Below are 56315 nucleotides of genomic sequence, written 5' to 3'. Positions count from 1 at the left end.
CAGGATGACTGATGTCGCGCCCGCGTCCAGCAGCATCTCAGCGCTGATTTCGCCTGTATACGCGCCTGCGCTTGCCGCGTGGCAATCCTGCCCGCCAACAGTAACTGCTGACCCGCGTACGGTGTCTGCCGCGCGGCTGAGCAATGTTGCCGGAGGGCAGATCAGGATATCGACAGAAGCGTCTGGGTGGGACTTGCACAGTGCTTCAAGCTCGCTCAGCGCAGCACCGGTTCCGTTCATTTTCCAGTTTCCTGCCGCAAGCTTGCGCCGCATACCCGTATCTCCCTGATCATTCGATGATTTAAGATGCGGATAGCATTGTCGGCACGATCTTACAATTCCACTGATCGGGTGGGTTCGTGCGCTTTGATCGACGCACGGCGTTCGGTCGGGCCCGAGTCACAGGATTACCCGGCGCAAACTAGGATTTCTGCACGATGCTCTCATCGAATTTGATGGATTCACCGCAACCGCAAGCGTCGACGACATTCGGGTTCCTGAACTTGAAACCTGATTCCAGCAACGACACCTCGTAATCGATTTCAGTTCCGAACAGGAACATCTGCGCCATTGGTGCGATCATGACGCGTGCACCATCCTGTTCAACGACTTCGTCGTGTGGATCGGCCTGATCGACATATTCCATGGTATATTCCATGCCCGCACAGCCGCCTTTCTTTACGCCAATGCGCAAGCCGACGTGGCCACCCGAGTTCATCAGGCGGGTAATTTGCTCTGCGGCTTTGGGCGTCATGGTCACAGCCTGTTTGCCGGGAATGCCGAACATGTAAGTCTCCGTTGTCGCGCGTTGCATTTAATCTAGGGCTCAGGGGGCCAAGGCTCAAGACGGTGTGTTATAAAGAGTTTTATCAGGATGAAACAACCCGGCATACAGTAAGGGTTCGCTGAAAACACCCGACCGTTAAACCGTGGAGCTGAATAGGTTTAAGCTGGTTGATCGCCAAAACGGTTCGCATTGTGAAATCATCGGAAAGGATAATATTGTGAAGAGATTAAATGCAATTTTTAATCCAGTCTTGTTGGGAGCGGTACTTACCATTGCAGTTCTTTTGTTTGTTCCGGATGATGCGGTGGCCGCCAATGATGGAGAGAGGCATCCGGTAAACTGCGCGACCGCCGAGGGCGATCTGCGCGCCATCGCGACTGAGAAAAAGCACGCGCAGGACCAACAGTTAGAAAGTGTTGCCGCCATTACTCCTGCCGGGGCACTTTTGGGGCTGGTCACAGGAACGGAACACAAAAGGCTGCAAATGCTATCGGGGGACTACATCAATCAACTGGATGCCAGATCTGCGGAAATCAAAAAGACCTGCAATTTGAACTGATCACCCGTCGTTAGGTGATCTGGATATGAAAAGGACCGTTCTCGGGCAAGAACGGTCCGTGTTTCTGGGCCGGAACTCGGGGGGCGGTCAAATCATGTCTGGACCGAGGTACGATACCGATTGGTGCCGTCCGCAGGTCTTTTCCCGTATCATTGTGACAGGGACAGCACGAACAGGTAACAAAAACACCAATGTTTTGTGACAAATAGCCGGGAAACTGTGGCCGGTGCCTACATAAATCCCAGTTCCAGACGTGCTTCGTCTGACATCATCTCCATACCCCAGGGTGGCTCCCAGGTCAGTTCCACGTCGACCTCTTTGACGCCTGCAACAGGCTCGATCGCTTCCATGATCCATCCGGGCATGTCGCCGGCAACCGGGCATCCGGGGGCTGTCAGCGTCATGATCACCTTCACCGCGTTGTCCGTGGAAATGTCGATCGTGTAGATCAGGCCGAGGTCATAGATATTCACGGGGATTTCCGGGTCATAGACCGTGCGGCACGCCTCGACCACAGGCTCGTACAGGGGGTGCTCAATGGTTGACGGCGCAATCAGCGGTGTGCCTTCAAACTGTTCGCTCGGGTGGGTCATCTTTGCCTCGGGTCAGTTGCCTGAGTGATTATATAGGGAATAGCCGCAACAGCGTCCAGTAGGGCGGCGGCGCCGATAGGGGCGCCGCGGCAATTTAGTCGTTGATGTCGTGGTTGAAGGTTTTGACCTGACCTTGCGGCAATGCAAACAGTTTCCGCAAAACAAGCCACACAATCAGTGACATCACTGCGAAGATCAACACCAACACGTTCAAAGACAGAGCCATTCCGGATACGGCAAGGATAAGGCCCGTGACTGCGGCTCCGATTGCAAAGCCCAGAAAAATGAACCCTGGCAGGACAATCTCAAGGATACCCAGCGCCAATGCGGCGGCGAGCCAGATCCACCAGGTCAACCAGAAGGGGTCTGCCATCATTTTCCTCCTTTTAACATCTTGAATGCGTCACCAAAGGCTTCCAGTGCGTTGGCGGGTACAACAATAGTCTGTTTACCAGTGCCATTTCCAAGCGCGTTCAGGGCTTCAACCTGTTTCAAGGCAACCTGATACTGGGCCGCTTCAATGCCGTTATCCTGAATGGCCTTGGCGACCACACCCGTGGCATAAGCCTCGGCTTCGGCCTGAATGCGCCGCGCCTTGGCGGATTGTTCCGCCGCATAAAGCTCGGCGTCGGCATGCAGCTCGACTGCGCGCTTCTTGCCCTCGGCTTCTGTCACCTGCGCACGACGGGCGCGTTCGGCGTTCAGCTGTTGCAGCATGGCGTCACGGGTGGCCTGATCCAGATTTACGTCCAGAATCTCGGCGCGGGTGACTTCGATGCCCCAGTCATCGACAGCGGTTTCAACGCTTTCCTGAATACGCGTGATCAGTTGGGACCGGTTCGACTGGACCTCATCCAAATCCATTTTACCAATCTCGGCGCGAACGATCCCGGCGACAGTGGTAGCAATCGCACCATCAACGTCGCGGATTCGGTAGACCGTCTTTTCAGGTTCGAGAATACGGTAGAAGACCGATGTATCGATCTGCACCAAAACGTTGTCCTTGGTGATTGCGTCCTGCGTCGCGTTTGGCAGTTGGCGTTCCAGGATCGAGATCTTGTGGCGCGCAATGTCCAGCAGCGGAACGATAAAGTTGATGCCGGGGCCAAGCACGGAATGCAGGCGCCCAAACCGTTCAACCACATATTTTTCGGACTGAGGCACAATCTTGATGCCCTTGAAAATGATAACAATTACCAGCACCGCGGCCAGCAGGTAAATGATGTTTGACGAAAGCAATCCGATGATTTGGTCTTCGGTCATACTGTCCTCTTGTTTTTGTGTACTATAGTATACATGTGGCGATTGAGTCGCTCGATTTCAACTCTGGTATGAGGGGAAAGCAGTCCCATGCAAATGCCTCGATAATGAAACGCTGTATCGAAAAATCGTGCTGTGACCGCTTTGCATCCCTAATTGTTTGCGGTATCGGGCGGGGATGAAACTGATAATCGATACAGATCCTGGCATCGATGATGCCATGGCAATCGCCTATGCCGCTGCAGCACCCGAGATCGAGCTGATCGGCCTGACCACGGTGTTTGGAAACACGCATGTACATCAATCCAGCCGCAATGCCCGGTTCCTGCTTGATAAACTGGGTCTGGATCTGCCTGTCGCGGAAGGGGCTGCCGTTGCATTGGGTGCCGATGCGCATTCGCCATCCGAACATGTGCATGGTCCCGAAGGATTCGGTGACCTGACTGACATTCCCGAGATTGGAAGTAACCACGCCCTGCCGGCTGCTGAATTTCTGGTCGACATGGCACGAACCCATAAGAAAGAACTGGTGGTTTGCGCCGTGGGCCCTCTGACCAACATCGCCAACGCCATTCGTCTGGATCCGGAATTCGCCGACAATCTGGGGCGTTTGGTTATCATGGGCGGCGCTGTGTACTGCCTGGGCAATATAACCAACCATGCCGAGGCAAACATCTACCATGATGCTATTGCGGCTGAAGAGGTCTTTGCCACACCGCCGGATACGGTACTTGTCGGCTTGGATGTCACGCTGAAAACGCTCTACGAGACTGCGGATTTCGAAAGCCTGGCAATGCGATCACCTGACATGGGGTCCTTTCTGCGCGATATCTCTCGCTTTTACCTGAAGTTCTACAAGGACGTCGGTGGTCTGGAAGGTTGCGGCCTGCACGATTCGACGGCTGTGATCGCTTGTTCTCATGGTGCCATGTTTGACATGGTCGAAACGGGTCTGCGGGTTGTCACCGAAGGCGACCAGAAGGGGGCAACGCGACCTGATCCGGAACGTCCCGTAGTTCGGGTCTGCCGCGACGTGGACGGGGCAGGGGTTGTTCAACTGTTTACAGACCGTGTTGCCTCGCTACCCTGACGGGTTGCAAAGACCAAACGGATCGGGCAAAGCCTGCCCGGTTCGGCGACCCGAGGGATGACATGACCCAACAGTTTTCTTTTGATCTGAAGGCAACAGACGGCAAAGCTAGGACCGGAGTGATCAGCACACCGCGCGGCGACGTGCGAACGCCTGCCTTTATGCCGGTTGGCACTGCGGCAACGGTCAAGGCGATGATGCCGGAAAGCGTTCGCGCGACGGGGGCAGACATCCTGCTGGGGAACACTTATCACCTGATGCTGCGCCCGACCGCTGAGCGTATTGATCGACTGGGTGGACTCCACAAGTTCATGAACTGGGATCGGCCCATTCTGACAGATTCCGGCGGATTTCAGGTCATGTCGCTGGCCGGTTTGCGCAAGCTGACTGAAAAGGGCGTGACCTTCAAATCCCACATCGACGGGTCAAAGCACGAATTGACGCCGGAACGATCCATGGAGATCCAGCGCCTGTTGGGCTCGGACATTGTCATGTGTTTCGATGAATGCCCTGCGCTGCCAGCGGATCGTGACCGCATTGCCGAGTCGATGCGCCTGTCGATGCGTTGGGCGGAACGGTCGCGCGATGCGTTTGGCGATCGTCCGGGGCATGCGCTTTTTGGCATTATGCAAGGTGGGTTGGAAAAAGACCTGCGCGAAGAAAGCGCCGAGGCGTTGAAATCTATCGGTTTCGAAGGCTACGCAGTTGGTGGCCTGGCGGTCGGCGAAGGGCAAGAGGCCATGTTCTCTTGCCTCGATTATGCCCCCGATTTCCTGCCATCGGACAAGCCGCGCTATCTGATGGGCGTCGGCAAGCCCGACGATATAGTCGGTGCTGTTGCCCGCGGGATCGACATGATGGACTGCGTGTTGCCCTCGCGGTCTGGGCGTACAGGGCAGGTTTTCACCCGCTACGGCGTGGTGAACATCAAGAATGCCCGTCACGCAGACGATCCGCGGCCGCTGGACGAACGCTGCACTTGCCCGGCTTGTTCGAATTATTCCCGCGCTTACCTGCACCACGTGTTCCGTGCGAATGAGATGATTTCCGGCATGTTGCTGACATGGCATAACCTGCATTACTTTCAGGAGATCATGGCCGGCATGCGCGACGCGATTGCGGATGGTGCGTTCGAAGCCTGGCAGGCCGATTTCCACGCGCGACGCGCGCAGGGGGATATCGAACCGCTGTAATATTTTGCCCTCTCCAGGAAGAAATCTGCCAGTTCTGCGCAGCCGGGCTGTTTTCTGGCGACTGATCGCGCAAGACCGGGGCGTATTCTACTATTTGGTGGATATGTTCCCGGCACGCCTTGCAGTCCGCCAAACCTCGGTTCATTCTGATTGGTGATACATGGCGGTAAGGTTGAAAATGGGCGATGAGGCCCCACCTTTATCGTCCAAGACAGGAGACGGACAAATGTTGCCTCGATGAGGGACAAGTTCCGTCTTGCCAACGATAAGGATAGAGCATGCAAGAGCCTCTGAATTCCTCCTACCCCGTCCTGCCGCTGCGCGATATTGTGGTGTTCCCACATATGATCGTGCCGCTTTTCGTAGGCCGTGACAAATCGGTCCGCGCGCTGGAAGAGGTGATGCAGGATGACAAGCAAATTCTGTTGTCCAGCCAGATCGATCCCGGCGTTGACGATCCGGACGAAGAAGGCATCTACCGCACCGGCGTTTTGGCCAATGTGCTGCAACTTCTGAAGCTGCCCGATGGCACGGTGAAAGTGCTGGTCGAGGGGCAGGCGCGCGTTCAGATCACCGAGTTTCTGGAAAACGAAGAGTTTTTCGAAGCCCGCGCGGAATACCTGACCGAAATTCCCGGCGACGTCACCACAACCGAAGCGCTGTTGCGCACTGTCGCGGATGAGTTCGAGCGTTACGCCAAAGTGCGCAAGAACATCCCCGAAGAGGCACTGACCGCAGTAGGCGATACCACCGAGCCTGCGAAGCTGGCCGACCTTGTGTCCGGGCATCTGGGCATAGAAGTCGAACAAAAGCAGGAGCTTCTGGAAACCCTCAGCGTCAGCGAGCGGCTTGAGAAGGTCTATGGCCTGATGCAGGGCGAGATGTCTGTTCTGCAGGTCGAGAAGAAGATCAAGACCCGTGTCAAATCCCAGATGGAGAAGACGCAGCGTGAGTATTATCTGAATGAGCAGATGAAGGCCATTCAGAAGGAACTTGGCGATGGCGAGGACGGCAGCAACGAAGTTGCTGAACTGGAAGCCAAAATCGCCGAAACCAAGCTGTCGAAAGAAGCGCGGGAAAAGGCCGAGGGTGAGCTTAAGAAGCTCAAGAACATGTCGCCCATGTCGGCCGAAGCCACAGTTGTGCGCAACTATCTGGATTGGATTCTTGCTCTGCCTTGGGGCACCAAATCCCGTGTCAAAAAGGATCTGGGCCGCGCGCAGGAGATTCTGGACGCGGACCATTATGGGCTTGAAAAGGTCAAGGAACGGATCGTTGAATACCTCGCGGTTCAGCAGCGCTCGAAGAAGCTGAAAGGGCCGATTCTTTGCCTTGTCGGCCCTCCGGGCGTGGGCAAGACCTCGCTGGGTAAGTCGGTTGCCAAAGCTACTGGGCGTGAGTTCATTCGCATCTCACTGGGTGGTGTTCGAGACGAATCCGAGATCCGGGGCCATCGTCGGACCTATATTGGCTCCATGCCCGGCAAAATCATTCAGGCGTTGAAAAAGGCGAAGACCACGAACCCGCTGATTTTGTTGGATGAAATCGACAAGATGGGACAGGATTTCCGGGGCGACCCAGCATCCGCGATGCTTGAGGTGCTGGACCCGGAACAGAACAACACGTTCATGGACCATTATCTTGAGGTTGAATATGACCTGTCCAACGTGATGTTCCTGACCACGTCGAACAGCTACAACATGCCCGGGCCTTTGCTTGACCGGATGGAGATCATCCCGTTGGCCGGTTACACCGAGGACGAAAAGCGTGAGATCGCCAAGCAGCACCTGATCAGCAAACAGGTCAAGAACCATGGTTTGAAAGCCAAGGAATTCGAGCTGACCGATGAGGCGCTGCAAAAGATCATCCGCACCTATACCCGCGAGGCGGGCGTACGGAACCTTGAACGTGAAATCGCCAAGGTCGCGCGCAAATCGTTGACCAAGATCATCAAGAAGGATGCGGAAACCGTTAAGGTTACACCCGAAAACCTGCAAGATTTCCTGGGCGTGCCGAAATTCCGTTACGGCCTGGCCGAGCAGGACGATCAGGTTGGTGTTGTCACCGGTCTTGCCTGGACGTCAGTAGGTGGCGACCTGCTGCATATCGAAGCGTTGAAACTGCCCGGCAAAGGGCGGATGAAGACGACCGGTAAGCTGGGCGATGTGATGAAGGAATCCATCGACGCCGCTTCGTCCTATGTGCGTTCGATTTCACCTCAGATCGGGGTAAAGCCGCCGCAGTTTGACAAGATCGACATTCACGTTCACGTGCCGGATGGCGCGACACCCAAGGATGGCCCATCGGCAGGTCTGGCCATGGTCACGTCGATTGTCTCGGTTCTGACCGGTATTCCGGTTCGGAAAGACATCGCGATGACCGGCGAAGTCTCACTGCGCGGGAATGCGATGCCGATTGGTGGATTGAAAGAAAAGCTACTGGCCGCGCTGCGTGGTGGGATAAAGACCGTTCTGATCCCGGAAGAGAATGAAAAGGATCTCGCGGATATCCCGGACAACGTCAAAGAAGGGCTGAAGATCATCCCGGTCAAACATGTCTCGGAAGTTCTGGAACACGCATTGGTGCGCAAACCTGAACCGATCGAGTGGGATGAAGCCGCGGAAGAGGCCGCAGCAGCGGCGGCCGCGTCGACCGGTAATACCGGACCTTCCGCAACCGCGCATTAAGTCTTTGGAAAATCAAATAAAGGCGAAGCAATAGCTTCGCCTTTATTTGTCGAGGGATGTAGTGAAAACTGCAACATGCAGCGCCAAAACGCTGGATGAAACCAGTGTATCATTTTGGGCATCGGCGAGCTTTGAAAATGGTGGGTGATAACGGATTTGAACCGCTGACATCTTCGATGTGAACGAAGCGCTCTACCACTGAGCTAATCACCCATGGGACGGGGTGATATCTTTCCCGAAGGTTGGCTGCAAGGGAAATAGAACCCGCGGCATCCGCAAAAAATCGCGCCGTATACAAAAACCTGGAATTTGACAAAAAACTTGAAAACGCCGCTTGACGCTGCCCGAGCGTAGCCATAATACACCCAAACGTTCAGCAATGAACTTGCAGCGGGCGGTTGTAGCTCAGTTGGTTAGAGTACCGGCCTGTCACGCCGGGGGTCGCGGGTTCGAGCCCCGTCAACCGCGCCATCGCTGCCATCCTTGGTCCAGGTTAAAGGCCACGAAAATAGATGCGCGGTTGTAGCTCAGTTGGTTAGAGTACCGGCCTGTCACGCCGGGGGTCGCGGGTTCGAGCCCCGTCAACCGCGCCATTTTCCTCCTCTAACAGATCAAGGGTTGCGCCTTTTTAGGCACCTTTTGTCAATCCTGTGTTCATTGCAGGTTTTGATCGGCGAAAATTCGACTGTTCACTAAATGTTCTAACTTTTCTGTTGGAGTCTTGGTCTGGCTCGCCTATCTCTTAACCACTTGTTTGTTGGGGGCCGCATATGGCTGAGCTGAAGAATATCGAGGTGCGCGGCGCGCGCGAACATAACCTCAAAGGTATAGACGTTGATATCCCTCGGGATCAGTTGGTGGTCATAACTGGACTGTCGGGTTCGGGGAAGTCCTCATTGGCGTTTGACACCATCTATGCAGAAGGCCAGCGCCGGTATGTCGAAAGCCTTTCGGCCTATGCCCGGCAGTTCCTGGATATGATGGAAAAACCGGATGTCGATCACATCAGCGGCCTGTCTCCGGCAATTTCGATTGAACAAAAGACGACGTCCAAGAACCCGCGTTCAACTGTGGGCACGGTAACCGAGATCTATGACTATCTGCGTCTGCTGTTTGCCCGCGCCGGAACGCCCTACAGCCCAGCCACCGGGCAACCGATTGAAGCGCAGCAGGTGCAGGACATGGTCGACCGGATCATGACAATGGAAGTCGGTACGCGCGGTTATCTTCTGGCCCCCATCGTGCGAGATCGGAAGGGTGAGTACAAAAAAGAATTCCTGGAGCTGCGCAAACAGGGTTTCCAGCGCGTCAAGGTGGACGGAGAGTTCTACGAACTGGATCAACCGCCTGTATTGGATAAGAAATTCCGTCACGATATCGATGTGGTTGTTGATCGACTGGTCGTGCGGGAAGGTATGGAAACGCGCCTGGCCGACAGCCTGCGCACCGCTCTGGATCTGGCGGACGGGATTGCCATATTGGAAACTGCCCCGCGTGTGGATGATCCGGAACGCATCACATTCAGCGAGAATTTTGCCTGCCCGGTCAGCGGTTTCACCATTCCCGAAATCGAACCACGCCTGTTTTCATTCAACGCGCCGTTCGGTGCCTGCCCGGATTGCGACGGTCTTGGGGTCGAGTTGTTTTTCGATGAGCGCCTGGTGGTGCCGGACCAGACGCTGAAACTCTACGATGGCGCTTTGGCCCCATGGCGCAAGGGTAAATCCCCGTATTTCCTACAAACCATCGAGGCCATTGCGCGCCATTACGAGTTTGACAAGAACACGCCCTGGAAAAACCTGCCTAAAAATGTGCAAGAGGTCTTTCTGCGTGGGTCCGGGGATGATGAAATTCAGTTCCGGTACGACGAAGGTGGGCGCGTCTATCAGGTGACCCGCAGTTTTGAAGGCGTGATCCCGAATATGGAACGCCGGTACCGCGAAACCGACAGCGCATGGATTCGTGAGGAATTTGAACGATATCAAAACAATCGTCCCTGCGGCGCCTGCGAAGGTTACAGGCTTCGGGCCGAAGCGCTGGCGGTAAAGATCGCCGGGCTGCATGTGGGGCAGGTGGTGCAGATGTCGATCCGTGAGGCTTTGGCGTGGATCGAAGACGCGCCCAACCACCTGAGCGCCCAGAAAAACGAAATTGCCCGCGCCATTCTCAAGGAAATTCGCGAGCGACTTGGTTTCCTGAATAACGTTGGTTTGGAATATCTTACGCTGTCCCGTTCAAGCGGAACACTGTCAGGTGGCGAGAGCCAGCGTATTCGTCTGGCCAGTCAGATCGGCTCGGGGCTGACCGGGGTTCTCTATGTGCTGGATGAGCCTTCGATCGGGCTGCATCAGCGAGACAATGACCGGCTTCTGGGCACGCTCAAGAACCTGAGGGATCAGGGCAATACGGTGATCGTTGTAGAACATGACGAGGAAGCCATCCGCGAAGCTGACTATGTTTTCGACATCGGTCCGGGAGCAGGTGTACATGGCGGGCAGGTGGTCAGTCATGGAACGCCTGCGCAAATCGCGGCGGATGCGGCCTCCATTACCGGGCAGTACCTTGCAGGAACGCGTGAAATCGCAGTTCCGGTACAGCGCCGTAAAGGCAAGAAGCAGAAAGTCACGGTGGTCAAGGCCACAGGCAACAACCTGAAGAATGTCACAGCCGAATTCCCCTTGGGCAAATTCGTTTGTGTCACCGGAGTGTCTGGCGGGGGTAAATCCACCCTCACCATTGAGACATTGTTCAAAACCGCGTCAATGCGGCTGAACGGAGCACGTCAGACACCAGCACCCTGTGAAACCATCAAGGGGCTGGAACACCTCGATAAGGTCATCGACATCGACCAGCGACCCATTGGGCGAACGCCGCGTTCAAACCCGGCGACTTATACTGGCGCCTTCACCCCGATCCGAGATTGGTTTGCCGGTCTGCCCGAGGCTAAGGCACGCGGATACAAACCGGGTCGCTTCAGCTTTAACGTCAAAGGCGGGCGGTGCGAGGCATGTCAGGGTGACGGTGTCATCAAGATCGAGATGCACTTTCTGCCGGATGTCTACGTGACTTGCGAAACCTGCAAAGGCGCGCGGTATAACCGCGAGACGCTTGAGATCAAGTTCAAGGGCAAATCCATCGCGGATGTGCTTGATATGACAGTGGAAGATGCGCAGGAGTTCTTCAAGGCCGTGCCGTCAATCCGGGACAAGATGGACGCCCTTGCTCGTGTGGGTCTTGGCTATATCAAGGTGGGTCAACAAGCCACGACGTTGTCAGGTGGCGAGGCGCAGCGGGTAAAGCTGTCTAAGGAACTGTCGAAGCGTTCAACCGGGCGAACGCTCTATATTCTCGACGAACCGACAACAGGTCTGCATTTCGAAGATGTGCGCAAGCTGCTGGAAGTGCTGCACGAACTTGTCGATCAGGGCAATACTGTGGTGGTGATTGAACATAATCTGGATGTGGTCAAAACTGCGGATCATATCATCGACATTGGACCTGAAGGTGGTGATGGCGGTGGCGAAATCGTCGCCACCGGAACACCGGAAGACATAGCCGATGTTGAGCGCAGCCACACCGGGCGATACCTGAAGCCGATGCTGAAAGGGGCGCGCGTCGCGGCAGAATAAGTGCCTAGACGCGGCCTCAGTTCAGGATATCTGCGATCGCGCCGATCAGGTTCAGGACTTTGCGTGTCTCGGGGTCGACCCGGTACACGTAATCACCCGCACGGACATATGAGTAGTTTCGGTTCAACCCATAGCGATAGGGGTCATTGATCCAACGGTAGTCGTTGGTAATGAAGTCACCATCGCGATAGATTTTCTTTGCCTGACCAGGCGGCACGCAGGGAACGGATTTCTTGGCCAGACCCGGAGGGCAATGCCCGGCCTTGTTCTTTGCAACCGCGGCAACCGGGGAAAGGGCCAAAGCCGCCAGAGTTGCCGTCGTCACCAAAAATCTCGTCATGTCGCCTTCCTTTGCGATTTGGCCAGCCGGGCCTTTTGTTCATGACTGCCTAGATGGTCGCTTGCCCAACATCTGTCAAATCGTTGGGCAAGATGCCGCCAGTTGTCTTATTCACGCCCGCGCTTTTCGAACCGTGGCAGCATGGCACTGAAATCGCGTCCCTTGCCATCTTCATTCTCGACAAATTGCTCATAAAGCGCGGTGGCAACCTGACCCATCGGTGTATCTGCATCTGCACTCTCTGCCGCCTGCTGGCTCAGGCGCAGGTCCTTCAACATAAGCTCGGCCGCGAAACCGGGGGCGTACCCATTGTCCGCCGGGCTTTGCGGACCGACACCGGGGGCAGGGCAATAGGCGTTCATCGTCCAACTGTATCCGGACGACGTACTTACCACGTCAAACATCTTCTGCCGGTCCAGACCAAGCTTGTCGGCTAGGGCGAAGGCTTCACAGGTTGCGATCATGGTGACACCAAGGATCATGTTATTGCAGATTTTGGCGGCCTGGCCGGCACCGGCCTCACCACAGTGAACAGCTTTCTGCCCCATGATGTCGAACAGGGGGGATGCCTTGGCAAACGCGGCCTCTGATCCGCCAGCCATGAAGGTCAGCGTGCCAGCCGCAGCGCCACCGATGCCACCTGAAACCGGCGCGTCTACGGACAACAGTCCGGCGTTGATGGCTTGATCCGCAACTGCCCGCGCGCTTTCCACATCAACCGTCGAGCAATCGATTAACACGGCACCTTGTGCCATTGCGGGAATGATCTGATCGGCAACGGCCCTCAGAATCGCACCGTTTGGCAGCATCGTGATGACAGCATCGGCCGCTGCCACAGCTTCCGAAGCGGTTTCGGCCGAAGTAACCCCGTCAACCGTCACGCCCGCTGTGTCAAAGCCAAGTACCTTATGACCGGCTTTTGCCAGATTGGCCGCCATTGGCGCGCCCATGTTTCCCAGTCCGATGAAACCGATTTGCATCTCTTAATCCTCTTCGAAAGTCAGGGCGTCCGCACCCAGGGGCTGAAGCATTTTCGACACGGCAACCAGAGGGACGTTCATGTCAGGAAACTGCCAGTTCGGATTGCGATCCTTGTCGATGATCTGCGCGCGGATACCTTCCAGAAAATCTCCATGCTCCATCGCGCGGTAGGTGAAACGATACTCCATCTCCAGAGCTCGGCGTATGGTCAGAGAAGGGGTGCGCAGGCGGTGAAGAATCTCGATCGTGCAGGCCACAGAAAGCGGTGCGTTCTTCCTCAGCATGCCCAGAGTTTTCGCCGAAAACTCACTGTCGTCTCTGTGCAGACTGTTCAGAACGTCGCCAAGGGTTTCACCGGAAAAATGCTGGTCGATCTGGGCCTGCAAGTTCGCCAATTCGCCATCAGAAGGTGTATCGGCATGGTCAGCCAATAGTTCAGCGTTTCCAGAGGCTTCGAGCAGCTCGATCAGATCGGACCATTGTGATTGCGGGATGAAAAGATCGGCAAACCCTGCATAGATCGCATCCGCAGGCCCCATCCGATAGCCCGTTGTCCCCAGAAACTCACCCGTGCGTCCGGGTGCAAGGGCCAGCATCAAAGAGCCGCCGACATCCGGCACCAGTCCGATGGAGCATTCTGGCATGGCAATCTTTGCGCTTTCACCCACAACGCGATGGCTGCCATGGCATCCGATGCCAACACCGCCGCCCATCGCGAACCCCTGAAGAAAGCTGATGACCGGCTTTGGATATTCGAAGGTCAGGGCATTCAGACGGTATTCGTCACACCAGAATTTCTGACCGTAAGAAAAATCGCCCTTGGTGCCGGTTTCATAAAGTTCAGCAATATCACCGCCCGAGCAGAAGGCTTTTTCCCCTTCGGCGTCCAGGATGATCAGGTCGATCTCATCGTCCTCGCGCCAGTTGCGCAGCGCTGTGTCGATGGCCATGCACATGTCATAGGTCATCGCGTTCAGCGCATGAGGACGGGTCAGGGTGATACGCCCGGCACGGCCTGTGGTGCGGATATCGATATCTGACATGGATGCCTCAGCGATTGGCAAGCAACTGGCGCGATACGATCACACGCATGATCTCATTCGTGCCTTCCAATATCTGGTGCACACGAAGATCACGCACAAGCTTTTCGATGCCGTAATCAGCAAGGTAGCCATAACCACCATGCAATTGCAGGCACTGATCCACCACTTTCGATCCGGTCTCAGTGACGAATTTCTTGGCCATGGCGCAGAACTTCGTGGCATCGGGTGCGCCCTGATCCAGCTTCCAGGCTGCCTGCCGAAGGAATGTGCGCGCGGCCTGCAATTCGATCTCCATATCCGCCAGACGGAACTGAAGGGCCTGAAACTGGTCGATGGATTGGCCAAAAGCCTTACGTTCAGACATGTATTGCAGCGTCATGTCCAGCCCGGCCTGAGCGGCCCCAAGGGAACAGGCCGAAATGTTAAGCCGTCCGCCATCCAGCCCCATCATCGCATATTTGAACCCGTCTCCTTCCGTGCCCACAAGGTTTCCGGCCGGTATCTTGCAATCGTCGAACTGAACTTGCGCGGTGGGTTGGCTTTTCCAGCCCATCTTCTGCTCGAGCGCGCCGAAGCTGAGTCCGGGCGTGCCGTCTTCAACGTAAACGGTCGATATCCCTTTGGGTCCATCCTGACCGGTACGCACCATGCAGACGTAAGCGTCGGAATATCCGCCGCCTGAAATGAAGGCTTTTGTTCCGTTCAGCGTATAGCCTTCATTGGTTCGTTCGGCACGTGTTTTCAGCGCCGCCGCATCCGATCCAGAGCCGGGCTCGGTCAAGCAATAACTCAGCACAGTTTTCAAGCTCAGAACATCGGGCATAATGCGCGCCTTGAGGTCATCGTCGGCAAAATTGTCGAGCATCTTGGCGCACATGTTATGGATCGACAGGAAGGCTGCGACCGACGGGCAGGCCATCGATAAGGCCTCAAAAACCAGGGTTGCATCCAGACGGGTCAGGTTTGACCCACCGCTAGCCTCTGACACGTAAAGGGCACCGAAGCCAAGCTCTCCGATTTGGGGCCACAAGGTTTTGGGGATCGTTCCATCAGCCTCCCATTGCCGGGCAAAAGGGGCGATATGTTCCTGCCCAAAGGCATGTGCCATATCGAAAATGGCTGTTTGTTCCTCGCTGAGTGCGAAATCCATGGCGCTCCCTCCCATCGGCAATGAATTGAACAGTTGTTTATTTCTGAATTCTTACAGAAATTTTGCAGGTTCAACAATGGCTCTGGGCACGGGGCTGTTGTCGTTAGTGCCTAAAGATCCGCATGGAACTCTTCGATCAGGTGGCGTACGACGGCCTTGCCGGGATCTTCTCCTCGTGCGGCAGCCTCGGCGTGAACGCGGCGCTGGCGTGTGGCCGAGGTGCCGTTTTCGGCAATCTGCCGCAGGCGGGCCAGTTCCGACATTGTGCCCAGTGCCTCGGCATCTTCGGCCAGCAATCCCATCAGATCACCGATCAAATCGGACATGGGTTTGATCGAGCGATCGCCGAAGTCGATCAATCCTTCGCCCACACCATATCGCTGCGCGCGCCAGCGGTTTTCACCTATAAGAAAGCGATCATATTGCCGCCAGCGCAAGTTGCGATCTTTCAAGCGGCACAACATTCTGGTCAACGCCTGAATAAGGGCGGCAAGTGAAAGCGTGTGCTCCAACCTTGGCTGGACATCCATAATCCGCGTTTCAAGCGTTGGAAAGCGATGCGAGGGGCGCAGGTCCCACCAGATCTTAGTGGTATCTTCAATGACCCCCAGTTCAATCAAAATACCTGTCGTGCGTTCATATTCGCCCCAGCTTGCAAAGACCGGCGGCAGACCAGTGCGCGGCAAATTGTCAAAGACAGTCAGGCGGTACGAAGACAGGCCCGTATCCTCGCCATTCCAGAAAGGCGAGGACGTGGACAACGCCAGAAGATGCGGCAGGAAGTAAGACAATTGCGGCATCAGATCAGAACGCAATGCTTGGCTTTCAACCCCGACATGAACATGCATTCCGCAGATCAGCATCCGGCGGGCCACGCCCCCCAGCGCATGTTGCAGCTCATCATAGCGTTCTTTGCGGGTGTGATGCTGATCCTTCCAGTTTGCGAAAGGGTGGCACGACACGGCAATTGGCGACAGATTATAATCCGCTGCCCGTTCTGATACACAGGACCGCAGGCGTTTCAGGTCCTCGCGCGCCGAAGCAACGGTTGCATGCGGGCGGGTGCCGACTTCAATCTGGCATTGCAGGAATTCGGGGCTGACCTGACCTTCGAAATCATTCTGACAGGCTTCCATCAGCGCTTCGGGGGCTTCGGACAATTGGAGGCTGTCGCGGTCCACAAGAAGGTATTCTTCTTCGATCCCGATCGTGAATTCCTGCTGCATGGCGGCCCTCGCGGTAGTTATTTCGATCAGTGAATACGGAAATTTTCTTTTTGCCAAGGGTTTGCCCGGCTTGTCCTTGCAGAGGAACGACTAGCAAAGGTAAGGAACATCGCAGCAAAGACTACGGAGCCAGCGACTTGAAACCCAGAAAATTCCCGCAGATCAACGCCGCCCTGGATGAGCTGGGTGTGAAACTGGTCGACAAGGTCACCGAACAGGATGAGCGCACACGGTTGGAAGCTTTTGAGGCTGCCGGAGGTCTGACGCGCCCCGTCTATGCTTTGTCCCCGGGGATGGATGGGTTTGATATTTCGCAACTGGCCAGTGAATACGCCATGCACAAGAATGCGCTAGAGGCGCTGAAGGATCCAGAGCGCAATCAGACTGGCTATCGTACCGGAAACGGCTATTACGACAGCCCGGACGCGGATGCCTTGTATCTGATGATCCGCCGCTTTCAGCCCCGGCGGGTGATCGAGGTTGGATGCGGTAACTCGACCCGAGTAACCCGGCAGGCGGTCATCGATGGCGGGTTTAACACCACAATTACGGCAATCGATCCGTATCCCCGCGCTGACATTGCCCATGTTGTTGATAGGTTCGAACAAAAACGGCTGGAGGAGGCCGACCCGGCGCTGTTTTCAGAGCTGGAAGCCGGCGACATCCTGTTTATTGATTCCAGCCACGTCGTGCGGATGAGCAACGACGTCGCTCATCTTTTTTGCCGCATCATTCCAACACTGAAGCCCGGAGTGGTGATCCATGTGCACGATGTTTTTCTGCCCTACGAATACCCCAAGCGGTTCTTCTATGATTGCCCAGGTTGGGGTGAGCAGTACATGCTGCACGCTTTGCTGCAATCTGGCGCGTATTCAATGCTTTGGCCGGGATATTACTTGCAACAGGATCGACCCGATGCCGTCGCCGATTTGCCCTTTTTGGCTGAAGGGCGCGCGCAAAGCATCTGGGTGCAGCTAAAAGAAAAATGATCTCAGACTGATCCGGCGTGACGAAAGCCCCGTATCCCTTTCCATAACAAGCTGGAGAGGAGAAGACAGCCATGTTTCGTCGTACTTTTATGGGTGCCGCCGCCGCATTTGCATTTGCCATGCCGCTCAAGGCGCAGGCTGCAGATATCGTTGATACCGCTATAGCAGCCGGATCGTTCAACACGTTGGTGGCCGCAGTTCAAGCCGCAGGTTTGGTAGATACCTTGAAAGGAAAAGGTCCATTCACCGTCTTTGCCCCGACAGACGAAGCCTTTGCCGATCTACCCGAAGGCACGGTGGAAACGTTGTTGTTGCCGGAGAACAAGGATCAACTCGTATCGATCCTGACATACCATGTAGTACCAGCCAAAGTGATGTCCGGCGACATTGCTGGCAAGCGCGCCAAGGTTCTGACTGTTCAGGGTGATCGGCTTAGCGTGAATGCCAAAAACGGCGTCAAAGTGAATGACGCCAAGGTCATACAGGCAGATATTGAAGCCAGCAATGGCGTGATCCACGTGGTCGACGCTGTTATCCTGCCGGAATGACGCTCTGTTCCTTAAGAGATCAAAGCCCCGGCGTATGACCGGGGCTTTTGCTTTTCTGAGCTGGTAGATTAGATCAAACGAACCTGTGTGCCGACCTTAACCAGCGGATACAGTTCTTCGACATGCTGGTTGTAAAGGCCGATACAGCCAGACGAGCTCTGCCGGCCGATCTTGCGGGTGTCATGCGTGCCATGAACCAGGTAAGCGGGCCAGTCCAAGTACATTGCACGTGTGCCCAGCGGGTTTCCAGGATCACCGCCATCGATCCGAATAGGCAGGCTGGGGTCACGCTCGCGCATCGAGGCAGTCGGTGTCCAGCTTGGAAACTCGGTCTTGCGCACAACTTTTGTGTAGCCGCGTTTTGTAAGCTCTTCGCTCATGGGAACAGAGCTGGGGTACAGCTTATAGGTGCCATCCGGTGCCCAATAGTGAACCGCGCGGCTGGTAATGTCGGCCAACAGGCAGCCTACGCCCAGCTCATCAAAATGGTCCTGCCAGTTTTGCTGCGAGAAGGACGACACATTGCGCCGTACCGGCAACTGTGTGCTGATCGCGTCTTCGGTTTGCGGGAAAGCATCAGTGCTTTGTGCCCGAACAAGGGCGGGGGTCGCCATCAGGGATGCAACGCCCAGCAGGGCGGAACGACGGGTTATTCGGGATTGGGACAAGGTTGCCTCCGGTAAGTTCACTGCTCGCTGTGTATTTGGCGGCAAGATATTTCCATTGGACGCAATTTTCCAGAGCGACGCACCTGAATTTCTTGTGAGCGCGGGGAATTTGAAAGCTGGTCGGCGGAAAGATGCAAAAACCCGGCCCTGAATGGGGCCGGGTTCCATGGTCGTGCAGGCTGAAATCAGTCCATGGCTTTGAAGTTGAACTCGCCACCTTCCTTGATGCCCGACGGCCAACGTGCGGTCACTGTTTTGGTGCGGGTGTAGAACTTGAAGCTGTCCGGGCCATGCTGGTTCAGATCACCAAACATGGATTTTTTCCAACCACCAAAAGTGTGGTAGGCCAGCGGAACGGGGATCGGAACGTTGATGCCCACCATGCCGATATTGATCCGGCTGGCAAAGTCGCGCGCTGTGTCACCGTCGCGGGTAAAGATCGCTGTTCCGTTTCCGTATTCGTGGTCCATCGCCAGGCCGATCGCCTCTTCGTAGGAACCTGCACGGACAGTCGACAGAACCGGGCCAAAGATCTCTTGTTTGTAGATGTCCATGTCCGGAGTGACGTGGTCAAACAGGTGCGGGCCGACAAAGAAACCGTCCTCATAACCTTGCAGGCTGAAATCACGGTTATCGACGACCAGCTTTGCGCCTTGCTCGACACCCGAATTGATCAGGCCAAGGATACGTTCTTTCGCGGCGGCGGTTACAACAGGGCCCATGTCGACATCGTCACCAGCGGTGTAGGGGCCTACTTTCAGCTTTTCGACGCGTGGGATCAGCTTTTCGATCAGCTTGTCCGCGGTTTCTTCACCAACGGGAACCGCAACAGAGATTGCCATGCAGCGTTCGCCAGCTGCGCCAAACCCGGCACCGACCAGCGCGTCGGCGGCCTGATCCAGATCGGCGTCCGGCATGACGATCATGTGGTTCTTGGCACCACCAAAACACTGCGCGCGTTTGCCGTTTGCTGTGGCGCGGCTATAGATATACTGAGCGATCGGGGTAGACCCCACAAAGCTGACGCCCTGAATGATCTCGCTGTCGAGGATCGTATCAACGGCCTCTTTGTCGCCATTCACGACCTGGAACACACCCTTGGGCAGACCGGCTTCGACGAACAGCTCAGCCAGCATCAGCGGAACCGAGGGGTCACGCTCGGACGGTTTCAGAACAACGGCGTTACCGCAGGCCAGTGCAGGACCGACATGCCACAGGGGCATCATCGCAGGGAAGTTGAAGGGCATGATCGAACCCACGACGCCCAGCGGCTGGCGCATGGAATACATGTCGATGCCGGGGCCTGCGCTGTCGGTGAACTCACCCTTCAGCATCTGCGGTGCACCGATGCAGTATTCGATCACCTCCAGACCTCGCTGCAAGTCGCCTTTGGCATCAGGGATGGTCTTGCCGTGCTCGCGGCTAAGTGCTTCGGCCAGCTTGTCCATGTCGCGGTTCATCAGGCCGACCATTGCCATCATGACACGTGCACGTTTCTGAGGGTTGGTTGCGCCCCATTCGGGCTGGGCAGCGGCTGCGGCCTCAATCGCCGCCGTGGTTTCCGCAGCACTGGCCATCGGGCACTTGTATTGAACCTCGCCCGTTGCCGGGTTGTAGACGTTGTCGAAACGACCGGATGTACCGGCGACCATTTCGCCGTTCAGGAAATGGGTCAGATCTTGCATCAATAACTCCTCCGATAGATTTGTGCGCACAATAGGCTTGCAGAAATCCCGCGAACAGAGGCAATGTCTCAAAAGAGTTTTGCAAAAATGCAAAGGTTAACGGTGTGACCCCAAACTGGGACGATATGCGGATCTTTCTGGCCGTGGCGCGCGAGGAAAGTCTTTCCTCCGCTGGTCGTATCCTGAAAATCGATCCCGCTACGGTGGGGCGACGTGTTGCGCGATTGGAAACGACGCTGGATTCTGCGTTGTTCACAAAGTCGCAGCAGGGATATGTCCTGACACCGGCAGGGCAGCGCCTGTTGGAGCATGGGTTGCATGCAGAAGAGGCGATGCGCGCAGCGGCCGGAGCTGTGGCCGGATCCACGAAATCACTCAGCGGGCAAATCCGAATAGGCGCGCCAGATGGCAGTGCAAATTACCTGTTGCCCCAAGTCTGTGCCAAGATCAGCGATTCAAACCCGGAACTGGATATTCAGATTCTGGCTCTGCCGAGGGTGATCAACCTTTCAAGGCGCGAGGCCGATATGGCCGTGACCGTCAGCGCGCCAACCGCAGGGCAGCTTTTGGTCAAGAAAATCAGTGATTACAAATTGCACATGGTCGCGACCGACGAATACTTGAAACGTCACGATCCAATCCACTCGGTCGCTGACCTCAAGGGGCACCGGTTGATCGGTTACATCCCTGACATGATCTTTGACCGCGAACTGGATTACCTGAACGATATTGGGGTTGACCGTGTCGCGCTTGCATCGAACTCGGTCTCGGTGCAATTGCGGCAGGTCAGTTTGGGAACAGGCGTTTGTGTGGCACATGACTTTACGTTGCCTTTCCATCCGGGGCTTCGGAAAATCCTGACGGATCAAGTGAGTCTGACGCGCAGTTTCTATCTGGTCCGGCATGAAGGAGATCAGCGCAACGAACGGTTGAACCGCTTTGCCGATGCCCTGACACGCGGCATTCGCGAGGAAGTGCTTCGATTGGAAGCAGATGCCGGTGCTTGACAGGTCGCCACAATCGCGCAACGCTTTGGAATAAGTGTTATTATTCCGGAGGAATTCTTCATGTTGGTACAGGCTATCCTGACGTCCAAAGCGACAGACGGCGTTGTAACGGTGGCGCCAACGGCGACAGTTTCAGAAGCCTCGAAGATTCTTGCGGAAAAGCGGATCGGGACGGTTGTTGTTTCTGACGATGGCGGAAAAACCGCAATTGGAATTCTGTCTGAGCGCGACATCGTCCGTGAGCTTGCCGCCAGCGGTAGTGGCTGTCTCGACCAGCCTGTAAAATCTTACATGACGCAGGACCTGATCACGACGACGCGTCAGGCCTCTGTTCAGGATATCATGGCCCGCATGACAGAAGGGCGCTTTCGCCATATGCCGGTTGTCGAAGACGGTAAACTGATCGGCATCGTCACACTTGGTGACGTGGTAAAGGCCCAACTGGCCGAACTGGCGATGGAAAAAGACGCTCTGGAAGGCATGATAATGGGGCACTAACAGCAAGGGGTGCCAAAGCAATCACTTGCACCTGCAGCAAAGTTGTGTTTGCTTGCGCAGAAATTTTGTTGCGCAGGAGGGCGCGATGCGGGTTGGTTTGTATCCGGGAACCTTTGACCCTATCACCATAGGGCACATCGATATCATTCGCCGGGCGGCGGCATTGGTGGATAAACTGGTCATTGGCGTCGCCATCAACCGGGACAAAGGCCCGTTGTTCTCGCTGGAAGAGCGCGTCGCCATGATCGAGGCCGAATGTGCCGAACTGACCGAACAAACCGGCACGGAAATCATCGCTCATCCCTTCGAAAATCTATTGATCGATTGTGCGAGGGATGTAGGTGCACAGATCATTGTGCGCGGTTTGCGCGCTGTCGCGGATTTCGAGTATGAGTTCCAGATGGTTGGTATGAACCGCGCACTGGACGACTCGATCGAGACTGTTTTTTTGATGGCCGAAGCACGCCATCAGGCGATTGCTTCAAAACTGGTGAAAGAAATTGCCCGCTTGAACGGGGACGTGTCAAAGTTTGTCACGCCCCGTGTCAATGCCGCACTGCGCGAGCGGTTAGGCTAGGGCACCCATCGAGGCGGCCGTATCCAGCATCCGGTTCGAAAAGCCCCATTCGTTGTCATACCAGGCCAGCACGCGAACCAGCGTGCCGTCGGTGACTTTGGTTTCTGCCAGTGACACCGTCGAGCTGTGCGAGTCGTGGTTGAAATCGACCGAGACCAGAGGACGGCTTTCCGCCGCCAGAACACCAGGGATCTTTGCTGCGGCGTCAATGAAAAGTTGATTGACCTCATCTTCGGTCGTTGGGCGCGAAACCTCGGCAACCAGATCAACGACCGAAACGTTCGGGGTGGGTACCCGGATGGCCTGACCGGTCAATTTGCCCTTGAGTTGCGGCAGTACCAGCCCCACAGCGGCGGCTGCACCGGTTGTGGTGGGGATCATCGACAGGGCTGCGGCGCGCGACAGGTAGGGGTCTTTTCCAACTGTGTCATGCACCGGCTGGCTGGCGGTATAGGCGTGAACGGTGGTCATGTTGCCATGTTTGATGCCAAGACCAGCGTCCAAAGCTGCGGCAACCGGAGAAAGGCAATTCGTGGTGCAGGATGCGTTCGATACGATCAGATCGTCGGCGGTCAGTTCGTTATCGTTGACACCAAAGACGATGGTTTTCACACCGCCGTCACCCCGTGCAGGGGCTGAGATCAGGACTTTCCGCGATCCGTTCTTGAAGTGACGTTCCGCTGCTTCGCGGGTGCGGAAAACCCCGGTGCATTCCAGAACAACGTCGATATCAGACCAAGGCAGGTCTTCGGGATTACGCTCACTACTCAGGCGGATCGGGCCGCGCCCCACATCCATGCCGGCGTCTGTAAGCGTGACAGGGTTGGGATAACGGCCATGAACACTGTCAAACTCGAATAGATGCGCGTTCATGTCGGGTTTGCCCAAGTCGTTGATCGCGACGATCTCAACGTCTGTACGTCCGCTTTCCATCACCGCGCGCAGAACCCCGCGCCCGATCCGTCCAAATCCGTTGATCGCTAGTTTCAGGGTCATGGTTCGCTCCGTACAAATATCTCAGTTATATGAGTTAGCGCTAACAATTACAGATCAAGAGAAATGTCAAGAAAAACCTCTGTCATCGCCAAAAAGCGAGCCAGTCCAGAAAGTCGTAAAGCTTCTTGCCGAGGAACAACATGTGCTCGGTACCATACAAGGCCACGTCCAGCATCATGCCCCCAAGCAATAGGACGCCAAGCCACATAGCAATTTGATTGTTCATGTCGGTTCCGAATGAAAATGCCCGCTCAGATAACCTGAGCGGGCACCAACGTACAAGCGAAGTCCGAAGGGTCAGTTAAGGCGGCCCATGGCGACGGCTACGTCTGCCATGCGAACCGAAAAGCCCCACTCGTTGTCATACCAGGCCAGCACGCGCACCATGCGATCATTGACGACGCGGGTCTGGTCGGGTGCGAAGATCGAGCTTTCTTCGGTGTGGTTGAAATCGGTTGATACCAGCGGCGCGGGCTCATATCCCAGAACACGCTGCATCGGGCCTTTGGCTGCTTCTTCGACGATTGCGTTGATTTCGGTCACCGAGGTGTCACGCGACGCACGGAACGTCAGGTCAACCGCAGAAACATTCGGGGTAGGGACCCGGATGGCAGACCCGTCCAGACGGCCTTTCAGGTTTGGCAGAACTTCACCCAAAGCTTTGGCAGCACCGGTTGAGGTCGGGATCATCGACATTGCGGCAGCGCGGGCGCGATAGAGGTCGCTGTGGCGACGGTCCAGCGTGGGCTGGTCTCCGGTATAGGCGTGAATGGTGGTCATGATGCCATGTTCAATGCCGACACCCTCGTCCAGCACCTTGGCCAGCGGGGCCAGGCAGTTTGTTGTGCAGGAGCCGTTCGACACCATATTGTCGTTCGCGGTCAGGGTGTTGTGGTTCACACCAAAAACGATGGTCTTGTTGACGTTTTTGCCGGGGGCGGACAGCAGCACCTTGCCCGCACCGCGATCCAGATGTGTTTTGGCCTTGGTGCCATCATTGAATTTACCGGTGCACTCCAGAACGACGTCACAGCCTTCCCAGTCCAGTTCATTCATATCGTAGGTCGAAAACATCTGCATTGGGCCACGACCCAGATCCATCGTGTTGCCTTCGATTGAAACTTCGCGCGGGAAACGCCCATGAACGCTGTCATATTTCAGCAGATGCGCAGAGGTTTCCAATGGGCCGGTTGCGTTGACTTTGATCACTTCGATGTCGTTACGCCCCGACGCGGCGATGTGCGACAGGGTGCAGCGGCCAATACGGCCAAAACCATTGATACCGACCTTGATGGTCATGTGACGTCTCCTGATGCGCTTGCGTTGAGGGCCATATAGCGGCGAAATGGGAATCTCAAAAGGGCAAAAACGGCATATTTTTAAGGTGTTAGCGCAAACCTGCGACGGTTGCGCTAACGCTTGCGCTAGCCGTTGGATCAGGTAGGGTCCGGATGCGGCAGCGAACGGGAAAGGAAACGCAGTGAGTGGTCTTTTGGCCTTGTTGGACGATGTGGCCGGGATCGCCAAGGTCGCGGCGACATCGGTGGATGATGTCGTGGCTGCGGCAGGCAAGGCAGGGGCCAAGACTGCAGGCGTAATCATTGACGACGCTGCGGTAACACCAAAATACGTTCAGGGCTTTGCCCCGGCGCGCGAATTGCCGATCATCTGGCGTATCGCGCGCGGTTCGGTTTTCAACAAAATCATACTCCTGTTGCCGGTGGCCTTGTTGCTGGCCAATTTCGCCCCGTGGCTGATCACCCCACTGTTGATGCTGGGTGGATCATATTTGTGTTTTGAAGGCGCCGAGAAGATTTTTCACGTCCTGTTTCCTCATGGTAGCCATGTAATTGAAGAGGATATGAAAAACCGGGACCCGGGCCATCTGGAAGAGCAGAAGGTCAAGGGCGCAATCAAGACCGATTTTATTCTGTCTGCCGAGATTATGACCATTGCACTGGCGGCGATCGAAGCCCCGAACCTATGGATGCAGGCCGCGACGCTGGCCGTTGTGGGGATCGGCGTGACGGTGGCCGTCTATGGGTCGGTGGCTCTGATCGTGAAAATGGATGATGTTGGGCTTTATCTGGCGCAGAACGCGCCGACACCTATCGGTCGCGGTCTGGGCCGAGGGTTGGTCAAGGCAATGCCCGGGGTGATGAAAACACTGTCCATTGTCGGAACAGCGGCGATGCTGTGGGTGGGGGGCTCGATCGTCATCCACGGGATGGAGGTGTTGGGCTTTGGATGGTTGGGCCATCATATCCATGACTGGGCCTATGCTATTGGGCATACGGTTTCTGAGGAATGGACGAATGTTGCCGAGTGGATCGCCAAAGCAACCATGGACGGTGTTTTTGGCTTGGCATGGGGGTTTGTTCTGATCCCGTTGGCAACCAAGCTGGTTGCCCCGTTGCTTTCAAAGAATACTAAAACACATTGAACCCAAATGAAAAGGGCGGCCAAGGCCGCCCTTTGCTCGATCAGGTGGGACTGATTTACAGCCCCAACAATTCCTTGACCTTTGCTACGGTCTCTTCGGCGGTGATGCCGAAATGCTTGTACAGTTCTCCCGCAGGGGCCGAGGCACCAAAGCTGGACATGCCGATGAACCCGGCTTTGGCTTCGCGGCCACGTTCACCCAGCAACCAACGATCCCAGCCACCAGCGCGAACCGCGGCTTCGATACCAACGCGGACCGGACCCGCCGGAAGGACGCGCTTGCGGTAGGCTTCATCCTGCTGTGCGAACAGCTCCATGCACGGCATCGAGACGACGCGGGTGCCGATGCCCTCGGCCTCGAGCATCGCTTTGGCTTCCATGGCCAGCGACACTTCGGAACCTGTGGCGATCAGGATTGCCTGACGCTTACCTTCTGCTTCGGCCAAAACGTAAGCACCTTGTGCGGTCAGGTTCTTGGTCTTGTGCTCGGTACGTACCGTTGGAACACCCTGACGGGTCAGCGACAGGACAGAGGGGCTGTCCTTGAAGGTCAGCGCCAGTTCCCATGCCTCGGCCGTTTCAATGGTGTCAGCCGGGCGGAAGACAAAAGTGTTGGGGGTTGCACGCGAGATCGCCAGATGCTCGACAGGCTGGTGGGTCGGGCCGTCTTCGCCCAGACCGATCGAGTCATGGGTCATCACGAAAACCGAAGGGATCTTCATCAGCGCCGCCAGACGCATGGACGGGCGGGCATAATCGGTGAAGGCCATGAATGTACCGCCATAGGGGCGGATACCACCATGCAGCGCCATGCCGTTCATCGCCGCCGCCATGCCGTGTTCACGGATACCATAATGGATATAGCGACCCTTGCGGTTTTCCGGAAGGAACACACCCATATCGGCCGATTTTGTGTTATTTGACCCGGTCAGGTCCGCCGAACCGCCAACGGTTTCGGTCATGATCGGGTTTACAACGTTCAGGACCTTCTCCGACGACGAACGGGTGGCCAGTTTCGGCTGGTCTTCGGACATCTGCTTTTTGAAGGCGCGAATGGCTCCGGCCAGACGCTTGGGGGCCTCGAACGCATAGGCGCGGGTGAACTCAGCCTGCTTACGCTCGGACAGTTGTGCGAAACGCGCTTCCCATTCCGCACGCTCGGCAGCGCCACGCGCACCGATGGCTTCCCATGCGGATTTGACATTGGCAGGCACGTCAAACGCGTCATGCGTCCAGCCATAGGCCTTCTTGGCAGCCTTCAGCTGATCCGGATCGGTCAGCGCACCGTGCCCCTTTGACGTGTCCTGAGCCGCGTGGCCCAAAGCGATGTGGGTTTCGCACGCGATCATGGTCGGCTTGTTCGACTTCTTCGCCTGAACGATGGCCGCGTCGATGGCCTTGGGGTCATGACCGTCGATTTCGATCACATGCCAGCCCGAGGCCGCAAAGCGGCGAACCTGATCGGTGCGGTCGGCGATGTCGACGGTGCCGTCGATGGTGATGTTGTTGTTGTCCCAGAAGACGATCAGCTTGCTCAGCTCGTGACGACCGGCCAGGGTGATTGCCTCCTGGCTTACGCCTTCCATAAGGCAGCCGTCGCCCGCGATGACATAGGTATAGTGGTCGACAACCTTCTTGCCATAATGCGCGCGCTGGATTTCCTCGGCCATCGCAAAGCCCACGGCGTTCGAGATACCCTGACCCAGCGGTCCGGTCGTGGTTTCAACACCAGCGACCAGAAAGTTTTCTGGGTGGCCTGCGGTTTTTGCGCCCAGCTGGCGGAAATTCTTGATCTCCTCCAGCGTCACATCTGCATATCCCGTAAGGTACAGCAACGAATAGACCAGCATCGAACCATGGCCTGCGGACAGGATGAAGCGGTCACGATCCGGCCAGTTCGGGGCCGAGGCGTCAAACTTCAGATGCTTTTCGAACAGGACAGTCGCGACATCCGCCATGCCCATGGGCATACCGGAATGTCCGGAGTTTGCAGCGGCGACGGCATCAAGGGTCAATGTGCGGATGGCCGCAGCTTTGTCCCAGTGTTCGGGGTTGGCATTGCGCAGCGCAGTCAGGTCCACGGGCGTTGTTCCTTTGGATAAAAAGCAGATTGCGGGCTCAATACCACTCAGCACCCAAAGTGCAAGCAGAACCGGGGTTTATCCGCTTGGATTGCGTGAACTGCGTGGTCCAAGTGGTTGAAAGCAAACAGTGGGTATTTTCTGTCGCATTCCGTTAGACTGGCGGCAGGCGGGATTCGATTTTGATTCGGATCGCTTCGCAACAGAATGAACCTTGATAAAGAGGTGACAGGGGCATGAGCCAACTTGAGGAATTACAGCACCGCATTATTGCGGCGATGGACCGTATCGGAGCGGGCGTCGACGCATTGGGCGGCGCGTCCGTGGATGCCCGGCCGGATGACGGCCTCCAGGCAGCGCTTGAAGATGAAAAAGTTGCGAACGCGCAGCTTCAGGAACGTCTGAGAACCCTAAAGGAACAGCACGAACAGGAAGTGGATGGGCTGAGAGCCGATCTTGAGGAGTTGCGAAGCGCTCCGACCAATACAGCCGAAACAGACGCTCTGCGATCCGAGCTGGAAGAAGCCCGTGCGAAAATCGCGACGGTCGAAGCCGCGCGCGCTGAATTGGCCGAAGCCAAGGCCGCATTGGACAACAGCACCGAGCTGGAGGCGCTGAAGGCGGAAAACAGCCGTCTAAAGGAAGAACTGTCAGACACTGTCCGCGTCGACGACCTGAGCGCCGAGCTTGAGATGCTGCGCGCTGAACGGACCAGCCACGGCGCTGCAATGTCGCGGCTGGACGACGATCTGCAACGGATGCGCAAGGCAAACGAGCAGTTGCGCACTGCGATAGACGAATTGCGCGCCGCCGCCGCCGAAGGTGTCGCAGATGCCGAGCTGCTGAACCGGGCCACCGTCGCGGAACTGGAAGCAACGCGCGCGGCGCAGGCGTCAGACGCCGCCGAAGCGCAGGCCGTTCTTGCAAGGTTGGAACCTCTGCTCTCGCAGGCGAAACTTGTTGAAGGTGAGGTAGAGTAATGCCCGAAGTGACCATTCATATCGGCGGGCGCGGTTTTGACGTATCCTGCCGGGACGGGGAAGAGCCCTTTCTGCACGCTGCCGCCAAAGTGTTGGACGACGAGGCGCAGGTGCTGTCCGATCAGATCGGTCGTATGCCGGAATCCCGCATGTTGCTGATGGCCGGTTTGATGCTGGCCGACAAGACTGCGGCGACAGAGGACAAGGTCAAGTCGCTCGAAGGGAAACTGGCCGAAGCCGAAGCCGAGCTTCAGGCGCTGCGAAGCGCCCCGGCGCCCGAACCTGAGCGCATTGAAGTGGCTGTGGTTCCACCATCCGTTACAGATACGCTGGCCGAACTGGCGGCACGGGCCGAAGCGCTGGCCGCAGTAGTTGAGGAGAAAAAGGCACGATGAAGTTCCTGAGCAAATTCATCTGTGCGGTGGCGCTGATTGCGCCCGCGACAACAGCATTGGCTGAGATCGATATTCTGTCTGTCACCTTCACCTGCGAGAACGGAATACCGCTGCCTGTCACCTATTTCAACGCGCCGGACAGTACGGGTGCAGCGGCAACCTTGGTGGACAATTCTCTGGTTGTGATGCGTCAGGTCCAAAGCGGGTCTGGTATCCGCTACGAATCCATTGGTGATGGTGGAACCTACATCCTGCGTTCGAAAGGGTGGGACGCGTCCGTAAGCTATTTGGCGGCAGGCGCCGCCGTTGAGCAGGAGATCTACCGGGGTTGTTCCAGCCGTTAGGCTGGATTACGCGTTTGCTTCGCGAATTTTGTCGGCTGCTTCCTTGTTGTAGCCGACGTTGTTTTCATCGAACAACGCATCCAGTTCACCCGACAGCGTCATCTCGGTGATGATATCGCAGCCGCCAACGAACTCGCCTTTGACATAAAGCTGGGGCACGGTCGGCCAGTCGGAATAATCCTTGATCCCCTGACGCACCTCTTCATCGGCCAGAACGTTCACATCCGTGTATTCAACGCCCATGTAGTTCAACACCCCGGCCACGCGCGAGGAGAACCCGCATTGCGGCATTTCCTTGGTGCCTTTCATATACAGCACCACATCGTTGGCTTTGACGGTTTCGTCGATCTGGGTCTTAACGTCGGTCATTTTGTATTTCCTTTTCATCCGCATCTGCGGGGATTGTTCCATCACTGGGCAAGCTGGGTGCCCATCCTTCCGTTTCAAGCCGCCGGTGTTCGGCCTGCGCCATTTTCACCGGATCAAGCCCGTATCTCTCAAGGCCGCCCACTTTGCTGAGTTCACCCGGATCTGGACGCATGTCGGCGAGGTTGCGTTTTCTGCTCCGCTTCACATAGGCTTCGATCAGCGCGGCGGCAACTATCAAAGCTGCGATTGCTGATATCCAAACCTGCCATGAATTCATTTTTTGGGAACCATCGCTTTGGCGTAGGCCTGTGGGTCTCTGGTGACCCGAGACACGGTTACATGACCACCGCCGCCTCCCAACACGGTTCCGTGGTCTATCAATTGGTCTCCGTGACCAGGTTTCACGCCCCGAATTTTGTCGGAGCGCCTATTTTTCATTGCCGATCTGACAATAAAGGCGCTGCCGACAAAGGCAATCAGTCCACAAATGCCGTATATCCAGACGGTTGCACTCACTCAGGTACTTTCGTCGTCAGCGCCAGCGCGTGCAGCTCACCATCTGGGCCATCCATCTTGCCTTTCAGCGCGGCATAAACCGCGCGTTGTTGCTGCACCCGGTTTTTGCCGCGAAAGCTCTCGTCCACCACCATGGCGGACATATGAACACCGTCGTTGCCGCCGACCTGAATATCCGCATCAGGAAAAGCTTCTCGCAGCAGGTGTTCGATTTGATGGGCACTCATCGGCATGTAGGTAACTCCTGAAGGTCTTTCCAAAGATGTAGAGCGCCTGAACCGGGCGCGCAAGGGCACATGAATGTGCCAAAACGACGAAACCTGCGCTTATTCAGGGCGCAGGTTTCGAGCGAGATTTTTATAGCCTGATCAGGCGACGGCGTCGGCAAAACTGTTGCGGAAAATGGCCTTCAAGTCTTCTAACGAGGCCTCCGAGCCGCCGATCCTGATCGTATCGCCGGTGAAACGGCCAACCGAGACCAGCGGCACACCTGCCTGACCCGCCGCGATCATCAACGCCTCGGCCTGATCAAAGTTGCACGCGACCAGATACCGCGCCTGATCTTCCCCGAACAGGAATTCCGTCGGTGCATCATCCAGGCACACGCCAACCCCGGCGGCCTCGGAAAGTTCGAAGGCCGCCAGCGCAAGGCCGCCATCACTCAGGTCTGTGCAGGCCTTGATCATTCCACGATTGGCGCGAATGAAATCACCGTTGCGTTTTTCAGCGTCCAGATTCACATGCGGCGCGTCGCCATCTTCTCGGTTGAAGACTTCGGCCAGAAGGGCTGACTGACCCAGATGGCCTTTGGTTTCACCGATCACCAAAGCCACGTGACCCTCGCGCACCTCGTTGCCGATGATTTCATCGCTGTGGTTCAGCAGCCCGACAGCGCCGATTGTTGGGGTGGGCAGGATCGCCTGACCGTCGGTTTCATTATACAGCGACACGTTGCCGGACACGATCGGCATATCCAGCGCGCCGACTGCGGCGCCGATGCCCTGAATGGCGCCGACAAACTGACCCATGATTTCGGGCTTTTCCGGGTTGCCGAAGTTCAGGTTGTCTGTTGTGGCCAGCGGTTTGGCCCCAACAGCCGTCAGGTTACGGTAGGCTTCGGCCACCGCCTGTTTGCCGCCTTCAACCGGGTTGGCGCGGACGTAGCGCGGGGTCACGTCAGAGGTGAACGCCAGCACCTTGTCGGTGCCGTGAACACGCACCATACCCGCACCCAGGCCCGGTGTCCGGTTTGTATCCGCCATCACCATCGTGTCGTACTGCTCATAAACCCACTGCTTGCCCGCGTAGTTGGGCGACGACAGCAGGGCACGCAGGCCGTCAATCGGGTCGATCTGAGGCACTTCGGCAAGGTCTTCGGCTTCGGGCGTCGGCACCCAAGGGCGATCATATTCGGGCGCGGTCGAAGACAGTTTGGACAGGACGAGATCGGCCTTGACCTCACCGTTATGCATGATCAGGAAGCGATCCTCGGCAATCGTTTCACCGACGATGGCAAAGTCCAGGTCCCATTTCTCGAACACGGCGCGGGCTTCGGCCTCAAGCTCGGGCTTGAGAACCATCAGCATGCGTTCCTGAGATTCGGACAGCATCATCTCATAGGCTGTCATATTCTCTTCGCGCTGGGGGACGTTTTCCAGATCCAGGCGCACGCCCAGACCACCCTTGTCGCCCATCTCAACGGCGGAACAGGTCAGGCCCGCAGCACCCATGTCTTGAATCGAGATCACGGCGCCGGTCTGCATCAGCTCCAGTGTTGCTTCCATCAGGCGCTTTTCGGTGAAGGGATCACCCACCTGAACAGTGGGGCGTTTTTCCTCGATGGTGTCGTCAAATTCGGCCGAGGCCATCGTTGCGCCACCAACACCGTCGCGACCAGTTTTTGCACCAAGATAGACCACCGGCATGCCCACGCCCGACGCGGCAGAGTAGAAGATCTTGTCACTGTCGGCCAAACCGGCGGCAAAGGCGTTCACAAGGCAGTTGCCGTTGTAAGCCGGGTGAAAGCGGACCTCGCCCCCAACGCAGGGAACACCGAAACAGTTGCCATAGCCGCCAATACCTTCGACCACGCCGTTGACCAGCTGGCGGGTTTTGTGGTGGCCGGGTTCACCGAAGGACAGCGCATTCATCGAAGCGATCGGGCGCGCGCCCATTGTGAACACGTCCCGAAGGATGCCGCCGACACCCGTTGCCGCACCTTGGTAGGGTTCGATGTAGGACGGGTGATTGTGGCTTTCCATCTTGAAAACCACGGCCTGACCGTCCCCGATATCCACGACACCGGCATTCTCGCCCGGGCCGCAAATGACTTGAGGCCCCGAGGTTGGAAGAGTGCGCAACCATTTCTTCGACGACTTGTAAGAACAATGTTCGTTCCACATCGCCGAGAAAATACCAAGCTCGGTAAAGGTCGGTTCACGCCCGATGATCTCGAGGATCATGTCATATTCCTCGGGCTTGAGCCCATGTGCTGCAATCAGATCGGGTGTGATAGCGGGCTCTTGCATCTTCTGTCCTGTGTCCAAGTGGGCCGAGATTGCGCGCCTTGTAGGGCAAGCGCGCGCGTGTGGAAAGGGTCAAGACGGCGCAGGTCGCGTCTTTCAAAGAAAAACGGAACCGGCATCACGGCCGGTTCCGTTAAACCGCACAGCAGTCCTGCTGCAAATCGCCGACGTAAACCCTGAAGATTACGCCGATCCCTGGTCTTTGTTGACCTCGGCAGCAGCTGCGGCGCCGACAGCAGTCTTCTGTTCGGGCGTCAGATGCTCGACCTCTTCCAGCCCGGGAATTGCAACGCGCACCTCGCGGCGGGCAAAGTCAATGCCGTTGGCCTTGAACTCGGCCTTGACCTTGTTGAAGATCTCCTTGCGCAAGGTGAACTGCTTGCCGGGCTTTGCCATGAATTTACCGCGAATGATCATGCCGACATCGTCGAAGTCGAACACGCCCTGCGATTTGAACGGTTGCAGAAAGCCTTCTTTGTGGGTTTCGTCCTCCATCATCTCGGCCCCGATCTTTTTGAAGATTTTCTTGACCTTGTTGGGATCGGTATCAAAGGGCACGGTGAATTTCAGCTTCATGATCACCCAGTCACGGCTGTAATTCGTCAGCTTCTGGATTTCACCATAAGGGATTGTGTGCACAGGCCCCCTGTGATGGCGCAGTTGCATCGAACGGATCGAGATTTTTTCGACCGTTCCTGTGGTTCCGCCCACATCGACATATTCGCCGACGCGGAAGGCATCATCGATCAGGAAGAAAACACCACCGACGATATCCGCCACCAGTTTCTGAGCTCCAAAGCCGATGGCCAGACCCAGAACACCGGCACCGGCCAGAAGCGGTGTGATGTTGATACCCAGCGCACCCAGTGCCAGCAGACCGAAGATAACCGAGATGGTGATCTGGGCCGTAATCCGCATCAGCGGCAGAACCGTCGCCAGACGAGAGCCCCCGGCACCGCCGCCTTCACCGCTTGCTTCCTCGTCGACCGCTTCAGCCGCGGTCTGCTCTTTGGCCAGCCTGCGGTTGATCCATAGTGAGACGACCTCGTTCAGGATGTAGCCGACTGCGATGATCAGAAGGAATTCAATGACAGCACCGCCAACTTCGGCACTGACACCGGCCGAGGCGACATTGCGTAGGTCAAGATGCCAGGTGCGGGCGATCATGAAGACAATGATCAGCCCGGCAATGACCCGCCCAATCCGGATGTAGCTGCGCTTGGCCGCGCGATGAGCGCGTTCGGCCAGCGGGCCTTCGCCAGACATCGGCGGCTGCAAATGGCGTACCAGCCCGCGGATCAACGTGTCGAGAGCAGGGGCAATCAGCAACCAGAACATGGTTGTGAAATGCGCACCACGACCCAACAATCTCAGCGTCGATGGATCGCGTTGCGCGACCAGGAATTCGACCAGCAGCCAGATTGTCACCGAAACGCCAATGGCGAAGTAGGGATAATAATGCGCAACTTCTTCATCGAATTTCGTGTGATCCGGATCTGTTCCCAGCATCATCTGAGACAGCCCTTCGCGCGCGGTCCATGCGATGATAGCGATGTAGACATGGGTTGCCGCGTTCAGCCAGAAGCCGATGCGTGTATCGTCGCCTGTCACGCCATTAAGAGCGTTGAAGCGCACAACAAACAGCGTGAACCCGATCAGGATCAACAACCCGATCAGATTGCGATGCAGATACTTTGCCCAATGATCGTCAATACTCACCAACCGATATTTGGGCTTCTCCGGTGCCAGAACAAAACGTGAGGCCGCAGCCCCCAGGCGCGGGATCCAGATCAGATAGAACACAAACGGACCGGCATAGGTGATCTGTTCGGGTGTCAGAATCCCGCGACCAATCGCGCGAATGACGACATAGAACACGATCAGCCCGGCAATTTCGCGACAGAACCTGCGGAACAGATAACTGACAGCTCCCTTGAGATCAGCCTCCTCCCCAACTTCGGTCGCTTCATGCCAGCGACGGGTCAGGAAAATGAACAGCTTCTCGGCTATTAAACCAGCAATCAACACAGAAAGAATAAGCCCAAACAGGGTAAAGACACCGTTCGTTCCAAACGTGTCGCTGAAATTGCCAAACGCAGTTATCTGTGCTGTGACGATATTTGGAAGCGTGGTCAGAACGTGTGTCCAGGACGACACCATCTCGGCCCATATTTCGCTTATTTCGGTTAGCGGGTCTTCCACGTTCGCCTTCTCGGCAGCCTGTTTTTCGGCAACCGCATCTAGGCGTTCCAAAAGAATTGCGCGCACCTGATCATCTGACATGCGGGCAACAAGACCGTCGACCTGTTCAGGCGTTAAATCGTCTGGAATGGTCACTGTGGATGTTGAGCCGGTGTCTTGCGCATATAGCGGAACCGCCAAAAATAAAGCGGAGACAATCGCCAACACAAGGCGGAATAGGTGGAACATGGATTTTCCCTCGAACACTAAATTGTTTCGTTTTTTTTGGGATCATATGCCTATGCGTGTATTTTTCCCAGAGCTTTCGCTGACTTGATACAACACCTTGAGCAAAAAAAAGGCCGAGCAATAAGCTCGGCCATAGTCCAACAGGGAGGTATGAAGATGATGAGCGTTTCAGCATCACCGTCTTCGAGTGCTCATTTAGGGGTCAGTTTGTGAACGTTCAAGGAAATTAACCCTGAAATGACCTCATGCCCGCTATGCTTTGTGTGCATAGCTATAGTTTCCCCATCTTTTTCAGCTGTTTGCGCTGTGCGATAATCTCGTCCTGCACAAAGTCACGGAACGCCCCGACACGTTTTGAATGTCGAAGTTCTTCGGGATAGGCCAGATACACCGGCACGTCAGCGGTTTCGATATCCGACAGAACCGGCACAAGATGCGGGAAATCCTGTGTGACGTAATCTGGCAGAACCCCAATCCCGAGATTGTGCAACACACCCTGAAGAACGCCAAAGTAGTTGTTCACCGTCAACAGCGAAGCAGGATTGTAGGTCATAAGATGGCGTACCATGGCCGCACTGGCACCTACTTGGGGTGCCGCGGGTGTCTGACAGATCAGCCGGTGATTTTGGATATCCTCCAGTGATTTCAGCATTCCACCATGGGCTTCGATATAGTTTTGCGTAGCGTAAAGCGCCATCTGAACCGTCATCAGGCGTTTGCGCACCAGATCTGCCTGACTGGGTTCCTTCATGCGAATGGCGACATCCGCTTCTCGCATGGGGAGGTCCAGAACACGTTCTTCCAGCATCAGGTCGATGTTGAGATCAGGGAATTGTTCATAAAGCTTGGGCAGGCGCGGGGCGAGCCAAAGCGTGCCAAATCCAAAGGTCGTCGTGACCCGAAGAACGCCAAAAACCTCTTCCTCGCTGTCGCGAATGCGCGCGGCTGCTGCGTCCAGCCGTTTTGACATGGCGGATGTGGCGTCGAACAACAGTTCACCCTGCTCGGTGAGAATCAACCCCCGGGCGTGACGGTGAAAAAGGGTGGCATCCAATGACTCTTCCAGCGCGCGGATCTGTCTGCTCACGGCGGATTGAGACAAATTGAGCTTGTCCCCGGCATGTGTGAGGCTGCCCGCATCGGCCACCGCGTGAAATATTCTAAGCTTGTCCCAATCCATCGCCGCAACTTTCGTTATCTTTTCGAACGCCTATATGAAACAGGTAACAAGTTCTACAATCAAAGGCCGAAATCGTTACGGTTCAGTGCATAAAACCTATACAGGTCAGAAATTATGACCTAAAATGCGCTGAGTACATGCACACTGATCTGGCGAGGGGAGACGTCTGATGAGTCAGCCACAGATTACGTTAAACGACCGGTTCGATCTTGAGAAAAGCCCCGTTCTTCTGAACGGAACACAGGCGCTTGTCCGGTTGATGCTGATGCAAAAGGCCAGAGACCGGCAGGCGGGACTGAACACTGCGGGGCTGGTGACTGGATATCGTGGCTCGCCACTGGGCGCTGTTGATCAGCAGATGATGCGGGCGCAAAAGCAGTTGTCCCAAAGCGATGTTACGTTTCAGTTTGGATTGAACGAAGATCTGGCGGCAACAGCGCTGTGGGGCAGCCAACAGGCCGGCTTGCGCGGCGACGGTAAGTTCGATGGGGTTTTCGGTCTTTGGTACGGCAAGGGGCCGGGCGTAGATCGGTCCGGTGACGTCATGCGCCACGCGAATATGGCCGGTACCGCCAAGCATGGCGGTGTGCTTATGGCGATGGGTGATGACCATACTGGCGAAAGCTCGACCGTGTTGCATCAGTCCGAATGGTCACTGGTGGATATGTATATGCCTGTCGTCAGCCCGGCGGGCGTGCAGGAAATCCTCGACTACGGAATTTACGGCTATGCCCTCAGCCGTTTTGCCGGGGTTTGGGTTGGGCTAAAGACCATGAAGGACACAATCGAGGTTACTTCGGTTGTGGATGGTCGCGCCGACCGAATGCAGGTTGTCGTACCTGATTTCGATATGCCGGAAGGCGGTTTGAATATCCGCCTTGGGGACACGCCGCACCTGCAAGAAACGCGCGTCATCGATTACAAGAGGTTTGCAGCCGAGACGTTTTCACATGCCAACAAGCTGGACAAGCGGATATGGGGCAAACCGGGTGCAAAGATCGGGTTTGTTGCGGCCGGTAAGAACTGGCTGGACCTGACCCATGCGCTCTCGCTTTTGAACATCGACGAGTCCGAAGCCGAGCGGCTGGGGATCACGACCTACAAGGTGGGACAAACCTTCCCGCTGGACATGGTCGGGTTCCACGACTGGGCCGAAGGACTGGACCTGATCGTGATCGTCGAGGAAAAGCGCAAGCTGATCGAAGTTCAGGTCAAAGAAGCTATCTTTGACGACCGTCGCGGCCGCCGGGTTTATGGGTGGTACAAGGGCGGCGCCGGTACGTTGCATCGCGATGAACTGTTCCCGACCCGCGGCGCGCTGGACCCGATCATGATTGCCGAAAAGCTGGGTGAGATCCTGATCGAAGAAGGGCGCGAAACCGATGGTATTCGTGCGGGTCTGGCCTCATTATCCGAAGCACGCCGGGCTGACAACGCACAGGAAATTGCAACGCGGCTTCCGTATTTCTGCTCGGGCTGTCCGCATAACAGTTCGACCAAAGTCCCCGATGGCAGCCGTGCCTATGCAGGGATCGGTTGTCATTACATGGTTCAGTGGATGGACCGGAACACCACCGGCTTTACCCAGATGGGCGGTGAAGGCGCGAACTGGATCGGTGAGGCACCGTTTTCGACCACCAAACACGTGTTCCAGAACCTTGGCGATGGCACCTATAACCACTCGGGCGTTCAGGCGATCCGCGCGGCGTTGTCAGCAGGCACGAACATCACCTTCAAGATCCTGTTCAACGATGCCGTCGCCATGACGGGCGGGCAGGAGAATGAAGGCGATCTGACCGCAGAACGGATCGTTGCCGAGGTCAAGGCCATGGGTGTCCGTGAGGTTGCTCTGGTCTATGACGAAAAGGAAGACGTGAACTTCAAGGCTTTGCCGTCGAGTGTTCAGACGTTCGAGCGTGCGGAACTGATGCAGGTACAGGAGAAATTTCGCGAGATCGAGGGCGTCTCGGTCATCGTTTATGTTCAGACCTGTGCGGCCGAAAAACGCCGTCGCCGCAAACGCGGCACGTTCCCGGACCCGGACAAGCGCGTATTTATCAATACCGATGTCTGCGAAGGCTGCGGCGATTGCGGGGTGCAGTCGAACTGTGTGTCGATTGTGCCCAAGGAAACAGAACTTGGGCGTAAGCGCGCCATCGATCAGTCAAGCTGCAACAAGGACTATTCCTGCCTGAACGGCTTTTGCCCATCCTTTGTCACGCTTGAGGGGGCGAAGATCCGTAAAGAGGCAACGACCGAAATCGACTTGCCGGACCTGCCGATGCCGGTGTTGCCCAAGATCAGCGGCACCCATAACGTGGTGATCACGGGTGTCGGGGGAACCGGTGTTGTCACGCTGGGCGCGATTCTTGCGCAGGCTGCCCAGATTGACGGCAAAGGCGCGGGCATGATGGAAATGGCGGGCTTGGCGCAGAAGGGCGGCGCGGTTCACATCCATTGCCGTCTGGCCAACGCACCCGAAGACATCAGCGCCATCCGTGTCGCAACCGGCGAAGCCCATGCGCTGATCGGCGGTGATCTGGTGGTGTCCGCTGGAGCCAAAACTTTGGGCCTGACGCGCACAGGCCGTACAGGCGCCGTTGTGAACAGCCATGAGACGGTAACAGGCGACTTTACGCGCAATACCGAGTTCCGAATTCCTGCCGATCAGCTGGAACTGGCCCTCCAGGCACGGTTAAAAGAAGGTGTCTCGCTGTTTGACGCGACCGAGTTGGCACGCGCCGTGATGGGCGACTCGATCTATTCCAACATGATGATCTTTGGCGCGGCGTGGCAGCGGGGGTTGTTGCCCGTCCGCCATCAGGCGATCTTTGATGCCATCGAATTGAACGGAACTACGATTGAACGGAACAAGCGTGCGTTCGATATCGGGCGTTGGGCGGTTCTGCATCCCGCTGAAGTGCAGTCCATTCTGTCCCCGACCGTGACCGAGATGCCCAGATCGCTGGATCAGAAGATCGAATTCCGCGCAAGCCATCTGACCGATTACCAAAGTGCGCGGCTGGCCAAACGGTATCGCAAGCTGGTCGACAGTGTTGAGGATGCGGATATCCGCGAGGCGGTGGCAAAAGGCTATCACAAGCTTTTGTCCTACAAGGATGAATACGAAGTCGCGCGCCTTCTTCTGACAAGCCGTGACAAAGCGGCTGCCGAGTTCGATGGCGATTTCAAGATGACGTTCCATCTGGCCCCGCCCTTTTTGGGGGGATCGGGCAGCAACGGCAGACCCCGCAAACGTGCGTTTGGCGAAGCCATCCTTGGCCCACTGAAGCTTTTGACCCGGTTGAAGGCACTGCGCGGTACGCCACTGGATATCTTCGGCTATTCGTCGGAACGCAGGATGGAACGTGCGTTGATCCGTCAATATGAAAAGGACATGCGCGAGGTTCTGCCGCTTGTATCGCAGACAACACGCGATGCGATTGCCGCCCTGGCTCGTTTGCCGCTGGATATCCGTGGGTTTGGCCCCGTATTGCGCGAGAACGAGGCCAAAGCAGCCAAACGGCGCGAGGAGTTGCTGACCGTCATTCGCGGCGGAGGGACAGGGTTGCAGGCTGCGGCGGAATAAAACGTCACAAGCGTGTCACGATAGCTAGGCAAAATCGTTACTTGCACTTATTTTGCAGGCAGCAAACCGGAGACCCATATGCCTTCCCGTCGTCATGCCGTTCGCGACATTTCCTATGCGCATTCCGCCGAAACCAAAGGTGGGCGGATGGTCATCAAGCTGATGGAGAACACGACGGGCCGTATGCGCCTGATCAAACGCGCGGACGGGTACGAGAAAGACGTTGCCAATGGGCGCGACTTTTGGGCTGTGATGGTCGAACGCTATGGGCTTACACTGGACGTGGCGGGGGGATCGCTTTCGAATATCCCGAAAGACGGTCCTCTGATCCTGATTGCCAATCATCCCTACGGAATTCTGGATGGCCTGATGATGGGACATATCCTGTCCGAGACGCGGGGTGATTTCCGCATTCTGGCCCATCGGGTGTTTCGCAAGGCCGAAGACCTGAATCGCATCATTCTGCCAATTTCGTTTGATGAAACGAAAGAGGCGATGCAGCTGAACCTTGAGACCCGCAAAACCGCACTCACATATCTGGGCGAAGGCGGGGCGATCGGCATTTTTCCCGGCGGCACGGTCAGCACCGGGGTTAAGCCGTTTTCCCACCCCATGGATCCGGGTTGGCGCGGGTTTACTGCGCGGATGGTTGCAAAATCGAATGCCACAGTTGTTCCGGTTTTCTTTGATGGCCACACCTCTCGTCTGTTTCAGATCGCCAGCCATCTGCACAGTACTTTGCGGATGGGCCTGCTGATCAAAGAGTTCAAGAAACGCGTTGATACACCGGTGAAGGTCGTAGTCGGAGAGCCGATCAGGCGCGACATTCTGGACCCGCTCAGCAAGGATACGCGCAAGATGATGGATTTCCTGCGCAAAGCCACGTATGAGCTGTCTCCAACGCCGTTGAAGTCCTATGATTACGGCTATGAGTTTGAGGAACGGCATCGCGCCTGAATGATCTAATGGCAGTAGGTATCTTTGATTCCGGTTTGGGCGGTCTGACCGTCCTGAGTGCCGCACAGCAACGTCTGCCGGACGTTGATTTCCTGTATTTTGCAGACAGTGCACACGCGCCATACGGTGTGCGTGATGCCGAGGATATCTATCAGCTGACCCGCAAGGCGGTTCAGGATCTGTGGTCGCGTGGCTGCAATCTGGTGATTCTGGCCTGCAACACCGCCAGCGCCGCAGCGTTGCGGCGGATGCAGGAAGAAGGCGTGCCCAGCGGCAAACGCGTTCTTGGCGTTTTTGTCCCGTTGATCGAAGCACTGACCGAACGGCAATGGGGCGACAATTCCCCGCCGCGCGAAGTGGCCGTCAAACATGTGGCGTTGTTTGCAACGCCTGCCACCGTGTCCAGCAGGGCTTTTCAGCGGGAATTGGCATTTCGGGCCATCGGAGTGGATGTCGAGGCACAGGCCTGTGGCGGCGTTGTGGATGCCATAGAAGACGGTGACATGATCCTGGCCGAAGCCTTGGTGCGCAGCCATGTGGATGCGCTGAAACGCAAAATGCCAGAACCTCAGGCTGCTATTCTGGGCTGCACGCATTACCCGTTGATGGCCGAAGCATTCCAGGCGGCGTTGGGTGAAGATGTGCAGGTTTACAGCCAGGGTGCGCTTGTTGCTGACAGTCTGGCGGATTACCTGCAACGTCACCCCAACATGTTGGGCGAGGGCCCGAGTGGTTTTCTGACAACTGGCAAACCCAATGTAGTCAGCGACCGGGCGACGCAGTTCCTCCGACGACAAATCTCGTTCCAGGCTGCCTGACTTAGGTCAAGGACGCAGCCACTTTGCTTCCCTTATTTCAAGGCCGTCACATCGGCGGTCGAAACATGTGACACTCAAGTGAAAGAGGTCTGACATGACCCATAAAATCGCAATTTTGGGCGCTTCGGGCTATACCGGCGCTGAACTGGTGCGGCTGATCGCCGAGCACCCGAACATGGATATCGTCGCGCTGGCCGCCGAACGTAAGGCTGGCATGACCATGGCGCAGGTTTTCCCGCATCTGCGCCACATGGATCTGCCTGATCTGTGCAAAATCTCCGAGATCGACTTTTCGCAGGTTGACCTGTGTTTTTGCGCTTTGCCGCACAAAACCAGTCAGGAAGTGATCCGGGACTTGCCGAAAGATCTGAAAATCATTGACCTGTCTGCCGACTTCCGGCTGGCCGACCCTGACGAGTACGAAAAATGGTACGGCAATCCGCATACCGCGCTAAAACAGCAGGAAGAGGCGATCTATGGTCTGACCGAGTTCTACCGCGAAGACATCAAGGGGGCACGGCTTGTTGCGGGCACCGGGTGCAATGCGGCGACCGGGCAATATGTTCTGCGGCCGCTGATATCTGCCGGGGTCATTGACCTGGACGATATCGTTCTGGACCTGAAATGCGCCGTGTCAGGGGCAGGGCGGTCATTGAAGGAAAACCTGCTGCACGCTGAACTGAGCGAAGGCAGCAACGCCTATTCCGTCGGAGGGACGCACAGACATCTTGGTGAATTTGATCAGGAGTTTTCGAAACTTGCCGGTCGGGCTGTGCATGTGCAGTTCACGCCCCACCTTATCCCTGCAAACAGGGGTATTTTGGCCACAACCTATGTGAAGGGCGACCCGCACAGCATCTACGAAACGCTTGCCAAAGCCTACGCGGACGAGCCGTTCATCCAGATGCTGTCGATGGGTGAGACTCCTTCAACCCACCATGTGCGGGGGTCGAATTTCTGTCATATCGGTGTTGTGGCGGATAGGATTGAGCGGCGCGCAATTGTGATTGCGGCGCTGGATAACCTGACAAAAGGTAGCAGTGGGCAAGCCTTGCAGAACGCGAACCTGATGTTAGGTGAAGATGAAACTCTGGGTCTGATGATGGCCCCGCTTTTCCCGTGAGGATGGTATGAAAACGCTCAAGAAACGTCGGCGCGTACAAGTCATTCTGGTGGCAGTTGTTGCCTTGGTGGCGGCAACAGCGTTGATTGGCTGGGCATTGCAGGACGGGATCAACTTTTTCCGCTCACCCAGTGAGGTGATTGCTGAGCCGCCGAAACCAACCGAGGTGTTCCGGATTGGCGGATTGGTCGAAGAAGGTTCGATCATTCGCGGACAGGGCGAAACCATTCGTTTTGTTGTAACGGATGGCGGCGAAAGCGTTCCGGTCTCATTCACAGGTGTTCTGCCAGATCTATTCTCGGAAAATCAGGGAATGATCGGCACGGGCAGTTACGTGAATGGCGTCTTTGAAGCGACTGAAATTCTTGCCAAACATGATGAAACCTACATGCCGAAAGAGGTCATGGACGCTCTGAAAGAGCAAGGTGTCTATAAAGGCGCGGAAGAAAGCTAAAAAACCTCTGAACCTGCTTCGGAGCGTTGCGTGCATGGTGCATGCAGCGCTCCGTTTCGTTTTGAATCGTTAATGTCTGACGGAAACGGTGTGGCCACCTAACGTTACGAGGGTGGTATGCAAACGGTACGCCAAATTGCCAAAGATATTGTGGCCCGTGAAGGGGGCTTTGTTTATGACCCCGACGATCCGGGCGGAGCAACCAAGTTCGGGGTCACGATTCACACTCTGCGCAGGCTGGGCTTGGATCTGACCGGCGACGGCCGGATTGACGAGGCGGATGTGCGCGCTTTGTCCCCTCGGCAAGCGGTCGACATCTTTGTGCAGCATTATTTCGACAAGCCGCGCATTGGTGAGCTGCCCGAAACCCTGCATGCCTCTGTTTTCGACATGTATGTGAATGCCGGTGCGCAGGCGGTGAAGATTCTTCAGCGGCTGCTACAGGAAATGGGGTTTAACGTCACCGCCGATGGTGTGATCGGCCCGCGAACCGTGGCGGCTTGCGAAAGCGCGGCGCAGCCAGAGCCCGATGTTCTGCGCGACGCTTACGGAATAGCGCGGCGAAACTACTATTTTCGCCTTGCTGATCGGCGGGCTGCATCCAGAAAATACGCGCGCAGCCGTACAGGCGGCAAAGGTGGCTGGATAATGCGGGCCGAAGAGTTTCTTTCGCCGCGTTATCACCTTTCGGACAGCGACTTTAACAAAAGGATCGCGGCATGGGGCTGATTTCAAGTGTGCTGGCGCTGCTGTTTGGAAACGGCCGCAACGTCTTGCAGGAAACCGCAGAACTCTATCGTGAAAACACCGAAGCAAGCGCAGTACGGGCTAATGAGGTTCAAACTCAGGCCATGTTACAGTTTGGCTCCGAATTTCAGGCGCCTCAGAAGGGGCTGTTTGACCGTGTCATGGACGGCGTGAACAGGTTGCCGCGCCCGGCGCTGGCATTGGGAACGCTTGGCTTGTTCGTTGCCGCCATGGTCGACCCAATATGGTTTGCCGCACGGATGCAGGGCATAGCCTTGGTACCAGAGCCGCTCTGGTGGTTGCTGGGCGTGATCGTGTCGTTTTACTTTGGCGCGCGTCACCAAAGTAAAATGCAGGATTTTCAGCGGGATATCCGCTCAACCATGACGCAACTGCCAACGGTCTTGAGCAATATCCAGGCCTTGCGCACCATGCAGAGCGACAGCCCCGGTGCTGCCGATCCCGGTCCGGATGCTGTACTGACCCGCGATGTCGTACTTCCCGAAGAAAACCAGGCTCTGAACGATTGGCGAAAGCTTCGCGGTATCTGACCCGCGACACTTTGTGCGTGCAGAACTAGCTAAAGGTCATGGCCCCCGGTTCCGCACCGGCGTATATTCCGGGGCATGATTACAGAACTTGGCCACTTCACCCTGATCCTCGCGTTCTTTGTCGCCATAGTGCAAAGCGTTGTTCCACTTATCGGCGCCTCAAAACGCTGGACCGGCTGGATGGCCTTTGCAGAGCCCGCCGCGATCGTCCAGTTCCTGCTGACGGCGTTTGCATTTGGTGCTTTGATCTGGGCGTTTGTAACGTCTGACTTTTCCCTCAGGATTGTGGTCGAGAACAGCCACACGGCAAAGCCGATGCTGTACAAGATCAGCGGAACATGGGGCAACCACGAAGGATCCATGCTGCTGTGGGTGCTGATCGTCACCCTGTTTGGAGCGATGGCGGCTTTCTTTGGTGGCGGCTTGCCACCGACACTCAAGGCCCGTGTTCTGGCCGTTCAGTCGGCCATTGCCGTGGCGTTTTTCGGTTTCATCCTGTTCACGTCGAACCCGTTTGACAGGCTTGCCATCGCTCCGTTTGACGGGCGTGACCTGAACCCACTGCTGCAAGATCCTGGGCTGGCCTTCCACCCGCCGTTTTTGTACCTCGGCTATGTCGGGCTGAGCATGGCATTCAGCTTTGCGATTGCTGCCCTAATCGAAGGGCGTATCGATGCAGCATGGGGCCGGTGGGTGCGCCCCTGGACGCTGGCGGCATGGGTTTTCCTGACTATCGGAATCGCGTTGGGATCCTGGTGGGCTTATTACGAACTGGGCTGGGGCGGTTTCTGGTTCTGGGACCCGGTGGAAAACGCATCCTTCATGCCCTGGCTGCTAGCGGCGGCGCTGTTGCACTCGGCAATTGTCGTGGAAAAGCGCGAAGCGTTGAAAAGCTGGACCATTCTGCTGGCAATTATTGCGTTTGGATTTTCCCTGATCGGCACGTTTATCGTGCGTTCAGGTCTGCTGACCTCGGTACATGCTTTTGCCAATGATCCTGAACGCGGTGTGTTCATCCTGATCATTCTGGTCTTCTTCATCGGTGGCGCGCTTACCTTGTTTGCCGCGCGGGCGCAGGCGATGGAGGCCAAGGGCGTTTTTGGCATGGTCAGCCGCGAAAGCGCGCTGATCGTGAACAATGTCCTTCTTGCGGTCAGTTGTTTCGTTGTCTTTGTCGGGACGATGTGGCCGATGGTGGCCGAGATGATGTTCGACCGCAAACTCTCGGTCGGGGCGCCGTTTTTCAACGCGGCCTTTTCACCGTTCATGGTTTTGCTGGGTCTGATCTTGCCGATCGGGGCCATGCTGCCGTGGAAACGCGGTCGGTTGGGCAAAACGGCCTGGTCCCTGCGCTATGCCTTTGGTCTGGCGCTGGCGATTGCGTTGTTGGTTTGGGCAATGCAGACCGGTCGCAGCGCGCTAGGGCCCGTAGGCCTGTTTCTGGGGGCATGGATCACTTTCGGTGCCGCCATTGATTTGTGGAGCCGGACAGGCCGCAATGGCAGCTTCAAACGTCTGATCCGACTTCCGGGCGCCGATTGGGGTAAGGCAGTTGCCCATACCGGCCTTGGCGTGACGATCTTTGCGATTGCCGGTCTGACCGCGTGGGAGGCAGAAGATATCCGTGTGGCGCAGCTGAACCAGCCGTTCGAAGTGGGTCAGTTTACACTGACGTTGCAGGACGTGCGACGGGTACAGGGGCCGAACTATTTTTCAACCACGGCTGATGTTTTGGTGGAAAAGGGCGGTCGCGCCATCGGAACGCTGCATCCCGAGAAACGGGATTATCCCGTCGCACGCATGCCGACGACCGAGGCCGCGATTGACTATCGTTTTCTTGGTGACCTTTACGTCGTCATCGGGGATCAGCAGGCAGACGGTGGCTGGGTCATGAGAACCTATATCAAACCGCTGGCGAACTGGATCTGGGGTGGATGTATCCTGATGGCGCTCGGCGGTGTCCTCAGCCTGAGCGACAGGCGCTTCCGCGTCGCCGCAGGCGCGCGTAAATCCCCCGCTGGCGGAGTACCCGCAGAATGAAGCGCCTTGTTCTGATCCTGCTGCTGCTTTCAGCACCCGTGTTCGCGGTACAACCTGATGAAGTTCTGGACGACCCGGTTCTGGAGCAGCGGGCGCGCGACCTGAGTGTTGGATTGCGGTGCCTGGTGTGTCGCAATGAAAGCATTGACGAAAGCAACGCCGATCTGGCGCGCGATCTGCGTCTGCTTTTGCGCGAACGTTTGGTTGCGGGTGACAGCGACGAAGAGGCCATCTCGTTTATCGTTGACCGCTACGGCGAATATGTCCTGCTCAAGCCCACCACCAGTGGTTCGAACCTGCTGTTGTGGCTTGCCGGGCCGATCATGCTGCTGATCGCTGCCGCAGTCGGGCTGAACTTTCTTCGCACACGCGCCAGGGCGCAGGTTTCGGGTGAAACCGAAGCTCTAAGTGCGGAAGAACAAGAACGCCTTCGCCAAATTCTTGAAGACTGACGTTTGGTTCTGCTTTTCCCATCCTGCCCGGACAAGTAAGTGTGCTGAAACACGTGGCGCGAGGGAAAGGTTTTCATGAATTACGAAACGGTTCTATTGGACATATCGGACGGTCTGGCGGTTCTGACCCTGAACAGACCGGACAAGATGAACGCGCTGACCACTCGGATGCGGGCAGAGATTACCCACGCGATGAAAGACGCCGCGGTTAAAGCGCGCTGTATCGTTATCACCGGCGCGGGGCCGGCGTTTTGTTCCGGGCAGGATCTGGGGGATGCATCATCGACCGGCAAGATCGATCTGGAACGATCATTGCGCGACGAGTACGAGCCGATGCTGGAAGCCATCCACAGCTGTCCTGTTCCGACGATCGCGGCTGTAAACGGACCTGCTGCGGGGGCAGGGGCCAACCTTGCGCTGTGTGCGGACGTGGTTATTGCAACGGAGAGTGCGTATTTCCTGCAGGCTTTTGCACGTATCGGCTTGCTGCCCGATGCCGGGGGCACCTGGTTCATGCCGCGTCAGATGGGCTTGGCCAAAGCAATGGGGGCCGCCTTGTTTGCTGACAAGATCAGCGCCCGGCAGGCCGAAGAATGGGGCATGATCTGGGAAGCTGTCCCCGATGATGCGTTTGCCGCACATTGGCACAAAAGGGCAGAATATCTGGCCAAAGGTCCAACCGCCGCCTATGGCGCGATCAAGCGTGCCATCCGCGGGACCTACGAAAACACATTGCAGCAGCAGCTTGCAACCGAGGCGCATCTTCAAGGTGAATGTGGCCGGTCGCGTGATTTTGCAGAAGGTGTGGTGGCGTTCATGGAAAAACGCCCTCCGAAATTCGAAGGGCGTTGATAAGCGTTAGGAGCGGCGACGGCGACGCGTGCGGCGTTCGGGGCCTGCGTCGTCCTCGGTTCCGTCCGAAGCCGACGAAAACGGCCCCAGTGCCTCGGTGATCTGATCCAGTGTCGGGCGCTCGCCGCGCGAAGTGGTATCCAGCGCTTCGCGCATTTTGCGCAGATGATCAGGCATGGTCCCGCAGCACCCGCCGATGATTGTTGCGCCCGAATCCCGTGCCATGGCAGCATACCGACCCATCAGTTCGGGTGTCCCGTCATAATGGATATGGCCATCCACGTATTTCGGAATACCCGCATTGCCCTTTGAGATCAGCGGACGCTCGGTGCCTTGCGCTGCAAAACCCAGAACCGTGCGCAGGATATCCGACGCGCCGGTACCACAATTGGCCCCAAAAGCGATCGGTGGGTTTGGCAAGATTTCAACCAAAAGCGCAAGATCGGCCGAGGTGACACCCATCATCGTGCGCCCGGCCGTGTCAAAGCTCATCGTGCCGCACCAGGGCATGTCGGCCAGCGCAAAGGCCTCGGCTGCCGCGCGGAATTCCTCTGGCGCGCTGATGGTTTCCACCCAAAGAACGTCAACTCCGCCCGCTTTCAAAGCCTCGGCCTGTTCATGGAACATTTCAACCGCGTCGGAATGCGATAGGCTGCCGACCGGTTCCATAATCTCGCCGGTGGGTCCAACCGATCCGGCCACGACAATAGGGCGCCCGGCTTTGTCCGCGATTTCACGTCCAAGTTCTGCGCCGATACGGTTCAGCTCGCCCACGCGGTTCTGCGCATCATGCAGTTTCAGACGCGCCGCAGTGCCTCCAAACGTGTTGGTCAGAAACAGGTCGCTGCCCGCGTCGACGGAACCCTGGTAAAGCGCCCTGATCTTGTCCGGAGCATCCACATTCCACAGCTCAGGCGCGTCACCTGATTGCAGACCCATGTTAAATAAGTTGGTCCCCGTTGCACCGTCCGCAAGAATGGCGTCTTTGGTGTCCAGAAGTTTGCTCAGCGCGTTTGTCATAGGGTTATTCCAGAAAAAGCGTATAAACGCTGCGAAAAAACAGAGACGCCCCGTGTCTCATGACCAGGGCGTCAAATCAATTTCATAAAACTCATGAAGATCATGAATTTTGCATTTCAGGCAATCAGTGCTCGCCTTCCACCATCACCTGTTCTTTGGCTTCAACCAGAAGCTCGGCCATTTTCGAACGGATCGTGGCTTCATCCGCAAGATCACCCAAGTAGGCTTTGACCGCCTCGACAACATCGTCTTCGCCGACATGCTGTAGGTCGGTATGAACCAGTTCCTGGCCGTATTTCCGTGCCTGTTCAACAGTTTCGCCCTTCAGCGCAGACGCCCAGACAGCCATAAAGCGGTTGCGGCGCATCCGAGCGATGAACTGCATCTTTTCGTCATGGGCGAATTTGCTTTCAAACGCGGCTTCACGTTCGTCGAATGTGGTCATTGGTTGGGGACCCCTTGGATTACCGTTTCTCACTGATGATATGACAATAGGACACTCTGGGTGCAAGGTATTTGCGCTGCGTCAAAGGCCCTCGGGGCAGCGAACTTGCGGGAACGCAGGGCTTGCACTATGAGGACGCCAACGTGAAGGGACTCATTCCCTTTCGCCAGTCTGGAAAGGTCGCTTATGGCGCGTCGCAAGAAAATCTACGAAGGCAAGGCCAAAATTCTGTATGAAGGCCCCGAACCGGGCACCATCGTACAGTATTTCAAGGATGACGCCACCGCGTTCAATGCCGAAAAGAAAGACGTGATTGACGGCAAAGGCGTGCTGAACAACCGTTTGTCCGAGTTCTTCATGACCGGGCTGACCCAGATTGGCATTCCGAACCACTTCATCCGGCGCCTGAATATGCGCGAACAGCTGGTGCGCAATTGCGAGATCATTCCACTGGAAGTGATCGTGCGCAATTACGCGGCCGGTTCGATGTCGAAACGTCTTGGCATCGCAGAAGGGACGCAATTGCCACGTCCGATCGTTGAATATTGCTTCAAGGATGATGCTTTGGGCGATCCTCTTGTCACCGAGGAACACATCGCCGCGTTTGGCTGGGCCAGCCAGCAGGACATGGACGACATCCTCAGCCTTGCACTGCGCGTGAACGATTTCCTGAGCGGCGTGATGCTGGCGGTGGGTATTCGTCTGGTTGACTTCAAGATCGAAATCGGGCGCGTGTTTGAAGGCGACTATCAGCGGCTGGTCGTTGCGGATGAAATCAGCCCGGACAGCTGCCGCCTGTGGGATATCAAGACCGGTCAGAAACTGGACAAGGATGTATTCCGCCGCGATCTGGGCAGCCTGACAGATGCCTATTCCGAGGTCGCCCGAAGACTGGGTGTGCTGCCTGCCAGCAACGTCACCAAGCCGACGCTGATCAACTAAATACCACGCCTTAGCAGCGCCGCCCCCTCAGGGCGGCGTTTTGTCTTTGCCAAGTTGTTGGTAGAGCAGGGTGTTTGCGTGTGGCCGGGCCGTTTGATCAGATGACCATTCCGAAGCTTCCAGCTGCCGTGCCGGCAAAACTACTCGGGTCCAACTGACGGCGCAGGATCGTCACCTACCTGCGGCAAACTGCGTTTGAAACAGGGTTGTCGAAACCCATCAGGCGCGCTATCCCCCGCGCAACGAAATGGGCCTTGTATGCGGCCCTCAGGTGGAGTTGCCAAAATGAAAGCACGGGTTCATGTGATGCTCAAGAACGGGGTGCTGGACCCGCAGGGCGAAGCAGTACGGCACGCATTGGGTGCAATGGGCTTTGATCAGGTCGAAGGCGTACGTCAGGGCAAAGTCATCGATCTTGAGCTTGCCGATGGCGCAACCGAGGCAGACGTGACCGAGATGTGCGAAAAGCTTTTGGCCAACACCGTCATCGAACGCTACGAGATCGAACTGGTCTGATTGATGCGGGCCGCGCGTCTGATCACCTATCGTCAACCGCTTGAGGTGTCGACGATCCCCGATCCGGTTCCCGCCGAAGACGGTGTTGTGGTGCGAGTGCTGGCCTGCGGTGTGTGCCGGTCCGACTGGCACGCGTGGTCGGGCTCAGACCCGGACGTTGTCCTGCCCATGACACCCGGTCACGAGTTTTGCGGCGAGGTGGTCTCGGTCGGTGCGCGCGTTAAACGGTGGCGTGTTGGGGACCGGGTGATTGCGCCCTTTATCCTTGCCTGTGGGCATTGCCCGGACTGCGCAAAGGGTCATCAGACAATCTGTCCGAACCAGGTCGTGCCCGGCTTTACCTGTGACGGGGCTTTTGCTGAATATGTTGCCGTGGCTCATGCCGATGCCAACCTGACATCCTTGCCCGACAGCATCGCGCCTGAAATCGCCGCCGCATTGGGGTGCCGCGTAACCACGGCGTGGCAGGCGCTTGTTGGCCGGGCGCAGGTGCAGGGTGGTGAGTGGATTGCTGTATTTGGCGGCGGCGGTGTCGGAATATCAACGCTTCTTCTTGGCAAGGCGCTCGGCACGCGTGTTATCGTAGTCGATGTCGCCGAGGACAAGCTGGCCTATGCCAAAACTCTGGGCGCCGACGCGGTGGTCAATGCCGCGACATGTGATGCCCCACAGGCGGTGAAAGACATCACCGGTGGCGGCGCCGATGTTGCGATCGAGGCGCTTGGCGTCGAAGCCACGACCGTTTCCGCCATGCGATCCCTGCGCAAAATGGGGCGCATGGTGCAAATCGGAATGCCCACGGGGGACCATGCACAGATGTCGTTGCCGATGGATGTGCTCTATTCTGGTCAGCTCTCCGTATTTGGCACCCGTGGGATGCCAAGCTGGCGCTATCCGTCGCTGTTGTCGCTGATCGCGGGTCAAGGGGTCGACCTGAGCCCGCTGGTGACCCGGAAAATAACCCTGAACCAGGTAAGCGCCGAGCTTGCCGCTTTTGACCATCCAACGCCTCCGGGTGTTGCGGTTGTCACAGATTTTGTCTCGTAGGAGGGCCCGCCATGCGTGCAGCCGTAATCGTTTTCCCCGGATCCAACTGTGACCGAGATCTTGCCGTCGCCTTTGAGCAGGCCGGTTTTCAGGTCGATATGGTCTGGCACAAAGACGCGGCTTTGCCTGAAGGTATTGATATCGTGGGTGTGCCGGGCGGGTTCTCTTATGGAGATTACCTGCGTTGCGGCGCAATCGCGGCCCAATCGCCGATTTGCAAGGCCGTCGTCGAACACACGCAGCGCGGCGGTTATGCCGTAGGCATTTGCAACGGTTTTCAGGTTCTGACCGAAACCGGCATTTTGCCGGGCGCGTTGCTGCGCAATGCTGGGCTGAAATACATCTGCAAGACCGTTGGCCTAAAGGTTGAGACCAGCGACTGCGCGTTTACCAGCGGCTACAACGCAGGCGATGTGATCGGTATTCCGATTGCGCACCACGATGGCAACTATTTTGCGGATGACGCGACGCTGGCCGCGCTAAAAGATCAGGACCGGATCGCTTTTACCTATGCCGAAAACCCGAACGGCTCGATCGGGGATATCGCCGGAATCCTGTCGGAAAACCGCCGCGTTCTTGGCATGATGCCGCACCCCGAACGCGCAGCTGATCAGGGTCATGGCGGCACAGACGGGGTGGCGTTGTTCCGCGCATTGTCAGGTGTGTTTGAAGCGGCGTGACTTGAGGTCTCGCCCGCCGGGGCGTAACCTTTTGCCATGAACACAGAAGTTCGATCTGGCTGGTCAAATATGTTGAAACCGTTTCGTGGTGCACCGCTGGGCTGGCGGTTGCGGCTGGCGGTTCTTGTTCTGCTGGTCGCGACAATTGCAACAGTGTGGGTCACGAACCGGCTGTTGACCGACAGGTTCACCGAATCCACGCGCAACCGGGCGGAACTGCGGCTGACGCTGTATTCGGGCAACTTGCTGAGTGAACTGCGCCGCAACTCGATTGTTCCGCAATTGCTTGCCCGCGACCCAACGTTGATTTCGGCATTGCAGTCAGGCGATTACACCCTGTCGACACAGCGCCTTATTTCATTCGTGGAAGAGATCGGCGCGGCCTCACTGGTATTGCTGGACAGCGACGGGCGCACAGTTGCCGCGACCGACCGGAACAGGTTGGGCGAGGGGCACCGGAACACACCCTATTTTGTGGATGCGATCCGCTCGAACGCAACGATCTTCTCCGTTATTCCCAAGGACGCAGGCGGATACAGCTTTGTGTATTCGCGCCGGTTGGAGAACGGGGCCGAGTTTCTGGGGGTAATCGTCGTCGAGGTTGACCTGCAAAAGTTCGAACGCGCTTGGGCAGGTATCTCGGATGCGGTGATGGTTACCGACAGCACCGGCAACATCATTTTGTCCACGGAACCCCGCTGGCGCGGGCTGGATGAGAACACGGCGATGCTGCGCCAACCGCCACAAGGGGCGATCCAGCGCGCGATCCGGGCAACAACCGATTGGACCGCGCTGCCGCCTGATGCCTATCTTCAGGGCGAAGCGGTGATGCGGATCGAGACGCGCATTCCGTTCCGCGGCTGGCAGATGACCTCGTTCACGACCTATGCCTCGATCCGGGAAAAGGTGAACAGCGTTCTGGCGCTGGAAATCATGGGGTTTGCGATTCTTCTGGCGCTCGCGTTCTATGCGTTGAGCCGCCGTGCCACGTTGCGCATGACCCTGTTCCAGCGCGAGTCGGCAGAGCTTCGCGCATTGAATGCACGGCTACAGCGGGAAATCGCTGAACGTGAACGGGTTGAAAAGACGCTGGATTTGGCGGAACAGACGCTTGCGCAAAGCTCGAAACTGGCCGCCCTGGGCGAGATGTCGGCAGCGGTCAGTCACGAGTTGAACCAGCCTCTGGCGGCAATGAAAACCTATCTGGCCGGGGCCCGTCTGCTGCTGCGCCGCAACCGCCCGGAAGAGGCCCTTGCCAGCTTTGGCCGCATCGATGGTCTGATCGAACGGATGGGGGCAATTACCCGGCAGCTCAAGTCTTATGCGCGCAAGGGTGCGGATGCGTTTTCACCAGTAAATCTTGGTGAAGCGCTGGCCTCGTCCCTGTCGATGATGGAGCCGCAATTGCGTCAGCGACACGTGAAGATCACACAGATCGTACCAGAGGAACCCGTGATCGTGATGGGGGACCGAATGCGCATCGAACAGGTCATGGTCAACCTCTTGCGAAACGCGCTGGACGCCACCAAATCAGTGGCGGAGCCGGATGTGGAAATCATCCTGGCAGCTGGTGACACGGCTGTGCTGACCGTACGCGACAACGGGCACGGAATCGAGGATATCGAAAACCTGTTCGAGCCGTTCTACACAACCAAACAGCCCGGAGACGGTGTTGGTCTGGGGCTTGCCATCTCGTCGGGGATCGTGAACGACCATGGGGGACGGCTGACTGCACGCAACGGCCAATATGGCGGTGCGGTGTTTGAAATGCAGTTGCCTGCACTGGGAAGCGACGGCCTTGAAGCCGCGGAATAACGAGGAATGACTATGGCACAAGCCATGAAAATTGCCATTGTTGACGATGAACAGGACATGCGCCAATCGATCAGCCAGTGGCTCGCTTTGTCCGGCTATGACACGGAAACCTTCGCCAGCGCGGAAGATGCGCTCAAGGTGTTGGGTCCGGATTATCCGGGGATAGTGATTTCGGACATCAAGATGCCCGGAATGGACGGCATTCAGCTTCTCAAAAAGCTGATGGGCGCTGACAGCACCTTGCCCGTGATCATGATCACCGGTCACGGCGATGTTCCGATGGCTGTCGAGGCGATGCGTGTCGGTGCATTCGATTTCCTTGAAAAACCCTTCAACCCCGACCGCATGTCTGAACTGGCCAAACGGGCCAGCAATGCGCGGCGTCTCACATTGGACAACCGCGCGCTGCGCCGGGAATTGTCCGGCGGCACCCAGATCATGAACAAACTGATCGGTGCCAGCCCGGTTATGGAACGCCTGCGCGAGGATATCCTCGATCTAGGTCAGGCGGATGGCCATGTGCTGATCGACGGAGAGACAGGGACCGGAAAGACGCTTGTCGCACACGCCCTGCACGCGGTTGGAAGCCGTGCCGGCAAGAAATTCGTGCTGGTGTCCTGCGCGGCGCACGAGGAAGACGCGTTGGCCAAACGTCTGTTTGGGCCGATGATGCCTGAAGACGCCCAATTGCCCGCCATCGAAGAGGCGCGGGGCGGAACGCTGGTTCTGGAAGATGTCGAAGCGCTCAACGATTCCCTGCAAGCCAAGCTGCTCAGCGTGATGAACGAGCAGGGCACGCCGGCCGAGACACGCATCGTAGCGATCTCGAACCTGCAAGAGGCCGGAAAAACCTCCGAAGATGTCTTGCGGCCTGATCTGTTCTATCGATTGGCCGCCTTGCGCATCACCATGCCGCCCCTGCGCCAGAGGGGCGAGGACATCCTGACCCTGTTTACCCGTCTGAGCGAGCAGTTCGCAGAAGAATACGGTTGTGATGCGCCTCAGGTAAGCGCTCAGGAAGCCGCGCAGCTGTTGCAGGCGCCCTGGCCGGGGAACGTGCGCCAGTTGATCAACATTGCCGAACGCGCGGTACTGCAATCGCGCCGTGGGTCCGGAACGATCGCCTCGCTGTTGATGTCGGATCACGAGGAAATGCAGCCGGTCATGACCACCGAAGGCAAGCCGCTGAAGGAATATGTCGAAGCCTTTGAACGGATGCTGATCGACAACACGATGCGGCGGCACAAAGGATCTATCGCGTCTGTGATGGATGAACTGTGCCTGCCGCGCCGAACGCTGAATGAAAAGATGGCCAAATACGGCCTCCAGCGGTCGGACTATCTGTAAACTGTGTGACGGGGGCTCTGCCCCCGTCGCCTTTGGCGACTCCCCCGGGATATTTTTGGCCAGATGAAGGCAATCCCGCATGCCGCGGTTGGGGGCGGTGCAGTTTGCCCATTGTCTTTTCCACAGGACTGCTTTTATTGTGTCCGGACGGG

54 protein-coding genes and 3 tRNA genes (1 of these 57 only partly in view) are annotated in these 56315 nt (G+C 56.9%); 32 read left to right on the top strand and 25 right to left on the bottom strand.

The window, feature by feature from the left end; translation table 11 throughout:
- Positions 1-273, bottom strand: partial view of a triose-phosphate isomerase gene (tpiA, locus tag ACR0AM_RS12740; RefSeq protein WP_480516874.1) — the 5' end (the start) only. Its footprint begins 477 nt before the window's first position; only the first 273 of its 750 coding nucleotides appear in the window; the start codon lies at positions 271-273; the stop codon falls past the left edge of the window.
- A 148-nt stretch (positions 274-421) separates the two neighbouring features.
- A complete protein-coding gene (locus ACR0AM_RS12735) occupies positions 422-787 on the bottom strand; it encodes a HesB/IscA family protein (RefSeq protein ID WP_480476725.1) in 366 nt (121 codons plus the stop codon).
- Positions 788-1004: 217 nt separating this feature from the next.
- Here ACR0AM_RS12735 and ACR0AM_RS12730 point away from each other — a divergent pair, with 217 nt between their 5' ends.
- Positions 1005-1346 carry a hypothetical protein gene (locus ACR0AM_RS12730; RefSeq protein WP_480623094.1) on the top strand — a complete coding sequence of 114 codons (342 nt, stop codon included), beginning with the start codon at positions 1005-1007 and terminating at the stop codon, positions 1344-1346.
- Between the two features lie 230 nt (positions 1347-1576).
- Here ACR0AM_RS12730 and ACR0AM_RS12725 read toward each other — a convergent pair whose 3' ends face one another.
- The 3 genes from ACR0AM_RS12725 to ACR0AM_RS12715 all read right to left on the bottom strand — a co-directional run bounded on the left by ACR0AM_RS12725 (position 1577) and on the right by ACR0AM_RS12715 (position 3202).
- Positions 1577-1939: an SUF system Fe-S cluster assembly protein gene (locus ACR0AM_RS12725; protein WP_209504059.1), complete on the bottom strand. Its 363-nt coding sequence runs from the start codon at positions 1937-1939 to the stop codon at positions 1577-1579.
- Positions 1940-2033: 94 nt separating this feature from the next.
- Positions 2034-2312 (bottom strand): NfeD family protein, encoded by a 279-nt coding sequence (locus ACR0AM_RS12720; RefSeq protein WP_480623093.1) that lies wholly within the window; start codon positions 2310-2312, stop codon positions 2034-2036.
- On the bottom strand, positions 2312-3202 hold the full coding sequence (locus ACR0AM_RS12715; protein ID WP_480623092.1) for an SPFH domain-containing protein: 891 nt from the start codon (positions 3200-3202) through the stop codon (positions 2312-2314). The genes ACR0AM_RS12720 and ACR0AM_RS12715 overlap by 1 nt, the downstream gene beginning before the upstream one ends.
- Before the next feature lie 175 nt (positions 3203-3377).
- Between ACR0AM_RS12715 and ACR0AM_RS12710 the strand changes: the two genes are divergently transcribed.
- The 3 genes from ACR0AM_RS12710 to lon all read left to right on the top strand — a co-directional run bounded on the left by ACR0AM_RS12710 (position 3378) and on the right by lon (position 8169).
- Complete coding sequence (locus ACR0AM_RS12710) at positions 3378-4289, top strand: nucleoside hydrolase (RefSeq protein WP_480623091.1); 912 nt, start codon at positions 3378-3380, stop codon at positions 4287-4289.
- A gap of 62 nt (positions 4290-4351) precedes the next feature.
- A complete protein-coding gene (tgt, locus tag ACR0AM_RS12705) occupies positions 4352-5482 on the top strand; it encodes a tRNA guanosine(34) transglycosylase Tgt (RefSeq protein WP_480623090.1) in 1131 nt (376 codons plus the stop codon).
- A 278-nt stretch (positions 5483-5760) separates the two neighbouring features.
- Positions 5761-8169, top strand: coding sequence for an endopeptidase La (lon, locus tag ACR0AM_RS12700; RefSeq protein WP_480493281.1), 2409 nt, complete (start codon positions 5761-5763; stop codon positions 8167-8169).
- Between the two features lie 138 nt (positions 8170-8307).
- Here the strand turns inward: lon and ACR0AM_RS12695 are convergent.
- Positions 8308-8382 (bottom strand) — tRNA-Val (locus ACR0AM_RS12695).
- A gap of 181 nt (positions 8383-8563) precedes the next feature.
- Here ACR0AM_RS12695 and ACR0AM_RS12690 point away from each other — a divergent pair.
- The 3 genes from ACR0AM_RS12690 (at position 8564) to uvrA (ending at position 11798) form a co-directional block, all read left to right on the top strand.
- A tRNA-Asp gene (locus ACR0AM_RS12690) sits at positions 8564-8640 on the top strand.
- Positions 8641-8685: 45 nt separating this feature from the next.
- Positions 8686-8762, top strand: a tRNA-Asp gene (locus ACR0AM_RS12685).
- Between the two features lie 177 nt (positions 8763-8939).
- A complete protein-coding gene (uvrA, locus tag ACR0AM_RS12680) occupies positions 8940-11798 on the top strand; it encodes an excinuclease ABC subunit UvrA (RefSeq protein ID WP_480603765.1) in 2859 nt (952 codons plus the stop codon).
- Positions 11799-11814: 16 nt separating this feature from the next.
- Here the strand turns inward: uvrA and ACR0AM_RS12675 are convergent, their stop codons facing one another.
- The 5 genes from ACR0AM_RS12675 to ACR0AM_RS12655 form a co-directional block, all read right to left on the bottom strand.
- Positions 11815-12138, bottom strand: a complete 324-nt coding sequence (locus ACR0AM_RS12675) for a hypothetical protein (RefSeq protein WP_209504052.1) — start codon at positions 12136-12138, stop codon at positions 11815-11817.
- A 107-nt stretch (positions 12139-12245) separates the two neighbouring features.
- A complete protein-coding gene (mmsB, locus tag ACR0AM_RS12670; RefSeq protein ID WP_480623089.1) occupies positions 12246-13118 on the bottom strand; it encodes a 3-hydroxyisobutyrate dehydrogenase in 873 nt (290 codons plus the stop codon).
- 3 nt (positions 13119-13121) lie between these two features.
- Positions 13122-14162 carry an enoyl-CoA hydratase/isomerase family protein gene (locus tag ACR0AM_RS12665; protein WP_480623088.1) on the bottom strand — a complete coding sequence of 347 codons (1041 nt, stop codon included), beginning with the start codon at positions 14160-14162 and terminating at the stop codon, positions 13122-13124.
- A gap of 7 nt (positions 14163-14169) precedes the next feature.
- Positions 14170-15312: an acyl-CoA dehydrogenase family protein gene (locus ACR0AM_RS12660; RefSeq protein ID WP_209596109.1), complete on the bottom strand. Its 1143-nt coding sequence runs from the start codon at positions 15310-15312 to the stop codon at positions 14170-14172.
- 110 nt (positions 15313-15422) lie between these two features.
- Complete coding sequence (locus tag ACR0AM_RS12655; RefSeq protein WP_480516893.1) at positions 15423-16538, bottom strand: carboxylate-amine ligase; 1116 nt, start codon at positions 16536-16538, stop codon at positions 15423-15425.
- A gap of 137 nt (positions 16539-16675) precedes the next feature.
- On the opposite strand from ACR0AM_RS12655, the gene ACR0AM_RS12650 reads away from it, so the two are divergent.
- Positions 16676-17527, top strand: coding sequence for a class I SAM-dependent methyltransferase (locus ACR0AM_RS12650; protein ID WP_480623087.1), 852 nt, complete (start codon positions 16676-16678; stop codon positions 17525-17527).
- Between the two features lie 71 nt (positions 17528-17598).
- Positions 17599-18075, top strand: a complete 477-nt coding sequence (locus tag ACR0AM_RS12645) for a fasciclin domain-containing protein (protein WP_480623086.1) — start codon at positions 17599-17601, stop codon at positions 18073-18075.
- A gap of 68 nt (positions 18076-18143) precedes the next feature.
- On the opposite strand, the gene ACR0AM_RS12640 is transcribed toward ACR0AM_RS12645, so the two are convergent.
- Both ACR0AM_RS12640 and ACR0AM_RS12635 read right to left on the bottom strand, forming a co-directional pair.
- Positions 18144-18689, bottom strand: coding sequence for a L,D-transpeptidase (locus ACR0AM_RS12640; protein ID WP_480517736.1), 546 nt, complete (start codon positions 18687-18689; stop codon positions 18144-18146).
- Positions 18690-18928: 239 nt separating this feature from the next.
- A complete protein-coding gene (locus tag ACR0AM_RS12635; RefSeq protein WP_209596112.1) occupies positions 18929-20428 on the bottom strand; it encodes a CoA-acylating methylmalonate-semialdehyde dehydrogenase in 1500 nt (499 codons plus the stop codon).
- Positions 20429-20553: 125 nt separating this feature from the next.
- Here ACR0AM_RS12635 and ACR0AM_RS12630 point away from each other — a divergent pair, with 125 nt between their 5' ends.
- The 3 genes from ACR0AM_RS12630 to coaD all read left to right on the top strand — a co-directional run bounded on the left by ACR0AM_RS12630 (position 20554) and on the right by coaD (position 22510).
- Positions 20554-21435, top strand: coding sequence for a LysR family transcriptional regulator (locus tag ACR0AM_RS12630; RefSeq protein ID WP_480623121.1), 882 nt, complete (start codon positions 20554-20556; stop codon positions 21433-21435).
- Between the two features lie 60 nt (positions 21436-21495).
- Complete coding sequence (locus ACR0AM_RS12625; RefSeq protein ID WP_209504042.1) at positions 21496-21933, top strand: CBS domain-containing protein; 438 nt, start codon at positions 21496-21498, stop codon at positions 21931-21933.
- Positions 21934-22018: 85 nt separating this feature from the next.
- Positions 22019-22510, top strand: coding sequence for a pantetheine-phosphate adenylyltransferase (gene coaD, locus ACR0AM_RS12620; RefSeq protein WP_209596116.1), 492 nt, complete (start codon positions 22019-22021; stop codon positions 22508-22510).
- On the opposite strand, the gene gap (ACR0AM_RS12615) is transcribed toward coaD, so the two are convergent.
- From gap (ACR0AM_RS12615) to gap (ACR0AM_RS12605), 3 genes are all read right to left on the bottom strand, one after another.
- Positions 22502-23506, bottom strand: a complete 1005-nt coding sequence (gene gap, locus ACR0AM_RS12615; RefSeq protein ID WP_480603753.1) for a type I glyceraldehyde-3-phosphate dehydrogenase — start codon at positions 23504-23506, stop codon at positions 22502-22504. The genes coaD and gap (ACR0AM_RS12615) overlap by 9 nt on opposite strands.
- An 82-nt stretch (positions 23507-23588) precedes the next feature.
- The gene (locus tag ACR0AM_RS12610; RefSeq protein WP_480493268.1) at positions 23589-23732 is read right to left on the bottom strand and encodes a hypothetical protein; all 144 of its coding nucleotides are present in this window, start codon (positions 23730-23732) and stop codon (positions 23589-23591) included.
- Between the two features lie 71 nt (positions 23733-23803).
- Positions 23804-24805 carry a type I glyceraldehyde-3-phosphate dehydrogenase gene (gene gap / locus ACR0AM_RS12605; RefSeq protein WP_480472565.1) on the bottom strand — a complete coding sequence of 334 codons (1002 nt, stop codon included), beginning with the start codon at positions 24803-24805 and terminating at the stop codon, positions 23804-23806.
- Positions 24806-24986: 181 nt separating this feature from the next.
- Here gap (ACR0AM_RS12605) and ACR0AM_RS12600 point away from each other — a divergent pair, with 181 nt between their 5' ends.
- Positions 24987-25949, top strand: coding sequence for a DUF808 domain-containing protein (locus ACR0AM_RS12600; protein ID WP_480623085.1), 963 nt, complete (start codon positions 24987-24989; stop codon positions 25947-25949).
- 55 nt (positions 25950-26004) lie between these two features.
- On the opposite strand, the gene tkt is transcribed toward ACR0AM_RS12600, so the two are convergent.
- Positions 26005-28029 carry a transketolase gene (gene tkt / locus ACR0AM_RS12595; RefSeq protein ID WP_480623084.1) on the bottom strand — a complete coding sequence of 675 codons (2025 nt, stop codon included), beginning with the start codon at positions 28027-28029 and terminating at the stop codon, positions 26005-26007.
- Positions 28030-28265: 236 nt separating this feature from the next.
- On the opposite strand from tkt, the gene ACR0AM_RS12590 reads away from it, so the two are divergent.
- Genes ACR0AM_RS12590 through ACR0AM_RS12580 form a run of 3 tightly spaced genes read left to right on the top strand, consistent with a single transcriptional unit; the run spans position 28266 to position 29748 of the window.
- Positions 28266-29009, top strand: a complete 744-nt coding sequence (locus ACR0AM_RS12590; RefSeq protein WP_480623083.1) for a hypothetical protein — start codon at positions 28266-28268, stop codon at positions 29007-29009.
- Positions 29009-29404 (top strand): cell division protein ZapA, encoded by a 396-nt coding sequence (locus ACR0AM_RS12585; RefSeq protein WP_209504034.1) that lies wholly within the window; start codon positions 29009-29011, stop codon positions 29402-29404. The genes ACR0AM_RS12590 and ACR0AM_RS12585 overlap by 1 nt, the downstream gene beginning before the upstream one ends.
- Complete coding sequence (locus ACR0AM_RS12580) at positions 29401-29748, top strand: MliC family protein (RefSeq protein WP_480623082.1); 348 nt, start codon at positions 29401-29403, stop codon at positions 29746-29748. Before ACR0AM_RS12585 ends, ACR0AM_RS12580 begins: the two co-directional genes overlap by 4 nt.
- 6 nt (positions 29749-29754) lie before the next feature.
- Here the strand turns inward: ACR0AM_RS12580 and grxD are convergent, their stop codons facing one another.
- The 6 genes from grxD to ACR0AM_RS12550 form a co-directional block, all read right to left on the bottom strand.
- Positions 29755-30117, bottom strand: a complete 363-nt coding sequence (grxD, locus tag ACR0AM_RS12575; RefSeq protein WP_209596128.1) for a Grx4 family monothiol glutaredoxin — start codon at positions 30115-30117, stop codon at positions 29755-29757.
- A complete protein-coding gene (locus ACR0AM_RS12570) occupies positions 30104-30394 on the bottom strand; it encodes a hypothetical protein (RefSeq protein ID WP_480623081.1) in 291 nt (96 codons plus the stop codon). The genes grxD and ACR0AM_RS12570 overlap by 14 nt, the downstream gene beginning before the upstream one ends.
- A 235-nt stretch (positions 30395-30629) precedes the next feature.
- Positions 30630-30866 (bottom strand): BolA/IbaG family iron-sulfur metabolism protein, encoded by a 237-nt coding sequence (locus tag ACR0AM_RS12565; protein WP_267363417.1) that lies wholly within the window; start codon positions 30864-30866, stop codon positions 30630-30632.
- Positions 30867-31001: 135 nt separating this feature from the next.
- Positions 31002-33161 (bottom strand): phosphoribosylformylglycinamidine synthase subunit PurL, encoded by a 2160-nt coding sequence (gene purL, locus ACR0AM_RS12560; protein WP_480623080.1) that lies wholly within the window; start codon positions 33159-33161, stop codon positions 31002-31004.
- 180 nt (positions 33162-33341) lie between these two features.
- A complete protein-coding gene (locus ACR0AM_RS12555) occupies positions 33342-35588 on the bottom strand; it encodes a mechanosensitive ion channel family protein (protein WP_480623079.1) in 2247 nt (748 codons plus the stop codon).
- Between the two features lie 271 nt (positions 35589-35859).
- A complete protein-coding gene (locus ACR0AM_RS12550; protein WP_480472587.1) occupies positions 35860-36768 on the bottom strand; it encodes a LysR family transcriptional regulator in 909 nt (302 codons plus the stop codon).
- A gap of 169 nt (positions 36769-36937) precedes the next feature.
- On the opposite strand from ACR0AM_RS12550, the gene ACR0AM_RS12545 reads away from it, so the two are divergent.
- The 10 genes from ACR0AM_RS12545 (at position 36938) to ACR0AM_RS12500 (ending at position 48351) form a co-directional block, all read left to right on the top strand.
- On the top strand, positions 36938-40357 hold the full coding sequence (locus tag ACR0AM_RS12545; RefSeq protein ID WP_480623078.1) for an indolepyruvate ferredoxin oxidoreductase family protein: 3420 nt from the start codon (positions 36938-36940) through the stop codon (positions 40355-40357).
- 78 nt (positions 40358-40435) lie between these two features.
- A complete protein-coding gene (locus tag ACR0AM_RS12540) occupies positions 40436-41314 on the top strand; it encodes a lysophospholipid acyltransferase family protein (RefSeq protein ID WP_480472591.1) in 879 nt (292 codons plus the stop codon).
- A gap of 8 nt (positions 41315-41322) precedes the next feature.
- Complete coding sequence (gene murI / locus ACR0AM_RS12535) at positions 41323-42132, top strand: glutamate racemase (RefSeq protein WP_480623077.1); 810 nt, start codon at positions 41323-41325, stop codon at positions 42130-42132.
- A 94-nt stretch (positions 42133-42226) separates the two neighbouring features.
- Positions 42227-43255 carry an N-acetyl-gamma-glutamyl-phosphate reductase gene (gene argC / locus ACR0AM_RS12530; RefSeq protein WP_480623076.1) on the top strand — a complete coding sequence of 343 codons (1029 nt, stop codon included), beginning with the start codon at positions 42227-42229 and terminating at the stop codon, positions 43253-43255.
- A gap of 7 nt (positions 43256-43262) precedes the next feature.
- Positions 43263-43709, top strand: coding sequence for a cytochrome c maturation protein CcmE (gene ccmE, locus ACR0AM_RS12525; protein ID WP_209504023.1), 447 nt, complete (start codon positions 43263-43265; stop codon positions 43707-43709).
- 117 nt (positions 43710-43826) lie between these two features.
- Positions 43827-44438: a holin-associated N-acetylmuramidase gene (locus ACR0AM_RS12520; RefSeq protein WP_480516923.1), complete on the top strand. Its 612-nt coding sequence runs from the start codon at positions 43827-43829 to the stop codon at positions 44436-44438.
- A complete protein-coding gene (locus ACR0AM_RS12515) occupies positions 44429-45007 on the top strand; it encodes a holin family protein (RefSeq protein WP_480623075.1) in 579 nt (192 codons plus the stop codon). The genes ACR0AM_RS12520 and ACR0AM_RS12515 overlap by 10 nt, the downstream gene beginning before the upstream one ends.
- A gap of 75 nt (positions 45008-45082) precedes the next feature.
- Entirely contained in the window at positions 45083-47047 is a 1965-nt protein-coding gene (locus ACR0AM_RS12510; RefSeq protein ID WP_480472601.1) for a heme lyase CcmF/NrfE family subunit, read from the top strand.
- A complete protein-coding gene (locus tag ACR0AM_RS12505; RefSeq protein WP_480553427.1) occupies positions 47044-47499 on the top strand; it encodes a cytochrome c-type biogenesis protein in 456 nt (151 codons plus the stop codon). Before ACR0AM_RS12510 ends, ACR0AM_RS12505 begins: the two co-directional genes overlap by 4 nt.
- Before the next feature lie 75 nt (positions 47500-47574).
- The gene (locus tag ACR0AM_RS12500; protein ID WP_480472605.1) at positions 47575-48351 is read left to right on the top strand and encodes an enoyl-CoA hydratase-related protein; all 777 of its coding nucleotides are present in this window, start codon (positions 47575-47577) and stop codon (positions 48349-48351) included.
- 6 nt (positions 48352-48357) lie between these two features.
- On the opposite strand, the gene bmt is transcribed toward ACR0AM_RS12500, so the two are convergent.
- The gene (gene bmt / locus ACR0AM_RS12495) at positions 48358-49371 is read right to left on the bottom strand and encodes a betaine--homocysteine S-methyltransferase (RefSeq protein WP_480623074.1); all 1014 of its coding nucleotides are present in this window, start codon (positions 49369-49371) and stop codon (positions 48358-48360) included.
- Between the two features lie 124 nt (positions 49372-49495).
- Positions 49496-49816, bottom strand: coding sequence for a DUF1476 domain-containing protein (locus tag ACR0AM_RS12490; protein ID WP_480472609.1), 321 nt, complete (start codon positions 49814-49816; stop codon positions 49496-49498).
- Between the two features lie 186 nt (positions 49817-50002).
- Here ACR0AM_RS12490 and purC point away from each other — a divergent pair, with 186 nt between their 5' ends.
- The 6 genes from purC to ACR0AM_RS12460 all read left to right on the top strand — a co-directional run bounded on the left by purC (position 50003) and on the right by ACR0AM_RS12460 (position 56163).
- Positions 50003-50758 carry a phosphoribosylaminoimidazolesuccinocarboxamide synthase gene (gene purC, locus ACR0AM_RS12485; protein WP_209504015.1) on the top strand — a complete coding sequence of 252 codons (756 nt, stop codon included), beginning with the start codon at positions 50003-50005 and terminating at the stop codon, positions 50756-50758.
- Positions 50759-51043: 285 nt separating this feature from the next.
- Positions 51044-51274 carry a phosphoribosylformylglycinamidine synthase subunit PurS gene (gene purS, locus ACR0AM_RS12480; protein WP_117872765.1) on the top strand — a complete coding sequence of 77 codons (231 nt, stop codon included), beginning with the start codon at positions 51044-51046 and terminating at the stop codon, positions 51272-51274.
- Positions 51275-51277: 3 nt separating this feature from the next.
- Complete coding sequence (locus tag ACR0AM_RS12475) at positions 51278-52321, top strand: zinc-dependent alcohol dehydrogenase family protein (protein WP_480623073.1); 1044 nt, start codon at positions 51278-51280, stop codon at positions 52319-52321.
- 11 nt (positions 52322-52332) lie between these two features.
- Positions 52333-53001 (top strand): phosphoribosylformylglycinamidine synthase subunit PurQ, encoded by a 669-nt coding sequence (gene purQ / locus ACR0AM_RS12470; RefSeq protein WP_480472613.1) that lies wholly within the window; start codon positions 52333-52335, stop codon positions 52999-53001.
- Positions 53002-53070: 69 nt separating this feature from the next.
- Positions 53071-54816, top strand: coding sequence for a sensor histidine kinase (locus ACR0AM_RS12465; RefSeq protein ID WP_480481076.1), 1746 nt, complete (start codon positions 53071-53073; stop codon positions 54814-54816).
- A 12-nt stretch (positions 54817-54828) separates the two neighbouring features.
- Positions 54829-56163 carry a sigma-54-dependent transcriptional regulator gene (locus tag ACR0AM_RS12460; protein ID WP_480476731.1) on the top strand — a complete coding sequence of 445 codons (1335 nt, stop codon included), beginning with the start codon at positions 54829-54831 and terminating at the stop codon, positions 56161-56163.
- Positions 56164-56315: the final 152 nt, after the last annotated feature.

Source organism: Ruegeria sp. AD9 (assembly GCF_056542305.1).
This window is presented reverse-complemented; position numbering and strand designations above follow the sequence as displayed.

Excerpts from the sequence above, each read along its gene's own strand:
- ACR0AM_RS12660 (WP_209596109.1), bottom strand. The coding sequence starts at position 15,312 with ATGGATTTCGCACTCAGCGAGGAACAAACAGCCATTTTCGATATGGCA.
- ACR0AM_RS12490 (WP_480472609.1), bottom strand. The coding sequence starts at position 49,816 with ATGACCACATTCGACGAACGTGAAGCCGCGTTTGAAAGCAAATTCGCC.
- ACR0AM_RS12625 (WP_209504042.1), top strand. The coding sequence starts at position 21,496 with ATGTTGGTACAGGCTATCCTGACGTCCAAAGCGACAGACGGCGTTGTA.
- ACR0AM_RS12520 (WP_480516923.1), top strand. The coding sequence starts at position 43,827 with ATGCAAACGGTACGCCAAATTGCCAAAGATATTGTGGCCCGTGAAGGG.
- ACR0AM_RS12710 (WP_480623091.1), top strand. The coding sequence starts at position 3,378 with ATGAAACTGATAATCGATACAGATCCTGGCATCGATGATGCCATGGCA.
- ACR0AM_RS12720 (WP_480623093.1), bottom strand. The coding sequence starts at position 2,312 with ATGGCAGACCCCTTCTGGTTGACCTGGTGGATCTGGCTCGCCGCCGCA.
- ACR0AM_RS12550 (WP_480472587.1), bottom strand. The coding sequence starts at position 36,768 with ATGGATTGGGACAAGCTTAGAATATTTCACGCGGTGGCCGATGCGGGC.
- ACR0AM_RS12725 (WP_209504059.1), bottom strand. The coding sequence starts at position 1,939 with ATGACCCACCCGAGCGAACAGTTTGAAGGCACACCGCTGATTGCGCCG.
- ACR0AM_RS12540 (WP_480472591.1), top strand. The coding sequence starts at position 40,436 with ATGCCTTCCCGTCGTCATGCCGTTCGCGACATTTCCTATGCGCATTCC.
- grxD (WP_209596128.1), bottom strand. The coding sequence starts at position 30,117 with ATGACCGACGTTAAGACCCAGATCGACGAAACCGTCAAAGCCAACGAT.
- ACR0AM_RS12640 (WP_480517736.1), bottom strand. The coding sequence starts at position 18,689 with ATGGCGACCCCCGCCCTTGTTCGGGCACAAAGCACTGATGCTTTCCCG.
- ACR0AM_RS12565 (WP_267363417.1), bottom strand. The coding sequence starts at position 30,866 with ATGCCGATGAGTGCCCATCAAATCGAACACCTGCTGCGAGAAGCTTTT.
- ACR0AM_RS12505 (WP_480553427.1), top strand. The coding sequence starts at position 47,044 with ATGAAGCGCCTTGTTCTGATCCTGCTGCTGCTTTCAGCACCCGTGTTC.
- ACR0AM_RS12460 (WP_480476731.1), top strand. The coding sequence starts at position 54,829 with ATGGCACAAGCCATGAAAATTGCCATTGTTGACGATGAACAGGACATG.
- ACR0AM_RS12665 (WP_480623088.1), bottom strand. The coding sequence starts at position 14,162 with ATGTCAGATATCGATATCCGCACCACAGGCCGTGCCGGGCGTATCACC.
- purQ (WP_480472613.1), top strand. The coding sequence starts at position 52,333 with ATGCGTGCAGCCGTAATCGTTTTCCCCGGATCCAACTGTGACCGAGAT.
- ACR0AM_RS12635 (WP_209596112.1), bottom strand. The coding sequence starts at position 20,428 with ATGCAAGATCTGACCCATTTCCTGAACGGCGAAATGGTCGCCGGTACA.
- ACR0AM_RS12585 (WP_209504034.1), top strand. The coding sequence starts at position 29,009 with ATGCCCGAAGTGACCATTCATATCGGCGGGCGCGGTTTTGACGTATCC.
- purC (WP_209504015.1), top strand. The coding sequence starts at position 50,003 with ATGGCGCGTCGCAAGAAAATCTACGAAGGCAAGGCCAAAATTCTGTAT.
- coaD (WP_209596116.1), top strand. The coding sequence starts at position 22,019 with ATGCGGGTTGGTTTGTATCCGGGAACCTTTGACCCTATCACCATAGGG.
- gap (WP_480472565.1), bottom strand. The coding sequence starts at position 24,805 with ATGACCATCAAGGTCGGTATCAATGGTTTTGGCCGTATTGGCCGCTGC.
- murI (WP_480623077.1), top strand. The coding sequence starts at position 41,323 with ATGGCAGTAGGTATCTTTGATTCCGGTTTGGGCGGTCTGACCGTCCTG.
- ACR0AM_RS12465 (WP_480481076.1), top strand. The coding sequence starts at position 53,071 with ATGTTGAAACCGTTTCGTGGTGCACCGCTGGGCTGGCGGTTGCGGCTG.
- ACR0AM_RS12545 (WP_480623078.1), top strand. The coding sequence starts at position 36,938 with ATGAGTCAGCCACAGATTACGTTAAACGACCGGTTCGATCTTGAGAAA.
- ACR0AM_RS12610 (WP_480493268.1), bottom strand. The coding sequence starts at position 23,732 with ATGAACAATCAAATTGCTATGTGGCTTGGCGTCCTATTGCTTGGGGGC.
- bmt (WP_480623074.1), bottom strand. The coding sequence starts at position 49,371 with ATGACAAACGCGCTGAGCAAACTTCTGGACACCAAAGACGCCATTCTT.
- ACR0AM_RS12675 (WP_209504052.1), bottom strand. The coding sequence starts at position 12,138 with ATGACGAGATTTTTGGTGACGACGGCAACTCTGGCGGCTTTGGCCCTT.
- ACR0AM_RS12590 (WP_480623083.1), top strand. The coding sequence starts at position 28,266 with ATGAGCCAACTTGAGGAATTACAGCACCGCATTATTGCGGCGATGGAC.
- ACR0AM_RS12655 (WP_480516893.1), bottom strand. The coding sequence starts at position 16,538 with ATGCAGCAGGAATTCACGATCGGGATCGAAGAAGAATACCTTCTTGTG.
- ACR0AM_RS12735 (WP_480476725.1), bottom strand. The coding sequence starts at position 787 with ATGTTCGGCATTCCCGGCAAACAGGCTGTGACCATGACGCCCAAAGCC.
- gap (WP_480603753.1), bottom strand. The coding sequence starts at position 23,506 with ATGACCCTGAAACTAGCGATCAACGGATTTGGACGGATCGGGCGCGGG.
- ACR0AM_RS12475 (WP_480623073.1), top strand. The coding sequence starts at position 51,278 with ATGCGGGCCGCGCGTCTGATCACCTATCGTCAACCGCTTGAGGTGTCG.
- tgt (WP_480623090.1), top strand. The coding sequence starts at position 4,352 with ATGACCCAACAGTTTTCTTTTGATCTGAAGGCAACAGACGGCAAAGCT.
- ACR0AM_RS12715 (WP_480623092.1), bottom strand. The coding sequence starts at position 3,202 with ATGACCGAAGACCAAATCATCGGATTGCTTTCGTCAAACATCATTTAC.
- lon (WP_480493281.1), top strand. The coding sequence starts at position 5,761 with ATGCAAGAGCCTCTGAATTCCTCCTACCCCGTCCTGCCGCTGCGCGAT.
- uvrA (WP_480603765.1), top strand. The coding sequence starts at position 8,940 with ATGGCTGAGCTGAAGAATATCGAGGTGCGCGGCGCGCGCGAACATAAC.
- ACR0AM_RS12570 (WP_480623081.1), bottom strand. The coding sequence starts at position 30,394 with ATGAATTCATGGCAGGTTTGGATATCAGCAATCGCAGCTTTGATAGTT.
- ACR0AM_RS12630 (WP_480623121.1), top strand. The coding sequence starts at position 20,554 with ATGCGGATCTTTCTGGCCGTGGCGCGCGAGGAAAGTCTTTCCTCCGCT.
- ACR0AM_RS12500 (WP_480472605.1), top strand. The coding sequence starts at position 47,575 with ATGAATTACGAAACGGTTCTATTGGACATATCGGACGGTCTGGCGGTT.
- ACR0AM_RS12645 (WP_480623086.1), top strand. The coding sequence starts at position 17,599 with ATGTTTCGTCGTACTTTTATGGGTGCCGCCGCCGCATTTGCATTTGCC.
- ACR0AM_RS12515 (WP_480623075.1), top strand. The coding sequence starts at position 44,429 with ATGGGGCTGATTTCAAGTGTGCTGGCGCTGCTGTTTGGAAACGGCCGC.
- mmsB (WP_480623089.1), bottom strand. The coding sequence starts at position 13,118 with ATGCAAATCGGTTTCATCGGACTGGGAAACATGGGCGCGCCAATGGCG.
- purS (WP_117872765.1), top strand. The coding sequence starts at position 51,044 with ATGAAAGCACGGGTTCATGTGATGCTCAAGAACGGGGTGCTGGACCCG.
- ACR0AM_RS12555 (WP_480623079.1), bottom strand. The coding sequence starts at position 35,588 with ATGTTCCACCTATTCCGCCTTGTGTTGGCGATTGTCTCCGCTTTATTT.
- argC (WP_480623076.1), top strand. The coding sequence starts at position 42,227 with ATGACCCATAAAATCGCAATTTTGGGCGCTTCGGGCTATACCGGCGCT.
- ACR0AM_RS12580 (WP_480623082.1), top strand. The coding sequence starts at position 29,401 with ATGAAGTTCCTGAGCAAATTCATCTGTGCGGTGGCGCTGATTGCGCCC.
- purL (WP_480623080.1), bottom strand. The coding sequence starts at position 33,161 with ATGCAAGAGCCCGCTATCACACCCGATCTGATTGCAGCACATGGGCTC.
- ACR0AM_RS12510 (WP_480472601.1), top strand. The coding sequence starts at position 45,083 with ATGATTACAGAACTTGGCCACTTCACCCTGATCCTCGCGTTCTTTGTC.
- ccmE (WP_209504023.1), top strand. The coding sequence starts at position 43,263 with ATGAAAACGCTCAAGAAACGTCGGCGCGTACAAGTCATTCTGGTGGCA.